The sequence below is a fragment of the Paracoccus sp. (in: a-proteobacteria) genome, from assembly GCF_046462195.1.
Lineage (GTDB): Bacteria > Pseudomonadota > Alphaproteobacteria > Rhodobacterales > Rhodobacteraceae > Paracoccus.
The window spans coordinates 1-56,169 of record NZ_JBKGUN010000134.1 but is presented as its reverse complement, the minus strand read 5'-3'; the positions used below and the strand labels follow the sequence as shown (position 1 = coordinate 56,169).

General features: G+C 64.9%; 53 protein-coding genes and 1 pseudogene (1 of these 54 only partly in view). 18 read left to right on the top strand and 36 right to left on the bottom strand.

Annotated elements, in window-relative coordinates:
• Positions 1-907 carry the 5' portion of a 3-phosphoshikimate 1-carboxyvinyltransferase gene (gene aroA / locus ACLHHB_RS08850; protein ID WP_410217908.1) on the bottom strand. 434 nt of this gene lie to the left of the window's left edge, so only the first 907 of its 1,341 coding nucleotides appear in the window; the start codon lies at positions 905-907; its stop codon lies beyond the left edge, outside the window.
• 117 nt (positions 908-1,024) lie between these two features.
• Here aroA and ACLHHB_RS08845 point away from each other — a divergent pair, with 117 nt between their 5' ends.
• A complete protein-coding gene (locus tag ACLHHB_RS08845) occupies positions 1,025-1,705 on the top strand; it encodes a DNA alkylation repair protein (protein ID WP_410217907.1) in 681 nt (226 codons plus the stop codon).
• Here the strand turns inward: ACLHHB_RS08845 and ACLHHB_RS08840 are convergent.
• Complete coding sequence (locus ACLHHB_RS08840; protein ID WP_410217906.1) at positions 1,693-2,181, bottom strand: hypothetical protein; 489 nt, start codon at positions 2,179-2,181, stop codon at positions 1,693-1,695. The genes ACLHHB_RS08845 and ACLHHB_RS08840 overlap by 13 nt on opposite strands.
• Before the next feature lie 119 nt (positions 2,182-2,300).
• Here ACLHHB_RS08840 and moaA point away from each other — a divergent pair, with 119 nt between their 5' ends.
• Entirely contained in the window at positions 2,301-3,308 is a 1,008-nt protein-coding gene (gene moaA, locus ACLHHB_RS08835) for a GTP 3',8-cyclase MoaA (RefSeq protein ID WP_410217905.1), read from the top strand.
• Between the two features lie 55 nt (positions 3,309-3,363).
• Here moaA and ispG read toward each other — a convergent pair whose 3' ends face one another.
• From ispG to ACLHHB_RS08810, 5 genes are all read right to left on the bottom strand, one after another.
• Positions 3,364-4,494: a flavodoxin-dependent (E)-4-hydroxy-3-methylbut-2-enyl-diphosphate synthase gene (ispG, locus tag ACLHHB_RS08830; protein ID WP_410217904.1), complete on the bottom strand. Its 1,131-nt coding sequence runs from the start codon at positions 4,492-4,494 to the stop codon at positions 3,364-3,366.
• A 64-nt stretch (positions 4,495-4,558) separates the two neighbouring features.
• Positions 4,559-5,224 (bottom strand): thiamine diphosphokinase, encoded by a 666-nt coding sequence (locus ACLHHB_RS08825; RefSeq protein WP_410217903.1) that lies wholly within the window; start codon positions 5,222-5,224, stop codon positions 4,559-4,561.
• Positions 5,221-5,433 (bottom strand): DUF2842 domain-containing protein, encoded by a 213-nt coding sequence (locus ACLHHB_RS08820; RefSeq protein ID WP_410217902.1) that lies wholly within the window; start codon positions 5,431-5,433, stop codon positions 5,221-5,223. The genes ACLHHB_RS08825 and ACLHHB_RS08820 overlap by 4 nt, the downstream gene beginning before the upstream one ends.
• Positions 5,434-5,495: 62 nt before the next feature.
• The gene (locus tag ACLHHB_RS08815) at positions 5,496-6,788 is read right to left on the bottom strand and encodes an adenylosuccinate synthase (RefSeq protein ID WP_410217901.1); all 1,293 of its coding nucleotides are present in this window, start codon (positions 6,786-6,788) and stop codon (positions 5,496-5,498) included.
• A 96-nt stretch (positions 6,789-6,884) separates the two neighbouring features.
• Positions 6,885-7,103 (bottom strand): SlyX family protein, encoded by a 219-nt coding sequence (locus ACLHHB_RS08810; RefSeq protein ID WP_410217900.1) that lies wholly within the window; start codon positions 7,101-7,103, stop codon positions 6,885-6,887.
• Positions 7,104-7,160: 57 nt separating this feature from the next.
• Between ACLHHB_RS08810 and hisS the strand changes: the two genes are divergently transcribed.
• The 3 genes from hisS to hisG are packed head-to-tail and all read left to right on the top strand — an operon-like array spanning position 7,161 to position 10,380.
• Positions 7,161-8,642 (top strand): histidine--tRNA ligase, encoded by a 1,482-nt coding sequence (gene hisS / locus ACLHHB_RS08805; protein ID WP_410217899.1) that lies wholly within the window; start codon positions 7,161-7,163, stop codon positions 8,640-8,642.
• Positions 8,639-9,700 carry an ATP phosphoribosyltransferase regulatory subunit gene (locus tag ACLHHB_RS08800; RefSeq protein WP_410217898.1) on the top strand — a complete coding sequence of 354 codons (1,062 nt, stop codon included), beginning with the start codon at positions 8,639-8,641 and terminating at the stop codon, positions 9,698-9,700. Before hisS ends, ACLHHB_RS08800 begins: the two co-directional genes overlap by 4 nt.
• Positions 9,697-10,380: an ATP phosphoribosyltransferase gene (gene hisG / locus ACLHHB_RS08795; protein WP_410217897.1), complete on the top strand. Its 684-nt coding sequence runs from the start codon at positions 9,697-9,699 to the stop codon at positions 10,378-10,380. Before ACLHHB_RS08800 ends, hisG begins: the two co-directional genes overlap by 4 nt.
• On the opposite strand, the gene ccoS is transcribed toward hisG, so the two are convergent.
• The 6 genes from ccoS to ACLHHB_RS08765 all read right to left on the bottom strand — a co-directional run bounded on the left by ccoS (position 10,377) and on the right by ACLHHB_RS08765 (position 16,252).
• The gene (ccoS, locus tag ACLHHB_RS08790; RefSeq protein WP_410217896.1) at positions 10,377-10,538 is read right to left on the bottom strand and encodes a cbb3-type cytochrome oxidase assembly protein CcoS; all 162 of its coding nucleotides are present in this window, start codon (positions 10,536-10,538) and stop codon (positions 10,377-10,379) included. The two genes, hisG and ccoS, sit on opposite strands and share 4 nt — an antisense overlap.
• Positions 10,538-12,748 (bottom strand): cation-translocating P-type ATPase, encoded by a 2,211-nt coding sequence (locus ACLHHB_RS08785; protein ID WP_410217895.1) that lies wholly within the window; start codon positions 12,746-12,748, stop codon positions 10,538-10,540. Before ACLHHB_RS08785 ends, ccoS begins: the two co-directional genes overlap by 1 nt.
• A 1-nt stretch (position 12,749) precedes the next feature.
• The gene (locus ACLHHB_RS08780; protein ID WP_410217894.1) at positions 12,750-13,208 is read right to left on the bottom strand and encodes a FixH family protein; all 459 of its coding nucleotides are present in this window, start codon (positions 13,206-13,208) and stop codon (positions 12,750-12,752) included.
• On the bottom strand, positions 13,205-14,623 hold the full coding sequence (gene ccoG / locus ACLHHB_RS08775) for a cytochrome c oxidase accessory protein CcoG (protein WP_410217893.1): 1,419 nt from the start codon (positions 14,621-14,623) through the stop codon (positions 13,205-13,207). Before ccoG ends, ACLHHB_RS08780 begins: the two co-directional genes overlap by 4 nt.
• A 79-nt stretch (positions 14,624-14,702) precedes the next feature.
• A complete protein-coding gene (locus ACLHHB_RS08770) occupies positions 14,703-15,590 on the bottom strand; it encodes a nickel/cobalt transporter (RefSeq protein WP_410217892.1) in 888 nt (295 codons plus the stop codon).
• Positions 15,587-16,252: a DUF1007 family protein gene (locus tag ACLHHB_RS08765; protein WP_410217891.1), complete on the bottom strand. Its 666-nt coding sequence runs from the start codon at positions 16,250-16,252 to the stop codon at positions 15,587-15,589. Before ACLHHB_RS08765 ends, ACLHHB_RS08770 begins: the two co-directional genes overlap by 4 nt.
• Before the next feature lie 170 nt (positions 16,253-16,422).
• Between ACLHHB_RS08765 and ACLHHB_RS08760 the strand changes: the two genes are divergently transcribed.
• From ACLHHB_RS08760 to ACLHHB_RS08745, 4 genes are all read left to right on the top strand, one after another.
• Positions 16,423-17,379 (top strand): alpha/beta fold hydrolase, encoded by a 957-nt coding sequence (locus ACLHHB_RS08760; RefSeq protein WP_410217911.1) that lies wholly within the window; start codon positions 16,423-16,425, stop codon positions 17,377-17,379.
• A gap of 60 nt (positions 17,380-17,439) precedes the next feature.
• Entirely contained in the window at positions 17,440-18,099 is a 660-nt protein-coding gene (locus ACLHHB_RS08755) for a glutathione S-transferase family protein (RefSeq protein WP_410217890.1), read from the top strand.
• Positions 18,100-18,209: 110 nt separating this feature from the next.
• A complete protein-coding gene (parE, locus tag ACLHHB_RS08750; RefSeq protein ID WP_410217889.1) occupies positions 18,210-20,171 on the top strand; it encodes a DNA topoisomerase IV subunit B in 1,962 nt (653 codons plus the stop codon).
• 4 nt (positions 20,172-20,175) lie between these two features.
• Entirely contained in the window at positions 20,176-20,502 is a 327-nt protein-coding gene (locus ACLHHB_RS08745) for a YnfA family protein (RefSeq protein ID WP_410217888.1), read from the top strand.
• Here ACLHHB_RS08745 and hemF read toward each other — a convergent pair.
• On the bottom strand, positions 20,499-21,353 hold the full coding sequence (gene hemF / locus ACLHHB_RS08740) for an oxygen-dependent coproporphyrinogen oxidase (RefSeq protein WP_410217887.1): 855 nt from the start codon (positions 21,351-21,353) through the stop codon (positions 20,499-20,501). The genes ACLHHB_RS08745 and hemF overlap by 4 nt on opposite strands.
• 75 nt (positions 21,354-21,428) lie before the next feature.
• Here hemF and ACLHHB_RS08735 point away from each other — a divergent pair, with 75 nt between their 5' ends.
• Positions 21,429-21,845, top strand: coding sequence for a hypothetical protein (locus tag ACLHHB_RS08735; protein WP_410217886.1), 417 nt, complete (start codon positions 21,429-21,431; stop codon positions 21,843-21,845).
• On the opposite strand, the gene ACLHHB_RS08730 is transcribed toward ACLHHB_RS08735, so the two are convergent.
• From ACLHHB_RS08730 to clpS, 3 genes are read right to left on the bottom strand one after another with little or no spacing between them, the layout of a single operon-like run.
• On the bottom strand, positions 21,842-22,648 hold the full coding sequence (locus tag ACLHHB_RS08730; protein ID WP_410217885.1) for an SDR family NAD(P)-dependent oxidoreductase: 807 nt from the start codon (positions 22,646-22,648) through the stop codon (positions 21,842-21,844). The two genes, ACLHHB_RS08735 and ACLHHB_RS08730, sit on opposite strands and share 4 nt — an antisense overlap.
• Positions 22,645-23,679, bottom strand: coding sequence for a methyltransferase (locus ACLHHB_RS08725; RefSeq protein ID WP_410217884.1), 1,035 nt, complete (start codon positions 23,677-23,679; stop codon positions 22,645-22,647). The genes ACLHHB_RS08730 and ACLHHB_RS08725 overlap by 4 nt, the downstream gene beginning before the upstream one ends.
• A 4-nt stretch (positions 23,680-23,683) precedes the next feature.
• Positions 23,684-24,001, bottom strand: coding sequence for an ATP-dependent Clp protease adapter ClpS (gene clpS, locus ACLHHB_RS08720; protein WP_410217883.1), 318 nt, complete (start codon positions 23,999-24,001; stop codon positions 23,684-23,686).
• Positions 24,002-24,337: 336 nt separating this feature from the next.
• On the opposite strand from clpS, the gene ACLHHB_RS08715 reads away from it, so the two are divergent.
• Positions 24,338-25,945: a D-alanyl-D-alanine carboxypeptidase family protein gene (locus ACLHHB_RS08715; RefSeq protein WP_410217910.1), complete on the top strand. Its 1,608-nt coding sequence runs from the start codon at positions 24,338-24,340 to the stop codon at positions 25,943-25,945.
• A gap of 473 nt (positions 25,946-26,418) precedes the next feature.
• Here the strand turns inward: ACLHHB_RS08715 and ACLHHB_RS08710 are convergent, their stop codons facing one another.
• Together ACLHHB_RS08710 and ychF are read right to left on the bottom strand one after the other, a co-directional pair.
• Positions 26,419-27,111 (bottom strand): IS5 family transposase, encoded by a 693-nt coding sequence (locus ACLHHB_RS08710; RefSeq protein ID WP_410217882.1) that lies wholly within the window; start codon positions 27,109-27,111, stop codon positions 26,419-26,421.
• Positions 27,112-27,499: 388 nt separating this feature from the next.
• The gene (gene ychF, locus ACLHHB_RS08705; RefSeq protein WP_410217881.1) at positions 27,500-28,597 is read right to left on the bottom strand and encodes a redox-regulated ATPase YchF; all 1,098 of its coding nucleotides are present in this window, start codon (positions 28,595-28,597) and stop codon (positions 27,500-27,502) included.
• Between the two features lie 142 nt (positions 28,598-28,739).
• Here ychF and trpA point away from each other — a divergent pair.
• The 4 genes and pseudogenes from trpA to ACLHHB_RS08685 all read left to right on the top strand — a co-directional run bounded on the left by trpA (position 28,740) and on the right by ACLHHB_RS08685 (position 31,284).
• Positions 28,740-29,536 (top strand): annotated as a pseudogene (trpA, locus tag ACLHHB_RS08700) (tryptophan synthase subunit alpha).
• Positions 29,537-29,547: 11 nt separating this feature from the next.
• On the top strand, positions 29,548-30,096 hold the full coding sequence (locus ACLHHB_RS08695; RefSeq protein WP_410217880.1) for an N-acetyltransferase family protein: 549 nt from the start codon (positions 29,548-29,550) through the stop codon (positions 30,094-30,096).
• Between the two features lie 99 nt (positions 30,097-30,195).
• A complete protein-coding gene (locus ACLHHB_RS08690) occupies positions 30,196-30,849 on the top strand; it encodes a TerB family tellurite resistance protein (protein ID WP_410217879.1) in 654 nt (217 codons plus the stop codon).
• Between the two features lie 39 nt (positions 30,850-30,888).
• Complete coding sequence (locus ACLHHB_RS08685) at positions 30,889-31,284, top strand: AAA+ family ATPase (RefSeq protein WP_410217878.1); 396 nt, start codon at positions 30,889-30,891, stop codon at positions 31,282-31,284.
• Here ACLHHB_RS08685 and ACLHHB_RS08680 read toward each other — a convergent pair.
• From ACLHHB_RS08680 to ACLHHB_RS08640, 9 genes are all read right to left on the bottom strand, one after another.
• On the bottom strand, positions 31,281-33,179 hold the full coding sequence (locus ACLHHB_RS08680; protein ID WP_410217877.1) for an exonuclease domain-containing protein: 1,899 nt from the start codon (positions 33,177-33,179) through the stop codon (positions 31,281-31,283). The two genes, ACLHHB_RS08685 and ACLHHB_RS08680, sit on opposite strands and share 4 nt — an antisense overlap.
• Positions 33,173-33,544, bottom strand: coding sequence for a response regulator transcription factor (locus ACLHHB_RS08675; protein ID WP_410217876.1), 372 nt, complete (start codon positions 33,542-33,544; stop codon positions 33,173-33,175). Before ACLHHB_RS08675 ends, ACLHHB_RS08680 begins: the two co-directional genes overlap by 7 nt.
• Positions 33,537-34,043 carry a hypothetical protein gene (locus ACLHHB_RS08670; RefSeq protein WP_410217875.1) on the bottom strand — a complete coding sequence of 169 codons (507 nt, stop codon included), beginning with the start codon at positions 34,041-34,043 and terminating at the stop codon, positions 33,537-33,539. Before ACLHHB_RS08670 ends, ACLHHB_RS08675 begins: the two co-directional genes overlap by 8 nt.
• Entirely contained in the window at positions 34,040-35,845 is a 1,806-nt protein-coding gene (locus ACLHHB_RS08665) for a DUF294 nucleotidyltransferase-like domain-containing protein (RefSeq protein WP_410217874.1), read from the bottom strand. Before ACLHHB_RS08665 ends, ACLHHB_RS08670 begins: the two co-directional genes overlap by 4 nt.
• 62 nt (positions 35,846-35,907) lie before the next feature.
• Positions 35,908-37,716, bottom strand: coding sequence for a sodium:solute symporter family protein (locus tag ACLHHB_RS08660; RefSeq protein ID WP_410217873.1), 1,809 nt, complete (start codon positions 37,714-37,716; stop codon positions 35,908-35,910).
• Positions 37,717-37,726: 10 nt separating this feature from the next.
• The gene (locus ACLHHB_RS08655) at positions 37,727-37,984 is read right to left on the bottom strand and encodes a DUF4212 domain-containing protein (protein WP_410217872.1); all 258 of its coding nucleotides are present in this window, start codon (positions 37,982-37,984) and stop codon (positions 37,727-37,729) included.
• A 114-nt stretch (positions 37,985-38,098) separates the two neighbouring features.
• Positions 38,099-40,054 (bottom strand): acetate--CoA ligase, encoded by a 1,956-nt coding sequence (gene acs / locus ACLHHB_RS08650; protein WP_410217871.1) that lies wholly within the window; start codon positions 40,052-40,054, stop codon positions 38,099-38,101.
• Positions 40,055-40,288: 234 nt separating this feature from the next.
• Positions 40,289-42,583, bottom strand: coding sequence for a glycosyl hydrolase family 28-related protein (locus ACLHHB_RS08645; protein WP_410217870.1), 2,295 nt, complete (start codon positions 42,581-42,583; stop codon positions 40,289-40,291).
• 156 nt (positions 42,584-42,739) lie between these two features.
• On the bottom strand, positions 42,740-44,323 hold the full coding sequence (locus ACLHHB_RS08640) for a lysine--tRNA ligase (RefSeq protein WP_410217869.1): 1,584 nt from the start codon (positions 44,321-44,323) through the stop codon (positions 42,740-42,742).
• A gap of 88 nt (positions 44,324-44,411) precedes the next feature.
• Here ACLHHB_RS08640 and ACLHHB_RS08635 point away from each other — a divergent pair, with 88 nt between their 5' ends.
• The gene (locus tag ACLHHB_RS08635; protein ID WP_410217868.1) at positions 44,412-44,834 is read left to right on the top strand and encodes a tellurite resistance TerB family protein; all 423 of its coding nucleotides are present in this window, start codon (positions 44,412-44,414) and stop codon (positions 44,832-44,834) included.
• Here ACLHHB_RS08635 and ACLHHB_RS08630 read toward each other — a convergent pair.
• The 3 genes from ACLHHB_RS08630 to ACLHHB_RS08620 form a co-directional block, all read right to left on the bottom strand.
• Positions 44,831-46,237, bottom strand: coding sequence for a D-alanyl-D-alanine carboxypeptidase (locus tag ACLHHB_RS08630; protein WP_410217867.1), 1,407 nt, complete (start codon positions 46,235-46,237; stop codon positions 44,831-44,833). The genes ACLHHB_RS08635 and ACLHHB_RS08630 overlap by 4 nt on opposite strands.
• On the bottom strand, positions 46,227-46,826 hold the full coding sequence (locus tag ACLHHB_RS08625; protein WP_410217866.1) for a nicotinate-nucleotide adenylyltransferase: 600 nt from the start codon (positions 46,824-46,826) through the stop codon (positions 46,227-46,229). The genes ACLHHB_RS08630 and ACLHHB_RS08625 overlap by 11 nt, the downstream gene beginning before the upstream one ends.
• A 90-nt stretch (positions 46,827-46,916) precedes the next feature.
• Complete coding sequence (locus tag ACLHHB_RS08620) at positions 46,917-48,518, bottom strand: bifunctional metallophosphatase/5'-nucleotidase (RefSeq protein WP_410217865.1); 1,602 nt, start codon at positions 48,516-48,518, stop codon at positions 46,917-46,919.
• A gap of 147 nt (positions 48,519-48,665) precedes the next feature.
• On the opposite strand from ACLHHB_RS08620, the gene ACLHHB_RS08615 reads away from it, so the two are divergent.
• Together ACLHHB_RS08615 and ACLHHB_RS08610 are read left to right on the top strand one after the other, a co-directional pair.
• On the top strand, positions 48,666-49,001 hold the full coding sequence (locus ACLHHB_RS08615) for a DUF952 domain-containing protein (protein ID WP_410217864.1): 336 nt from the start codon (positions 48,666-48,668) through the stop codon (positions 48,999-49,001).
• Positions 48,998-50,056, top strand: a complete 1,059-nt coding sequence (locus ACLHHB_RS08610; protein ID WP_410217863.1) for a quinone-dependent dihydroorotate dehydrogenase — start codon at positions 48,998-49,000, stop codon at positions 50,054-50,056. Before ACLHHB_RS08615 ends, ACLHHB_RS08610 begins: the two co-directional genes overlap by 4 nt.
• Here ACLHHB_RS08610 and cysE read toward each other — a convergent pair.
• The 5 genes from cysE to ACLHHB_RS08585 form a co-directional block, all read right to left on the bottom strand.
• Positions 50,053-50,880, bottom strand: a complete 828-nt coding sequence (gene cysE, locus ACLHHB_RS08605) for a serine O-acetyltransferase (RefSeq protein ID WP_410217862.1) — start codon at positions 50,878-50,880, stop codon at positions 50,053-50,055. The genes ACLHHB_RS08610 and cysE overlap by 4 nt on opposite strands.
• A gap of 78 nt (positions 50,881-50,958) precedes the next feature.
• Positions 50,959-51,669, bottom strand: a complete 711-nt coding sequence (locus tag ACLHHB_RS08600) for a DUF2793 domain-containing protein (protein ID WP_410217861.1) — start codon at positions 51,667-51,669, stop codon at positions 50,959-50,961.
• Positions 51,659-55,540 carry a glycoside hydrolase TIM-barrel-like domain-containing protein gene (locus tag ACLHHB_RS08595; protein WP_410217860.1) on the bottom strand — a complete coding sequence of 1,294 codons (3,882 nt, stop codon included), beginning with the start codon at positions 55,538-55,540 and terminating at the stop codon, positions 51,659-51,661. Before ACLHHB_RS08595 ends, ACLHHB_RS08600 begins: the two co-directional genes overlap by 11 nt.
• Before the next feature lie 24 nt (positions 55,541-55,564).
• Positions 55,565-55,993, bottom strand: a complete 429-nt coding sequence (locus ACLHHB_RS08590; RefSeq protein WP_410217859.1) for a peptidase — start codon at positions 55,991-55,993, stop codon at positions 55,565-55,567.
• Positions 55,986-56,169, bottom strand: a 184-nt coding sequence (locus ACLHHB_RS08585) for a phage BR0599 family protein (RefSeq protein WP_410217858.1), incomplete at its 5' end; no start/stop codon positions are given. The genes ACLHHB_RS08590 and ACLHHB_RS08585, both read right to left, overlap by 8 nt.

Sequence of the window (56,169 nt, the reverse complement as noted above, 5' to 3'; positions counted from 1 at the left end):
CGGCCACCGGCTCTCCGCCCTCTTCGCGCGGATTGTCAAAGGTGATGTCGGCGCCCATCTCCAGCAGCGTGACATAAAGGCCGTCACGTGTCGGGTTGCGGCTGACACCGGGCACCCGGATATGCGATCCGGGCACGATCAGCGCCGCCGCCACCGGGAATGCCGCGCTGGACGGATCGCGGGGCACGGCGACGGGCTGGGGACGCAGTTCGGGGCGGCCCGTCAGCGTGACCTTGTGGCCCTCATCCGTTGTTTCGGTCCGGATCTGCGCACCAAAGGCCGCCAGCATGCGCTCGGAATGATCGCGGGTGGGCTCGGGCTCGATCACCACCGTGTCGCCCGGAACGTTCAAGCCGGCCAGCAGGATCGCCGACTTGATCTGGGCACTGGCCACGGGGGTGCGATAGGTCAACGGCACGGGGTCGGTCGCGCCCTCGATGGTGATGGGCAGGCGGTCGCCGTCCCGGGCCGTGATGCGGGCGCCGAACTGCGACAGCGGGTTGGTCACACGGGCCATCGGACGCCGCGACAGGCTGGCATCACCGGCAAAGGTCGCCGTGACGGGCGTGGTCGCCATGGCGCCCATGATCAGGCGCACGCCCGTGCCCGAATTGCCGCAGTCGATCACGCCCTCGGGCGAACGAAAGCCGCCCACGCCGACCCCGTGCACCGACCATTCGCCCGGACCATGGCGCGTCACCTCCGCGCCGAACGCTTCCATGGCCTTGGCGGTGTCCAGCACGTCCTGCCCTTCCAGCAGGCCGGTAATCCGCGTTTCTCCCACGGCCATGGCGCCCAGGATCAGCGCGCGGTGGCTGATCGACTTGTCGCCCGGGATCTGCGCTTCGCCGTGCAACGGGCCGCTGCGGCGCGATGTCATGGGGCGGGGATCGGCGGAATGCGACATGGGGCTACCTCGTGTTTTCGCGCGTCTTCTAGCCCGGTGTCACGCCCCCTGCCACCATCTTCTTGAGGCTGTCAACCCGCGCGCCTAGAAAGAAGGTTGGACCGACAGGAGGATCGAATGCAGGAACTGGACCAACTGCGCGCCTTGGGCGACCCCCAGCACGCGGAACGCGTTGCGGCCCGACACAAGAGCGGTCGCGAGACCCTTGGCATCACCCCCGCCCGGCTGGAGGAGGTCGTGTCCGGCTGGCGCGAGACACTTGACGCCGAAAGCCGCGTGGCGCTGGCCCGTGGACTGTGGGACAGCAACATCCACGAAGCGCGCATCGCCGCCGCCCGGCTGCTGGTTCAGGCCCGGATGCGACCCGATGAGGAGGCATGGACCCTGATCAGGGACTGGACCCCGCAGATCGACGGCACCGATATCGGCGACGCGATTGCCGCCGCGGCGTCACGCCGGCTGGCGTCGGATCCGGCACGGCTGGACCAGATCGCGGAATGGCTGAACAGCCCCAACCCTTGGCAGCGGCGCGGGTTGCTGATGGCCACGCTTCCCTGGGCCAAGATGAACCACCCCAAGATGGCGGATGTCCAGATTCGCGAACGTGTTCTCGACTGGGCCCTGGCGCTGTCTTCCGACAGGCACGGAGCGGTGCGGCAGGCGGTCGAAACCTGGCTGCGCGACCTGACCAAGCACGACGCAGAACGCGTGGCGGCCTGGCACGAGGCGCGGGCCGCCATGCCCGCCCCTTCCCCAGCCGATCCCGCGCCCGATCCTGCGCCCGATCAGGACCTGTAGACCTCCAGCGTCGGCAGGTCGGTCAGTGCGACGCCCAGCAACTGCAGCGCGGGCAGGGATACTTGGCTGCCGCTGCCGCCGCCGCTCAGCGGGATCAGCTCGACCTTGGCAGACTTGCCGGTGGCCGGGTTCACGATGCGCCCCATGGCGCGCTCGCTGACCAGCGGTGTCTTGATCCAGAACCCTCCCTCGGACGGATTGCCGAGCGAGGCCACCGTGGTGCCAAGCCGCGCCTCGGCACTGGCCGGAGCCTGGGCCGCCGCGGCGCGCTGCTCGGCCGTGGTCGTGTCCAGCTGGGCGGGCGTCGCGCGTGCGGTCGGTCGGGGCGCGGGCGCGCGCGTGATGGCCGTTGCGGCCGCGACCTGCGCTTCGTTCGCCGCGGGCGCGGCGGGACGGTTGGTCATGCTGCCCATCTGGGCGCAGCCGGCCAAGGCCAGTCCCAGTCCGGTGACAAGAACAAGGGGGGTCATGCGCATCGGCGTCTCCTGCATCGGTTGTTCCCGCGCAGCTTAGACCCGAGCCCTGCGAAAGGTCCACTGGCGCTTGTGTGAAGCCAGCGCTTGTGAGCGGGCCCTCGCGCCCCTAGATTGACACCATGGAAAGCTCCGCCCCCCTTATCGATCCGTTCGCGCGCCCGATCAGCTATCTTCGGGTTTCGGTCACCGACCGCTGCGATTTCCGTTGCGTGTATTGCATGTCCGAACACATGCAGTTCCTGCCCAAGGCCGAGCTGCTGACATTGGAGGAGCTGGACCGCCTGTCGAGCGCCTTTGTCCAGCTGGGCGTGCGCAAGCTGCGCATCACTGGCGGCGAGCCGCTGGTCCGCCGCGGGATCATGGGCTTCTTCCGCCGCGCATCGCGCCACCTGGGCGCGGGACTGGATGAACTGACGCTGACCACGAACGGCAGCCAGCTGAAACGTCATGCGTCCGAACTGGCGGATTGCGGCGTGCGTCGGGTGAATGTTTCACTGGACACGCTGGACCCCGACAAGTTCGCGGCCATCACCCGCTGGGGCCGCCTGCCGCAGGTTCTCGACGGCATCGCTGCCGCCCGGGATGCCGGGCTGCGCGTCAAGATCAATGCCGTGGCACTGAAGGGCGTCAACGACAGCGAGTTGTTCGAACTGGTGAAGTGGTGCGGCGACGAGGGTCACGACCTGACCTTCATCGAGGTCATGCCGATGGGCGACCTGGGCAACGAGGACCGGCTGGACCAGTACTGGCCGCTGATGGACCTGCGCGCGCAATTGGCCGAGCGGTTCACGCTGATCAACCTTGCCGAACGGACCGGCGGTCCTGCCCGCTATGTCAGGCTGGCGGAAACGGGCCAGAAGATCGGCTTCATCACGCCGCTGACGCATAATTTCTGCGAAAGCTGCAACCGGGTCCGCGTCACCTGCACCGGAGAGCTGTTCATGTGCCTGGGTCAGGAAGACCGCGCCGACCTGCGTGCGCCCCTGCGCGACAGCGCCGATGACGAGCCTTTGCGCCAAGCCATCCGCGCCGCCATCGCGCGCAAGCCCAAGGGCCACGACTTTGATTATTCCCGGCAGACGGTGGCGGGCCAGATGACGCGCCACATGAGCCACACGGGCGGCTGACACGGGCCCCTGACCGGCGGGGGCGCGGAAGCCCCCTTGCCACTGCAGGATGCGCTTACTCGGCAGCCTCGGCTGCCGCCGCTTCGGCCTCCAGAACCTCGGCGCGCTTTTCCACCAGTTCGACGATGTGATCGATCATCTGGTCGTTCGACAGTTTGTGCGTCTGGCGGCCGGCCATGTAGACCATGCCGCTGCCCGCGCCACCGCCGGTAAAGCCCAGATCCGTCATCAGCGCCTCGCCGGGTCCGTTCACCACGCAGCCGATGATCGACAGGCTCATCGGCGTCTTGATGTGTTCCAGCCGCTTTTCCAGCGCTTCGACAGTCTTGATGACGTCAAAGCCCTGACGGGCGCAGCTGGGGCAGCTGATGATCTGGACGCCGCGGGTGCGCAGCCCCAGCGACTTCAGGATCTCGAAGCCGACCTTGACCTCTTCGACCGGATCGGCGGACAGGCTGACGCGGATCGTATCCCCGATCCCGGCCCAGAGCAGGTTGCCCAGACCCACCGCCGATTTCACCGTACCACCGACGAACCCGCCAGCTTCGGTGATTCCAAGGTGGATCGGCGCATCCGTCACCTCGGCCAGCTGCTGGTAAGCGGCAGCCGACAGGAAGACGTCGCTGGCCTTCACGCTGATCTTGAATTCATGAAAATCATTGTCCTGCAGGATCTTGATATGGTCGAGACCCGATTCCACCATCGCGTCCGGGCAGGGCTCGCCGTATTTCTCCAGCAGATGCTTTTCCAGGCTTCCCGCGTTCACCCCGATGCGGATCGAGCAGCCATGGTCCTTGGCGGCGCGGATCACCTCGCGGACGCGGCTCTCGTCGCCGATGTTGCCGGGGTTGATCCGCAAACAGGCGGCGCCCGCCTCGGCCGCCTCGATGGCGCGCTTGTAGTGGAAATGGATGTCCGCTACGATCGGCACCGGGCTTTCACGGCAGATTTCGCGCAGCGCTCGTGTCGTCTCCTGGTCGGGTGCCGAGATGCGGACGATATCCGCGCCCGCATCCGCGGCACGGATCACCTGGTCCAGCGTGGCGCGCACGTCATGGCCGTTCGTGTTGGTCATCGTCTGGACGCTGATCGGCGCATCGCCACCGACCGGCACGTTGCCGACCATGATCTGGCGGGATTTCCGACGCTCGATATTGCGCCAGGGACGGATCGGGTTCAGCGACATGCGGGCAGCCTCCGGGGGTTCCCCCTTCAGATAGGCCAAGACGGGCGCGACGACAACCGGCGGACTAGCGTGCGGGAGTGCGCAAAGCAGTGAGGACGGTGCCCAGGCAGTCGCGCGGCAGCATGACCAGCATCGGCCCCTCGACGCGCAGGGTGACCAGCCCGGTGGCGCGGTTCGAGGTACCGACCCGCCCGCCGGGGGCAAAGGCGATCCCTTCGATCGGCCATTCGAGACCGCTGCTGATCCCGCGCGCCGGGCCCATCGGATAAAGCGACACGCGCGTGCCCGGCATCAACGGCAGCAACAGCCGTGGCGGACAGGCAAAGACGACATCGTCCGATGCCAGCATCACCACCCGCGCGGCCGGAGGCGTCACCATGGCCGTCAGCGCCGCCAGCGTGTGATCCAGGCGAAGACCGGCAAATCCCACCGCCATGATCAGCGGCGCGCTGATCCGTGTCAGGCATTTGACGAAATCGGTGCTGTCCTGCTCGGTCACCTCCAGCACGCGTTCGGGTGGCAGCATGCGCCGCGCAGCGCCCGACAGGCTGTCCAGATCCCCGATCACCCAATCCGGTGCGCGGCCGAGGGCCAGTGCCCGGTCCGCACCCCCATCGGCCGCGACCAGCAAGGGCGCAACCCCCAGTGCAGTCGTCAAATCCGCAGGACTGACCGCGCCGCCACCGATGACCGTAACGCCCTGGTCATCGCGGATCGGCAGCCCGGTCATTCCCCCTTGCCAACGCCGGTGAACACCTTCTTGAACGGCAGGGCCCACAAGATGCCCAGCACGACATAGATCAGCACCTCTATCAGGATCGGCTGACGGCCGAACCGCGTATCCAGCCAGTTCATCAGCGTGACGGCGACCACGACATAGAGCGGCATCACCACGACAAGGACTAGGAGCGACAGCCTTTTGCGGGTTTTCAGGTCCATCGTTTCCTCGTCATCAGGTGAAAAAGGCCCGACGCGCCGGCCCCGGCGCGTCGCGGCTGGCGTCAATCCGCGAAGGGATCGGTTACCAGGATTGTGTCGTCACGTTCGGGGCTGGTTGAAAGCAGGGCCACCGGGCACTGGATCAGTTCCTCGACGCGGCGGACATACTTGATCGCGGCAGCAGGCAGGTCGGCCCAACTGCGCGCGCCGGCGGTTGATTCCTGCCAGCCGTCCATTTCCTCATAAATGGGCGTCACCCTGGCCTGAAGCGCGGCGGCGGTGGGCAGATAATCGTATTTCACGCCGTCGATCTCGTAGCCGGTGCAGATCTTCAGCGTCTCGAACCCGTCCAGCACGTCCAGCTTGGTCAGCGCGATGCCGTTCACCCCGCTGATCGCGCAGGTCTGGCGCACCAGCACAGCATCGAACCAGCCGCAGCGGCGCTTGCGTCCGGTGACGGTGCCAAATTCGTGTCCCCGCTCGCCCAGACGCTGGCCGTCACCATCGTGAAGCTCGGTCGGGAACGGGCCTTCCCCCACGCGGGTGGTATAGGCCTTGACGATGCCCAGCACGAAGCCGATCGCGCCCGGACCCATTCCCGTCCCCGAGGCCGCGGCGCCCGAAGTCGTCGTGGACGAGGTCACGTAAGGATAGGTGCCGAAGTCGATGTCCAGGAGCGACCCTTGCGCGCCCTCGAACAGGATGCGCTTGCCGGCCTTGCGGGCGTCGGCCATGATCTTCCAGACGGGCTGCGCATAGGGTAGCAGCTTGGGCGCGATCTCCATCAGGCGCGCCTTGAGATCGGCGCGGTCGATGGGCGTGGCGCCCAGGCCCGCCCGCAGCGCGTCGTGATGGGCCAGCAGGCGGTCCAAGCGCGCATCCAACGTTTCCTCGTCGCCCAGATCCGCGACCCGGATGGTGCGGCGGCCGACCTTGTCCTCGTAGGCCGGACCGATGCCGCGCCCGGTCGTGCCGATCTTGGCCTTGCCGGCCGCCTCCTCGCGCAGCTTGTCCAGGTCCTGGTGCAGCGGCAGGATCAGCGGCGTGTTCTCTGCGATCATCAGGTTCTCGGTCGAGATGGCGACGCCCTGCCCGGCCAGCTTGTCGATTTCCGAAAACAGCGCCCAGGGGTCCAGCACGACGCCGTTGCCGATGACCGCCAGCTTGTTCTCGCGCACGATCCCCGAGGGCAGCAGCGACAGCTTGAAGACCTTGTCCCCGATGACCAGCGTGTGGCCGGCATTGTGACCGCCTTGGAAACGCGCGATCACGTCGGCGCGTTCGGAAAGCCAGTCGACGATCTTGCCCTTGCCCTCGTCGCCCCACTGCGCGCCGACAACCACCACATTGGCCATGCGAGATCCTTTCGTTGTCCGAAACTCTTTTTCGTCCCGCCTCTAGCGCATCGGGGGATGCGGGGGAAGCCGCGATTTCGCCGCGGTCTGGCGGGTTCAGTAATGCGGCGGCCGCTGGTCGGCCAGGGGAACGGTGCCTGCCGCGTCGGCCTGACGCTCGGCCTCGACCTGCATCAGCAGGTCCATGCGGCGGGTCAGGCGCGACAGCTCGCGGTCCTGGCGGGCGATGACCTCGGACAGGTCCTCGGTCAGACGGGCCAGATGTGCCACCGTTTCTTCGAGCTGTTGAAGCCGGTCGCCCTGCTGCTTGTCCATGTGCTTGCCTTCCGTTACAGCGGCGCCTGATATGGCCCCCAAAAGGCGACGCACACCATGGCAAAAGATCAAAAGAAACAACCTCGGCCCAAGGCCGAGACGCCCAAGGGCTTCCGCGACTATTTCGGCGCGGACGTGACCGAGCGCAAGGCGATGCTGGACCGCATCGCCGAGATCTATCACCGCCATGGGTTCGATCCGCTGGAAACCAGCGCGGTCGAGACCGTCGAGGCTCTTGGCAAATTCCTGCCGGACGTGGACCGCCCGAATGCGGGGGTCTTTGCCTGGCAGGAAGAGGCGGTACCGGGCGGCGGATCGGGCGACTGGCTGGCGCTGCGCTATGACCTGACGGCACCGCTGGCGCGGGTGGCGGCGCAGTTCCGCAACGACCTGCCGACGCCCTATCGCCGCTATGCCATGGGACCGGTCTGGCGCAATGAAAAGCCGGGACCGGGCCGGTTTCGGCAGTTCTATCAATGCGACGCGGACACGGTCGGCTCGGCCTCGGTGGCCGCCGATGCCGAGATCTGCGGCATGTTGGCCGACGCGCTGGAGGGCGTGGGCATTGCCCGCGGCGATTACATGGTGCGGATCAACAACCGCAAGGTGTTGAACGGGGTGCTGGAGGCGGCCGAGGTCCGGGCGGATCAGGCCGATGACGTGCTGCGCACCATCGACAAGTTCGACAAGGTGGGCCGCGATGGGGTGCTCGCGCTGCTGACGACAGGCCGCCGCGACGACAGCGGTGCCCAGATCGACGGCGTGGGCCTGTCGGACGCGCAGGCGGCGCCCGTCCTGGCGTTCCTGACGTCCAAGGGCACCGACAACGCGGCCACGCTGCAGAACCTGCGGGCGGCGGTGGGCGCCTCCGCCATGGGTGCCGAGGGCGTGGACGAGCTGACGCAGATTGCCGGCATGCTGGCCGCCATGGGTGTGGCCGAGGATCGCGCCGTGATCGACCCGTCGGTCGTGCGGGGTCTTGGATATTACACCGGCCCGGTGTTCGAGGCCGAGCTGACCTTCGAGATCCTCGACGAAAAGGGCCGCAAGCGCCAGTTCGGCAGCGTGGCGGGCGGCGGGCGCTATGACGGGCTGGTCGAGCGCTTCACCGGCCAGAAGGTGCCGGCGACCGGCGTCAGTATCGGCGTCGACCGCCTGCTGGCCGCCCTGCGCGCCAAGGGTCTGGCCGGGGCCGAGGATCAGGGTCCGGTGGTCGTGACCGTCATGGACCGCGACCGGATGGCCGATTACCAGGCCATGGCCGCCGAACTGCGCGCCGCCGGCATCCGGGCCGAGGTTTATCTGGGCAACCCCAAGAACTTCGGCAACCAGCTGAAATACGCGGACAAGCGCCAGTCGCCGGTTGCCATCATCCAGGGCGGGGACGAGGCCGAACGTGGCGTCGTGCAGGTCAAGGACCTGGTTCTGGGCGCCCGCATCGCGGCCGAAGCCAGCCTTGACGAATGGAAGGCCCAGCCCGCACAGACCGAGGTCGCGCGCGCGGATCTGGTGACCGAAGTGCGGCGGATCCTCGGATGATCCCCAAGCGCGACAAGCAGGAGGTGGGACAGCGCCTGCTGGCGCATTTTCGCGCAGCGGGGGCCCAGGAAATCGCGCCCGACATCCTGCTGCCCGCCGAAAGCCTGCTGGACCTTTACGGCGAGGACATCCGGGCCCGCGCTTATGTCACCCTTGACCCGATCCGGGGCGAGATGATGCTGCGCCCCGACTTCACCGTTCCGGTCGTGCAGGCGCACATGGCCTCGGGCGCCGAGCCTGCGCGCTACTGCTATCTGGGCGAGGTGTTCCGCAAGCAGGACATGGGCGACCAGCGTCCCGAGAAACTGCGCGACCACGAATATCTTCAATGCGGGTTCGAACTGTTCAGCCGCGACCCGCAGGCGGATGCGGAGGTCTTCGCCCTGTTCCACGATGCCCTGTCGCCCCATCGCCTTCAGGCGGTCATTGGCGACATGGGGCTGCTGCTGGACGCGGTCGCGGGCCTGCCCTTGACGCAGAGGCGGGCCGAGGCGCTGAGGCATCACATCTGGCGGCCCCGCCGCTTCGACCGGCTGCTGGCCCGCTTCTCGGCGCCGGGGGTGGCGCGCGCCTTTCCCGAATGCGACAGTCCCTGGGCCGGGGTGCGCAGCCATGACGAGATGGTCCGCCGCATCGCGCGGCTGCAGGCCGACGCCGCCGTGCCTCCCCTGGGCCCGGTCTGGACCGAACGGCTCGACCGTCTCTTTTCGCTTCGGGCACCCGCGACCGCCGCAATGCCCGCGCTTGCCGATCTGGCCCGTGACATGCCCGCCATTGCCCCTGCCGTCCAGCGCATCGCCGCACGACTGACCGCCATCGAAAACCGGGGCATCGATCTGGGCACGGTGATCTTCGACGCCAGCCACGGGCGCACGACGCTGGAATATTACGACGGCTTCACCTTCAGCTTCCTGGCCGGACACAGCGACTGGCCGCCCATCGCCTCGGGCGGGCGCTATGACGCGCTGACCCGCGTGCTGGGCAAGGGCCGCGAGATACCCGCGGTGGGCGGTATCATCCGCCCGGGCCTTGTGGCCGAACTGGAGGCAGCCGCATGATCCGGCTTGGCATTCCGTCCAAGGGGCGGCTGATGGAACAAACCTTCGACTGGTTCGCCGGTCACGGCGTGCGCCTGTCGCGCAGCGGGTCGGACCGCGAATACGCAGGCCGCGTCGAAGGGGCCGAGGGCGTTTCGCTGGTCCTGCTGTCGGCGGGGGAAATCCCGCGTGAACTGGCTGCGGGCCGGATCGAACTGGGCGTGACCGGCACCGATCTGGTGCGCGAAAAGCTGGCCGGCTGGTCGTCCGACGTGGTCGAGCTTGCGCCGATGGGATTTGGCCATGCCGACCTGATCCTGGCCGTGCCCGATTGCTGGCGCGACTGCTGCAACCTGGATGATCTTGCGGCCATTGCGCGGGATTTCCGGGCCCAGCACGGTTTCCGCCTGCGGATCGCCACCAAGTATCACCGGCTGGTTCGCGCCTGGCTGGCAGCCCACGAAGTCGCGGATTACCAGTTGGTCGACAGCCAGGGCGCGACCGAGGGAACGGTCGCGAACCAGACGGCCGAAGCCATCGCCGACATCACATCCTCCGGCGAGACGCTGCGGGCCAACAACCTGCGCATCCTGGACGAAGTGCCGATCCTGCAGTCGCAGGCGACGCTCTTTGCCAGCCGCGCCGCCCTCGGACCCGAACTGCAAGGCTTTGCCCGACAGTTGGGCATCACCCTTTCCTAGTCCTGTCGCGGGTGGTCGTCCCACCGGTCCGACAGGACGCGCTCTCCGTCGCCCTTGGGGTCTTCGAACTGCCGGTGCGTCAGCGCCCACAGAAAGGCCGCCAGTCCGGCCGCCCCGAGGCCGAGCGATACGGGGATCAGGATGGCAAGGATATCCATCAGCGGGTCTTTCCATTCAGGCGCAGCGCATTCAGCGTCACCGTGATCGAGCTGATCGACATGGCCAGCGCCGCGATCAGCGGCGTCGCCAGCCCCGCCAGCGCAATGGGAACCGCCACGACGTTGTAGCCGAACGAGATGACGAAGTTCTGCCGGATCCGCCGCGTCGCGCAACGCGCCGTCACCAGCGCCTCGGCCACCGGCGTCAGGTCATGGCCCGTCAGGACCATGTCGCTGGCAACCCGCGCCGCGTCCAGCGCCGTCGCGGGCGAGATCGAGGCATGAGCACGGGCCAGCGCCGCCGTATCGTTCAGCCCGTCACCGACCATCAGAACCTTGGCTCCCCCCACGGTCAGTGCACCCACAAGGCCTTCCTTGTCGACAGGGCTGACGCCCGCATGCCATTCCTCGATCCCCAGTTGTCGCGCCAAGGCCGCAACAGGGGCGGCGCGGTCGCCGGACAGGAGAATCACCCGCCGCCCGTCCGCGTGCAGCCGGGCCACGCATTCCTCGGCCCCCGGGCGCAGGCGGTCTGTGAAGTCCAGCCGCAACGGCACCTGCCCCTCGATCCCCAGCCAACTGGAGAGCGTCGCGGAATCAAGCGGCGCGTCAGCGTTCAGCCAGTCGGCGCGGCCCAGCCTGATGCGCACCCCCTGCCAGACGCCTTCCACGCCCTTGCCCGGAACCTCCGCCAGATCGGTCACTGTGACCGGCGCGTCGTCCAGCGCCTCGGCCAGCGCACGCGACAAGGGATGCGACGAGGCCTGCGCAAGCGCCCGCGCAACGGGCCTCATCTGGGGCGGAATGGCTGCCGCGTTCACCAGGCAGGGCTGGCCCATCGTCAGCGTTCCGGTCTTGTCAAAGACAACGGTATCCACCTCGGCCAGCCGCTCCAGCGCGGTACCGTCCTTGATCAGCAATCCGCGCCGGAACAGCCGCCCCGAGGCAGAGGTCGCCACAGCCGGCACGGCCAGCCCCAAGGCGCAGGGGCAGGTGATGATCAGCACCGCCGCCGCGATGTTGACCGCCAGCCGCAGGTCGCCCGAGGCCCAGAACCAGCCCAGGAAGCTGCTGAGCGCCAGCAGGTGCACGGCAGGCGAGTATCCGCGCGCCGCCCGTTCCGCCAGCGAGGTATAGCGGCCCCGTGCATTTTCGGCCGCCTCGACCAGTGCGGTCAGGCGCGCCAGCGAACTGTCCTGCCCCGCCGCCGTCACGCGCAGGACCAAGGGACCCGTCAGGTTCACTTCGCCCGCGGACAGCGTCATCCCCGGAGCCGCAGGCACCGGCAGCGTTTCACCTGTCAACAGTGCGCGATCGATCTCGGAGGCGCCTTCGGTGATTTCGCCATCGGCCGGAATGCGCCCGCCGGGACGCACGCGGATCAGGTCGCCGGGGCGCAGATCCGCCACCGGAACGACCTTTTCGGCTTCCCCCTCCAGCAGGGTCGCGCGCGGCACCTCCAGCGCCGTCAGTTCGGCGGCGGCGGATCGGGCAATGGCGCGGGTGCGGTGATCCAGATAGCGTCCGATCAGCAGAAAGAAGGACAGCATCACCGCCGCATCGAAATAGGCATGGTGGCCGGAATGGGCCGTCTCGAAGACGCTGATGGCGCTGGCCAGGATCAGCGCCAGCGAGATCGGCACGTCCATCCCCAAACGCCGCGCCTTCAGCGACCTCCAGGCGCTGGCAAAAAAGGGCTGGCCTGCAAAGGCCACGGTCGGCAGCGCGATGGCACCGCTGATCCAGTGGAACAGGTCGCGAGTCGCGGCCTCTGCCCCCGACCAGACGGCGACCGACAGGATCATGACGTTCATCATCGCAAAGCCCGAAACGCCGATCCGCATCAGCAGGTCGCGTCCCGCACGATCCGCGGCGGTAACCGAAAGCGCCTGCGGGTCCAGTTCATGCGCCTGATAGCCGATGCGTTCCAGCACCGGGATCAGATCGTCGGCGGTCAGCCCGGGGGCATCCACGGTGACCCGGCGCAGCGTCAGGTTGACGCGCGCCGACCGCACGCCGGGATGATTGGTCAGGGCGCGTTCCACATCCGTGATGCAGATCGCGCAATGCGCCTGGGGCAGCGACAGGATCAGGCGGGCCGGTTCAGGCCGGGCGCGATCGGCCAGGCGCTGCGCCAAGGGCGCGGCATCACAGGCGGGACAGGCGCCAAGGCGGGCCTGATAGCCGGGGGCGGCGGACAGTTCGGCCATGTCAGTCCCTCACCTGCAGCGCAAAGCGCTGACGAAAGGCCACGCCGTCGGGGCCTTGGGCCACCACGTCGGCATTCCAGTTGCCGGGCGCCAGATCCGAGACCGCACGCCATTCACCCGGTCCCGCAGGCTCCAACCGCGGCTGGTGGTCGGCGTGCTGATGCGTCGGCCGGCGCAGCATCACCTCCAGCGCGCGCGGCGCCACGGCGGCCCCCGCATGATCATGCAGCGACAGGATCAGGCGCCCCCCGTCAAGGTGCAGGTCGGCCTGCCAGCCCAGACGCTGCTGTGCCTCGCGCTCTGCCTGGAAGTGCTGGGACGCGATATAGGAGCTGCGGGTTTCCACGCCCGGAAAGCTGTTGATCGCCGCAAAGGCCATCACGACGTTCACGCCGATGATCGTGCCAAATGCGGCCACGGTGATGGCCAGAACATGCAGGCCCTTCAGTTCGCGTGTCATTGCGCGTCCTTTCCATGAAAGACGGTCTTTATGCGGGCAACCGCGCTGCTGTCAGGATCGCGCGCGGTCAGTGTGACGGGGGTGGACGCGGTGCCGGCCATGGGGCTGCCTGCCTCGGCCCTGAGGTAAACGCGGCGGGTCAGGGTCTGATCTGCCGGCACGAGGATGGCCGCGCCGTCCTCGCCCTCGATACCCAGCTCCAGCGCACCCACAGGATCGACCGCCAGCAGATAGGTCGTGTCCTGCTGCTGCTTGTTGCGCAGGCGCAGCTCATAGGCATTGCGGATCGAGCCATCGGTCAGCGTGACATAAAGCGGGTTGCGCACGGGCGTGACGCTCAGGTCGATCTGCGACCGCATCACCAGCGCCGCCGCCAGCATCATCCCGATCGCCGACCATAGGGTCGCATAAAGCAGCGTGCGCGGCCGCAGCAGGTGCGAACGCACGGGGCGCGGCGCGGCGCCCTGCCTTTCGGCCTCTTCATCGCGCAGCGCCAGATAGTCGATCAGCCCGCGCGGGCGGCCCGTCCGGTCCATCATCTGGTCGCAGGCGTCGATGCACAGCGCGCAGGTGATGCATTCCATCTGCTGGCCGTCGCGGATGTCGATGCCCATGGGGCAGACGTTCACGCAGGCCATGCAGTCGATGCAGTCGCCCTTGTGCGCGGCGCTGGCCTTGCCGCGCGGCTCGCCCCGCCAATCGCGATAAGCCACGGTCAGCGTGTCCTCGTCCATCATCGCGGACTGGATACGGGGCCAAGGACAGGCATAGATGCAGATCTGTTCACGGAAGAAGCCGCCGAACAGGAAGGTCGTGGCCGTCAGCAGGGCAATGGTGACCCAGGCCACGGGATGGGCCTGCAGCGTCAGCAGATCATGCGCCAGCGCCGGCGCGTCGGTGAAGTAGAAGACCCAGGCGCCACCGGTCATGACGGCGATGCCCAGCCAGGCTGCCCATTTCACCGCCCGCAGGCGCGCCTTGCGGCCGTCCCATGCCTGGCGGTGCAGGCGCAGACGGGCGTTACGGTCGCCCTCGATCCAGCGCTCGACCAGGATGAAGAGATCCGTCCAGACGGTCTGCGGGCAGGCATAGCCGCACCAGACCCGCCCCAGCGCGGACGTGAACAGGAACAACCCCAGCCCTGCCATCACCAGAAGGCCCGCGACGATATAGAATTCGTGAGGCCAGATCTCGATCCCGAAGAAAAAGAACCGCCGTCCCGCCAGATCGACCAGAACCGCCTGATCGGGCATCGCAGGGCCGCGATCCCAGCGGATCCAGGGCGTCACGTAATAGACCGCCAGCGTCAGTGCCATCACGATCCATTTGAGCGTGCGGAACCGCCCGCTGACCCGCTTGGGAAAGATCGGCTCTCGGGCAGCATAAAGGCTGGGACTGTCCAGCTGGGTTGACATGAGGGACTCCTGTTGCGCCCCCCGGATCTAGGGTCTGATGCCCGTCCCGTCCTTGACCTGTGTCAAACCCTTGCCGCCGTCACAGCAGAACCGCGGCCGAGACAAAAGCGATCAGCGCACCCGCGCCCAGCTGCATCGCGCCGGGCAGCCAGCGGACGGCGCCCGCGAAAGGTCCCGTTGACGGCATCAGGGCAAAGCTGCCCCGGCGCGCCCAGACCGACAGGCCCGCCACGATCAGCGTGACGGCCCCCGTGCCCAGCCCCATCGCAAGCGTGCCCAGGATGCCCATGCCGAAAAGGTCCATCCGCCAGGTCAGGATCAGCAGGAACAGCGCGCCTGTGCAGGGCCGTGCCGCGATGCTGCCCACCAGCAGCAGCGCTTCGCGCAGGCCACGCGTTTGCGCCACCTGTTCGGGCGTCGGACCATGGGCATGGCCGCAGCCGCAATGGTCGTCGTGGTGATGTGCGGGACGGGCCTGTCTTTGCAGCATTCGCAAGCCGCGCAGCATCAGCCACAGGCCGATCAGCGCGACCATCAGCGTGCCAAGCCGGTCCATGTGATCCTCGCTCAGCCGCGTCAGCGCCTCCCGCCCCGCATCGAGAAAGGTGATCCCGGCCCAGACCAGAATGATGGCGGTTCCTGCCTGCGCCAGCGATGCCGCGATGGAAAGCACCCCCAGCCGCAGCAGCGGAACCCCCGTGGCAAAGCCATAGCTGCCGATGACCAGCTTGCCATGTCCCGGTCCCACGGCATGAAAGACTCCGTAACCGAAACAAACGCCCAGCAGCGCGGTCACGGCCCCCGGTTCGCGGGCGCGCAGGGAACGCAGCGCGCCTGCCATCAGGTTCTGGGCATCCCGCTGCTGCTGCGTCGCCCAGACCTCGATGCCCGCCAGCCCGCCTGACAGCCAGAGGAGCGCCATCACGACGCCTACGGCCAGCCCGACCAATGCCAGGACCCTCGTCACGACGCAGGCTCGCACTGGATGCGCATCTCGTCCGCGCCGGTGGGGCCGATGTCGACGATCAGCATTTCCTCGGACAAGGAGCCGTCCTCCTCGGCCAAGGCATCGGCCACCGCGCTCGCATAAGCGTCGGCCGCCGCATAAGGATCGCCAGGGCGCTGCCGGACCTGACAATCCGCACCGTTGATCCGAGGAGGCTGGGGCACGCTGAACTGCACATAATATTCGGGATCATAGACTTGGATCAGCAGCGGCTGCGCGCCATCCAGCGGCTGGGCCAGGGTTCGCACATGACGCGAGATCAGGCGGCCTTCTTCGTACCGGGCCTCGAATTCGCGGGGGGGCCCCAGCGCAATGGGGCGCTCCTCCACGCCCAGATACAGGCGTCCGTCAAAGCCTTCTTCCCAATCCGCATCAAACCCCTGCAGGGCCTCCTGTTCATCGGGGGTCAGGATGCCGTCGCCGTCAGGGTCCAGCGCCAGATCCTCGATGATCAGCAGCGAATAGAAATCGTCATACGCCCATTCCACCGTCACCTGCGTCAACGCGCCGCCGTTGTCATAATCCAGCACCAGACCCGCATCGATGAAGACATGCGGATGCGCAACCGCCGCCATGGGCAGAACCGACAGCAGCGCAGAGCAGGCAATGACTCGCGGGAACATGGGGCAGCACCTTGGCAAGACCGGCACGCTCAGTTACGCCCTTCGCCGCCGCCTTGCAAATCACCGCAAGGACAGCGGCAGATTTTCCCGCAAGGGCCGCAACCTGAACGGTCCGGCCTGCGTGTTTGGGTCTGCACCGAACCGACAGAAAGACAAGACCGATGGCAAGAATGGCGGCGCTGATCTGGGGACTGGCCACGGCAGCGACTCTGCTGACGGGCTGCGGTCGTTTGGTGAATGCCCGTGCCACCGCGCGCGAGGCCGCGTTCGAGGCCCAGTTCCCGCCCATCGGGCAGTTGCTGGAGGTGAATGGCACCACTGTCCATGCCCATGTGGAAGGACAGGGACCCGACCTGATCCTGCTGCACGGGGCCAGCGGGAACATGCGCGACTTTACCTTTGATCTCGTGGCGCGGCTGAGGGACCGTTATCGCGTCATCGCCTTTGACCGGCCCGGCCTTGGCTGGACCGATCCCATCGACAACAACACCAGTCCCATCGCCCAGGCCGAACTGCTGCGCGCGGCCGCCCGGCAGCTGGACGTGCAGGACCCCATCGTGCTGGGCCACAGCTATGGCGGTGCGGTGGCGCTGGCCTGGGCGATGCGCGCGCCGGGCGACACGGCGGCGCTGGTGATCGTCTCGGGAGCCACGATGCCTTGGCCGGGCGACCTGTCGGGCTGGTACGCGTTCATCGGGACGCCCTTGGGTGATCGGGTGGGGCCGCCCCTGCTGACCGCACTGGCGCCCGTGTCGCTTGGCGACCGGATCATGGCCGGGATCTTTGCACCACAGGCGGTGCCGCCGGGCTATTCCGACTATATCGGCGTGGGGCTGGCAGCCCGGCGCGGCAATTATCGCGCCAATGCCGCCCAGATCACCGGCCTGCGCCCTTACCTGCGCGTGATGGCCCCGGAATACCCGCGCCTGACACTGCCGGTCGAGATCCTGCACGGCGCTCAGGACGGCATCGTCCCTGCGGGCATCCACGCCGAACCGCTGTCCCGCAGCCTGCCGAACGCGCGGCTGACGATCCTGGAGGGTCAGGGCCACATGCCGCATCACGGCGACCCGCAGGCCATTGTCGAGGCCATCGACCGCGCCGCCGCCCGCGCCGGACTGCGCTGAAGGGGTTGCGGGCCGGGCCCTGCGGGCCCAAGCTGCATCCATCGCAATCAAGGGGCCCCCATGCTGATCATCCACGGCGTCACCCGCTCGCGCGCGTCGCGCGTCATCTGGCTGTGTCACGAGCTGGACCTGCCTTTCCGGCAGGTGCCGGTGATCCAGGCCTATCGACTGGCAGACGCCACGGCGCCCGGCGCGCCGCTGAACACCCGCAGCCCGGATTTCCTGGACCTGTCGCCGGCCGGTGCCATTCCAGTGATCGAGGACGAGGGCCTGGTGCTGTCGGAATCGCTGGCCTGCACCCTGCACCTGGCGCGCAAGCATGGCACCACGGTCGGCCCGCAGGATTATGCCGAGGACGCGCTGATGGGCCAATGGTCCCTTTATGGAGCCACTGCGATCGAGCCCGATGCGCTGACCATCCTGTTCCTGCACAATCGCGGCACCCTGCAGTCGCCCGACGACGAGGGGCTTGTGTCCGAGGCCGCCGAGCGGCTGGTCCGTCCCTTGAAGGTTCTGGAGGATCATTTGGCCACCCATGCCTATCTGGTCGGCGGGCGCTTTACCGTGGCCGACCTGAACATGGCCGAGATCGTCCGCTATGCCCAGAACCACGGCGCGCTGATGGCGCCGTTTCCCGCCATCCGCGCCTGGCTGGCGGCCTGTCAGGACCGTCCCGCCTTTCAGCGGATGTGGCAGGCCCGCATGGCCGAACCGGAATAAGCACGCGCGCCGGATCGTCGCCCCCGTCCGGCAAGGCCTTGCCCCCCGCCCCTTTGGCGTGAGATAACGCCACCTTCATAAAGCATCTACAGACAGAACGGGCAGACCCGATGGCCGACGACCTTCTTTCCGGCGACTTGCAAGCCGACGCCTATTCCGCCTCCTCGATCGAGGTGCTGGAAGGGTTGGAGCCTGTGCGCAAGCGACCCGGCATGTACATCGGCGGCACGGACGAACGCGCGCTGCACCACCTCGTGGCCGAAATCCTCGACAACTCGATGGACGAGGCCGTGGCGGGCCATGCCAGCCGCATCGAGGTCGAGCTGCTGGCCGATTACAGCATCGTCGTGCGCGACAACGGCCGCGGCATCCCCATCGACCCGCATCCCAAGTTCCCGGGCAAGTCCGCGCTGGAGGTGATCCTGTGCACGCTGCACGCGGGGGGCAAGTTCTCGGGCGATGCCTACCAGACCTCGGGGGGCCTGCATGGGGTCGGCGCATCCGTGGTGAACGCGTTGTCCGACATCATGATCGTGCAGGTGGCGCGCAACCGCGAACTGTTTGAACAGCGCTTTTCCCGCGGCATCCCGCAGGGGCCGGTGGCCAGAATCGGTGGCGCCCCCAACCGGCGCGGCACCACCGTGATCTTCCATGCGGACGAGGACATCTTCGGCCATCACCGCTTCAAGCCCGCGCGCCTGATCAAGATGGTCAAATCCAAGGCTTATCTCTTTTCCGGCGTCGAGATCCGCTGGAAATCCGAGATCGACGACGGCGAAACCCCGCGCGAGGCCGTGTTCCACTTTCCCGGCGGCCTTGCCGACTACCTGTCTGAGACGCTGGCCAGCGCCTCGACCTATTCCGATCGTCCCTTTGCCGGAACCGTCGATTTCCAGCAGAAATTCGGCGTGCCGGGCAAGGTCGACTGGGCCATCAACTGGACCCCTGCGCGGGACGGCTTCATCCAGTCCTATTGCAACACCGTGCCCACCCCCGAGGGCGGCACGCATGAGATGGGTTTCTGGGCCGCGATCCTGAAGGGCATCCGCGCCTATGGCGAGCGGGTGAGCAACAAGAAGGCTGCCCAGATCACGCGCGAGGATCTGACCATCGGCGGCTGCGCGCTGGTCAGCTGTTTCATCCGCGAGCCTGAATTCGTGGGCCAGACCAAGGACCGCCTTGCCACGACCGAAGCCGCGCGGCTGGTCGAGAATGCGGTGCGCGACCATTTCGACAACTGGCTGGCCGCCGACACGAAATCGGCCGGAGCGATCCTCGACTTCCTGATCCTGCGCGCCGAGGAGCGTCTGCGCCGCCGCCAGGAAAAGGAGACCGCCCGCAAGACCGCCACGAAAAAGCTGCGCCTGCCCGGCAAGCTGGTCGACTGCAGCGCCACCAACCGCGAAGGGACCGAACTGTTCATCGTCGAGGGCGACAGCGCCGGGGGTTCGGCCAAGATGGCCCGCGACCGCACCAACCAGGCGCTGCTGCCGCTGCGCGGCAAGATCCTGAACGTGCTGGGCGCGGCCTCCTCCAAGATGGGTGCCAACCAGGAGATCAACGACCTCTGCCAGGCCCTTGGCGTCAGCATGGGGTCCAAGTTCAACGTCGATGACCTGCGCTATGACAAGATCATCATCATGACGGACGCCGACGTGGACGGGGCGCATATCGCATCGCTGCTGATGACGTTCTTCTTTACGCAGATGCGGCCGATGATCGACAAGGGGCACCTGTACCTGGCCTGCCCGCCCCTTTACCGCCTGACGCAGGGCGCGCATCGCGTTTATGTCGCCGATGACGCGGAAAAGGAACGCAAGCTGGCCAAGGGCATCGGCGGGCGCGGCAAGATCGACGTGCAGCGCTTCAAGGGGCTGGGCGAGATGGACGCCAAGGACCTCAAGGACACGACGATGAACCCCAAGACGCGCAAGCTGATCCGGGTCAGCATCGATGATGACGAGGGGGGCGAGACCGGCGATCTGGTCGAACGCCTGATGGGCAAGAAGCCCGAGCTGCGTTTCGAATACATCCAGGAAAATGCCCGCTTCGTCGAAGAACTGGACGTCTGAGTTCATGCCTGCCGCCATCGGTCTTTATGCCTTGGCGGCCTTGGCCGAGATCGCCGGCTGCTTTGCCTTCTGGGCTTGGCTGCGCCTCGGGCGGTCGGCCCTGTGGCTGTTGCCGGGCATGGTGGCCTTGGCGCTGTTCGCCTGGCTGCTGACGCGGGCCGAGGCCGAATTCGCGGGCCGCGCCTATGCCGCTTATGGGGGCATCTATGTCATCGCCTCGGTCGCTTGGCTGTGGCTGACCGAAGGACAGGTGCCGACGCGGCTGGACCTGTTGGGTGCCGCGCTGTGCATTCTGGGGACGATGGTGATCCTGATGGGCGCGCGGGCCTAGACCCACTTGGCCAGCGGCGGCAGGCTCATCAGCACGGCATCGGGGTTGTGGCCGGTTTCCAGCCCGAACTTGGTGCCCCGGTCATAGACAAGGTTGTATTCGGCATAAAGGCCGCGATGCACCAGCTGGGCGTCCCGGTCGGTCTCGGTGAAGGCCTGGGTCATGCGCCCCTCGGCCAGGGGTAGAAAGGCGGGCAGGAACGCCTCGCCCACGGCGCGGGTAAAGGCGAAATCCGCTTCCCAGTCCCCGGTATTCAGGTCGTCATAGAAGATGCCGCCCACTCCACGCGCGCGCCCGCGATGGGGAATAAAGAAATACTCGTCTGCCCAGGCCTTGAAGCGGTCATAGTAATCGTCGCCATGGGACGCGCAGGCGTCGCGCAGCGTGTCGTGGAAATGCGCCGTATCCTCGGGATATTCCAGACACGGGTTCAGGTCCGAACCGCCGCCGAACCACCAGGCACCCGGCGTCCAGAACATGCGCGTGTTCATGTGAACCGCAGGCGCATGCGGGTTCTGCATATGTGCCACGAGACTGATGCCGCTGGCCCAGAACCGCGGGTCATTGTCCATGCCGGGCACGCCCCGTGTGGCCATTGCCGCCTGCGCCCGGGGCGCCAGGGTGCCGTGAACCTCGGACCAGTTCACGCCGACCTTTTCAAAGACCCGCCCGCCGCGCATGACCGACATCAGGCCGCCACCACCGTCATTGGCGCGTTCCGTCGGCGTGACCTCGAACCGGCCCGGCGCGGCTTTGCCCGGACCACGGTCTTCCAATGATTCGAAACCTGCAACGATGCGGTCGCGCAATTCGTGGAACCAGTCGGCGGCGCGGCGGCGTTGATCGACCATGACGCTCCTCATTCGTGATTTGCAAAAAGAACCGCGTCGCGGCTATCATTGTCCACCGATGTAAAGAGACCCGCCATGGCCCGCAACACCGCCCTTGCCCTGCTGACCGCCCTGCCGTTGGCATTGGCGGCCTGCGGTACACCTCAGGAACGCTGCATCAGCCGCAACACCAGCGAATATCGCACCGTCAGTTCCCTTCTGGCCGAGGTCGAGGGAAACCTGGCGCGCGGCTATGCCTGGGAAGAGCGTCAGGTCGTGCGCTCCCGCTTCGATCAGTGTCGCCGCGTCTGGCGCGACCGGAACGGGGCGACGCAGGTCGATACCTATGGCTGCTGGCGTGATTATGTGGACACGGACCGTTACCGGGTTCCCATCGACCCGCTGGTCGAGCAACGCAAGCGCGACAGCCTGGCGGCCCGTCAGGCCGAACTGACGCGCAGCGCCAATGCCGCGGTTTCCGCCTGCCGCGCCGCCTATCCAGACGAAGCCTAGATGACCTGAGCCGTCACGGCATCGGCCAGACTCCGTCCCCCGTCAACGGTCAGCACCTGTCCCGTCACGAACCGTGCCCCGTCGCTGACGAGGTAATGCACCGCCTCGACCAATTCGTCCGCAGGGGCGATTCGGCCAAGCGGTGTTCCGGCAATGATCTGGGCGCGCTTTTCGGGTTCTTCCTTCAGGGCGCACTGCAGTTCATGCGACATGACACTGCTGAAGCTGACGCCGTTCACGCGAATCCGGAATGGCGCCAGCGCCAGTGCCAGCCCCCGCGTCGCCTGTTCCTGCGCCGCACAGGCGATGGAATAGCCCAGCATCGACGGGATCGGGCGCCGCGCGGCAAGGGTCGAGATGTTGACGATGGCCCCTGACTGGGCCGAAGGCCCCGTGCCTTCGGCCTGCTTGATCATCCGCTTGGCCACCATCTGCGACAGGCGCAGCCCCGCCAGCATGTTCTGGCGCAGCATTTCCTCCAGCGTGTCCATGTCGGTGTCCAATGGGTCGCTGCCGCGGACGAAACGATGGGCGTTCACCAGGATGTCCACGCGATCGAACGCATCCAGGGTCGCCGACAGCAGGTTCGCCATCGCCAGCTTTTCAGACATGTTGCCGGCAAAGCGGCGCACCTGATTGTCGCCTTCCTGATAATCCGAGATGACCGAGTTCAGCGCCGTCTCGTCGCTGTCCGCGAACATGACCATGGCGCCGCGTTCGGTCATGTGCCGCGCAATCGCCAGGCCCACGCCGCGCGCGGCGCCCGTGACGATGGCCACGCGGCCTTGGATCGACATGCTCATCGCCGGGCACCCTTGCGTGCGGCCGCGGCATTGCCCTTGCCTGCCGCCGTGGCCTCGATCACCTTGTAGCGTGTGTCGCCGCCGATCTCGTGCACCTGCCCGAAATACTGGGTCAGGACCGATTCGTAGGGCAGGTGGCGGTTCGCCACCATCCACAGCCGGCCCGCCCCCGTCAGCAGACGCGCGGCCGTGGCGATGAAAGCCGCGCCCAGCCTCGGCTCGGCCTGTCGTCCTTCGTGGAAGGGCGGGTTCATCACCACGCCGTTCACCGGTTCGCGCAGCTTGAAGTCCCGGGCGTCGGCCCAGTGAAACTGCGCCCGCGGGTCGGTCACGTTCTGGCGGGCCGATTCGAGCGCGGCGTGATCGGCCTCGACCAGATGCAGTTCCGTCACGCCGGGGCGCGCCAGGACCTGCGTCGACAACCAGCCCCAGCCGGCACCGAGGTCCACCATGCGCGTCGGCAGCTTGGGCGGCAGCAGGTCGGCCAGCATCCGTGAACCCGGATCGACGCCATCCGCGGAAAACACGCCCGGACGGGTGACAAAGCCGGGCTCGACCTCGCGCGCACGGGGCATCCAGTCCTGCGGCAACCAATCCGCATCGGCGGGCGGCGTCACGCGAAAGATCTTGCCATGAGCCTTGCTGATGACCTCGCCCACAGGGGCCATAGCCCTCAGTTCCTTCAGGATCGCGTCAACCCCATCTGTCTTTTGACCGTCGATCCACAGAACCCCGCCCGGCGCCAGATGCGTGACAGCCTGCGCGATCCGTGCACGCGCATCGGCCTTGGCACGTGGCAGGCGGACAATGGCCGTGTCAAAACGCGAGCCTTTGGCGGACACATCCAGCTCGGGGGCAACACGAAAGCCGCGGACATTCAATGCCTGATGGTCGGGATAGTGTCCCTGGATGACCTGCAGATGCGTGGGGTCCAGCGGCAACAGGTCGTCGACGGCGCTGGCGCCGACAAACAGCACCTCGCCCCCGGGATGGCCATCCGGAAAGGCCAGGTCCAGTCGTGATTGGGTCAAGCGATTACTCTTTTTCCATGGTGCATTGCAGAGGATGCTGCTGGCGGCGCGCCAGCTCCATCACCTGAGCAACCTTTGTTTCCGCCACCTCGTGCGAGAAGACGCCGACAACTGCCACCCCCTTGCGATGAACGGTCAGCATGATCTCGATGGCTTGGGCATGCGTCATGTGGAACAAGCGCTCCAGAACATGGACGACAAACTCCATCGGCGTGAAATCATCGTTCAGCATCAGCACCTTGTACATCGGCGGGCGCTGCGACTTCGCGCGCGGCTTGACCGCCAGATCGGACTGATCATTGGGACGGTCGGAATCGGTCATCCAGTGCGTCATCGGGCTACGGTCGTTCCTGAGGCTGCGGCGGTGGGACGTCAGACAGGCAAAGCCCGCCTGCGGTCCTGAAAATATAGCGCAATCGGCCGGGGATGAAAGCCCCCCACCAAAGGCGGTCCCCATGACAACCTGTCACGGCCTTGGCAAAATTAAGGCGATTGCCCGGTTTCCCGAATGTTTCCGTCATGCTATTATAGGTTGATTAACGACGGGTGTGCGACAAACGACACGCCTGCTGAAGGCAGAGAGACAGCGACAGTGACCCGATTTCTTACAGTTTTCCGGCTGTGGAGCCTTGCGCTTGCGGCCGTGACCATCCTGGGCATGCCGGCAGTCGCGGCGCCCTTTGCGGCCTATGTCATGGACGCGCGCACGGGGCAGCCGATCTATCGGCAGAACTCTGACACGCGGCTTCACCCGGCCTCGCTGACCAAGATGATGACGCTCTACATGGCCTTCAGCGCCATCGAGCGTGGTCAGGTCCGGCTTGATTCGAAGTTCACCGTATCGTCCAAGGCCGCGAATGAGCCCCCATCCAAGCTGGGCCTGCGCGCCGGACAGCAGATCGAGTTGCGCTATCTGATCCGCGCCGCCGCGATCAAGTCCGCCAACGACGCGGCCACCACCATCGGCGAAGGCCTGGCGGGGTCCGAGGAAGCGTTCGCCCAGCAGATGACGCAGATGGCGCGCGCGATCGGGATGAGCAACAGCCAGTTCCGCAACGCCCATGGCCTGACCCGGGACGGTCATTATTCCACCGCCCATGACATGAGCGTGCTGGGACGGCACCTGTTCTATGATTTCCCCCAATACTACAACCTCTTCTCGCGCCGTTCGGCAGATGCGGGAATTGCGCAGGTGGCCTCGACCAACCGTCGCTTTCTGGATGCCTATTCAGGCGCGGACGGGATCAAGACCGGCTATACGCGGGCGGCGGGATTCAACCTGACGGCCTCGGCGCAACGCGGCAACAAGCGTCTGATCGCAACGGTCTTCGGCGGCACTTCGACCGCGCATCGCAACCAGGTCATGGCAGAACTGCTGGACAGCAGCTTTACCCGCATCCCGGACCGCGTCCGCGAAGTGCGTCCCCAAGCGCCGCGCCTGCTGGTGCAGGCGACCACGCGCCGTGCACAGGTCGCGCCCACGCCCGCCGCCACCCAGCCCGAGCCGCAGCGTCTGGTGTTGCAGGCATCGCCGCCGCCCTCGACACGGCCCGCTGCCGCGGCCTCGACCTTGGTGGCGGCTGCCCCGGCCGCCCAGCTAGACCTGACCGAAGCCCTGCGACGCGCGACCGAGGCCGCCGCGCCTCCTGCAGCGCCCGGAGTGGCCTTGGCCAGCAGCAACCGGCCGGTGCGCCGGCCTGGCAGCACCGGCATGGCCATCGAGGAGGCGATCGCCTCGGCCGTGGCGTCCGACCCCGAACCTGCCTCTGCCAGCTTGGCCAAGCCGGTTCTGGCGGCGTCGAACCGGCCGGCTCCTTCGCCCCGGCGCAGTGCCAGCACCGCCGCCGTGGAGCCCGCCGAACCCGCACCGGCCGCCGAAACCGAGGTGGCCAAGGCGCCTGTGGGCAACCTGTCGCTGGACAGCTCGCCCTCGCCCAGGCCTCGTTCCGAAACCGTGATCCTCGCCGCCATGGGCGAGGGTGATCAGGTGGCGCCTGAAACGCTGGAGGTTGTGCGCAGACCGGCCGATAGCGGTCGCAACTTCGGCGTCTCCCTTGGCGTCTATCGGTCCAAGTCGGAGGCCGACCGCCTGCTTCTGAGCCTTGCGCTGCAGGATGGCGGGATCTTCGGGCAGGCGCGCCGCCACGTCGCCGACACCAAGAAAGGTTTCGAGCCCCGCTTCGTCAACCTGTCCAAGGGCTATGCCGAACTGGCCTGCGAACGCATCCGCACCCGCGCGCAGGATTGTACGGTGATCGCGAACTAAACGTGCATGCACCTCTAGTGCTGCCGTTGCGCGAGCACTAGAGGTGAGCGCAATCATGCACCTGTCGGCTGACAAGCCGGCAGGTGCAAAGCAAAAAGTGCGCCGGACGAATCTCTTTTCAGATGCTCATCGGAAAGGTGGTACCCTTTACGATACATGCCATGTCAGGGGCTCGGTGTCCCACATCCGCCTCCTAAGCTAAGGCTGGCGCCGGTAAACCAGCAAAAAACGACGCTCATCTCAGGGGCAAAGCTTTTGATGATCTCTGCTCGCGTCCGGTACAGCCTATGCACCTACCAAGTCGACTGTCATCAATAATGGCAAACCGAAATTCGTGGCAGCCTAAGGTCAGCGCGTTGCAGTTAACGCTCGGTGCATGGATAATTCAAGAAATCTGTCCTGCCGTTGCTCAGGGCAGGGATGCCTAGATTGCCCACCGACGTCAAACATCGGGTAGCTGGCAGATGCGGGTACTAGGCTCGAGACTCGCTCTTGATCACAGCCAGAACAGGACGGTCGCGGCCAATGCGATCGCGTCTCGTGTAGCGCCGCTTGTCGTATTTCATTGTCTTTTTGCGGGACGCCCGGCCCGGGATGCATGCCTTCGTTCCTTTGTCTTGCAACGCCCTTCGTATCCAGTCGGCATCATACCCCTGGCCTGCCAAGAGCCAGTCAGCCTTTGGCAGGCTGCCCAACAGTGCCGCCGCCCCGGTATTATCGCCGTTTCTGTCCTGCCGACCTGAAGAACCGGATCGGTCGGCTCTCTCGCATCGGTCACGGCATGCAGCTTTGTGTTCATGCCGCCTTTCGTTCGACCGATCTGGCAAGCGCGCCCCCTCTTTCGCGCGCAGGCGGCAAGCCGTGCGGTGCGCCTTCAGATAGGCCGCATCGATCATGATCGTCTTTGGATTGGAGCTCTCGGCGGCCAGGCCCATCATGATCCGGGCGAAGACCCCGTTATCGCTCCAACGCTTCCAACGATTGTAGAGGGTCTCGGCTGATCCATATTCCCTTGGTGCATCGCACCATCGCAAGCCGTTACGATTGATGAAGATGATGCCGCTCAGCACCCGCAGATCATCGACACGTGGGCGGCTATGGCTCTTGGGAAAGAAGGGGCGAAGGCGCACCATCTGCGCCTCGGTCAGCCAGAACAGGTTTCTCATCGATCAGGTCTCCTTGCGAGGCCTGAATGACGCTCAAGACGGGAAATCAATGGGTCTGCAACCTAGCCAGAACAGGTGCCTCCTGTGCAAGATGAATCCTTATGGCCCCTCGGTGCGACATGAATAGCGTAACTGAGCCATGCGTCTGTAGGGCATGCAACTCAGCCAGAAAAATAAGGGCCGACACAATGGCCCGGAAATGATGGTTCCGGAGTCATCGGCCTCCCGTAGCGTGTGCATCGCGTGAACCCTCGACATGCCGCTGACCTAAAGCATCCCCAAGGCACCCATCAGGAAGGCAGGCCCATATAGGAACAAAGGCGGCAGAAGCTGCCGCCCGCGTCAGTCTGGCTGGCGCAACATCTTCCGAAACGCGTTGCCGTTCGCGTCAGCCGTTGAACAGGAAGTGCAGCACGTCGCCGTCCTTGACTTCATAGGTCTTGCCTTCGACGCGCAGCTTGCCTGCCTCACGGGCACCCGCCTCGCCCTTGCCCGCGACATAATCGTCATAGGCAATCGTTTCGCTGCGGATGAAGCCCTTCTCGAAGTCGCCATGGATCACGCCGGCGGCCTGCGGCGCAAGGGTGCCCTTGGTGATCGTCCAGGCGCGCGCCTCCTTGGGTCCTACGGTAAAATAGGTCTGCAGGCCCAGCAGATGATAACCGGCACGAATCAGGCGATCGAGGCCGGGCTCCTCCAACCCCATCTCGGACAGGAACATGGCGGCTTCCTCGGCGTCCAGCTGGCTGATCTCTTCCTCGATCCGGGCCGAGATCACCACATGACCCGCGCCCTCGGCCCGAGCCATCTCCTCAACACGGGCCGAAAGGGCATTGCCGGTCGCGGCCTCGTCCTCGGCCACGTTGCAGACGTAAAGCACGGGCTTGGACGTCAGCAACTGCAGCATGTCCCATGCCTTGCGGTCATCATCGGCCACGGTGATCGTGCGGGCGGGACGCCCCGCCTCCAGCGCGGTCAGGGCTTCTTTCAGCAAACGTTCCTGGGCAGCGGCTTCCTTGTCGCCCCCCTTCAGCTTGCGGGCGATGTTGACCAGACGCCGCTCGATCGACTCCATGTCGGCGATCATCAGTTCGGTCTCGATCACCTCGGCATCGGCGATCGGGTCGACCCGGCCCTCGACATGGGTGATGTCGCCATCCTCGAAGCAGCGGAGCACATGGGCGATGGCGTCAACCTCGCGGATGGTCGCCAGAAACTGGTTGCCCAGCCCCTCGCCCTTCGACGCCCCTTTGACCAGCCCCGCGATGTCGACAAAGGTGATGCGCGTCGGAATGATCTGCTTGCTGCCCGCAATGGCCGCCAGCGTGTCCAGGCGCCGGTCGGGCACCGCAACCTCGCCCACGTTCGGCTCGATCGTGCAGAAGGGAAAGTTCGCGGCCTGCGCGGCGGCGGTTTTCGTCAGCGCGTTGAACAGGGTGGACTTGCCGACGTTCGGCAGCCCCACGATCCCCATGCGAAATCCCATGACAGCACCCTTTCCCGACTAAATTCCGGCGTCTGTTACGCGCCCCGCAGGTCCAAGTCCAGCCCGCGCCGGATTGCACCACCGCACCATGCGGGCTAGTGCTGGGCGCAAAGGATGCGGCCCCCGGAAGGCAGGAACGGACATGACCAGAATCGACGACAGGTTTGCAGCGCTGAAGGCCGAGGGGAAGAAGGCGTTCGTGGCCTATATCATGGCGTCGGACCCCGACGAGGCGACGGCGCTGCAGATCATGCGCGGTCTTCCCGCCGCGGGCGTGGACATCATCGAGCTGGGGATGCCCTTCACCGATCCCATGGCGGACGGCGCCACGATTCAGGCCGCCGGCCAGCGCGCCCTTGCCCAGGGGGGCAGCGTCAGCCGCACGCTGGAGATGCTGCGCGCCTTCCGTCAGCAGGACAGGACGACGCCGGTGGTGCTGATGGGGTATTACAATCCGATCTATGCGCGTACGGGCGGTGTCAAAGGCTTTTTGGCCGAGGCGGTCGAGGCGGGCGTGGACGGGCTGATCATCGTCGACCTTCCCCCGGAGGAGGATGACGAGCTGTGCCTGCCCGCGGCCGAGGCGGGCCTGAACTTCATCCGTCTGCCACGCCCACGACGGACGACCGGCGCCTGCCGGCGGTGGTCCGGAACACGTCGGGCTTCGTGTATTACGTCAGCGTCACGGGAATCACCGGCGGCCCCGCCGCCAATGCCGCCGAGGTCGCCCCCGAGGTCGCGCGCATCCGCGCTTCGGCTGGGTTGCCGGTCGTGGTGGGTTTCGGCATCTCGACGCCGGACGCCGCCCAGCAGATTGCATCGGTTGCCGACGGCTGCGTGGTGGGCAGCGCCATTGTCAAGCTGATCGGCGAAGGCCGCCCGGTGCCCGAGATCCTCGACTTTGTCCGCGACCTGGCCGCGGGCGCGCATCGGGGCTGACGCGATTGGACGTGGTGGTTCGTGACGCGGTTCTGGCCGATGTGCCCCAGATCGCAGCCATCTGGAACCCGATCGTGCGCGACACGGCCATCACCTTCTGGCCCACCGAGCGAAGCCACGACCAGATCACGACCCTGATCACGGAACGGCAGGGAACCGGTCATGCCTTTCTCGTGGCCGAGGTGCGGGGCGTGATCGCCGGATTTGGCACCTATACCCAGTTCCGTGCGGGCGGCGGCTATGCCCGCAGCCAGGAACACACCATCTATCTGGCCCCCGGCCACCGCGGCCTGGGCTTGGGCCGCCTGCTGCTGACCCGGATCGAGGATCACGCCCGGGCAGGCGGGCACCGCATCCTGATCGGGGGCATCACGGGGTCGAACGAACCGTCGATCGCCTTTCATGCCGCCATGGGCTATGCACGCTGGGGCCAAATCCCCATGGCCGGGTGGAAGCTGGAACAGTTTCACGATCTTGTGCTGATGGGCAAGGATCTTTGGGCCGAGGGTGACGACCGGAGCGACAATGCGCCCCTATCGTCCGGCAGGCTGAGCGGCTAACCTGTTCCCATGGAATGTTGCGCGACACCCGAACACTGCCACGGCCCCTGCCCCAACCTGCCGAAGCCCCGCAGCTTCTGGCAGCGGATCGGCGATCGCATGGCGGCTTATCTGGGTTCGGCGCGTGCGGCGGTGCCTCCGGAACGTTCGGTTGCCTTCACCATCGCCGTGATCGCGCTGGGGGCCAAGCTGGCCAAAGTGGACGGCGCCGTGGCCCGTTCCGAAGTGGCTGCGTTCCGCAGGGTCTTCATCATCCCGCGCTCCGAGGAAAAGAACGCCGCCCGCGTGTTTGATCTGGCGCGGCAGGACGTGGCGGGCTTCGATGCCTGGGCGCGGCGCATCGCGCGCATGTTCACGCCCGGCGATCCGGTCCTTCTGGATGTCATGGAGGGGCTGTTCATCATTGCCCTTGCCGATGGCGCATTGCACGAAACAGAAATCGCGTTCCTGGACGAGGTGGGGCGCATCTTTGGCCTGTCCCCTGCTCAGGTTACGGCGATTCGCCGCCGCCAGGACCCGGCCACCGGCTGCCCCCCCTGCGAGGTGCTGGGCGTCGACCCGGACACGCCCCTGCCCGAGGCGCGCAAGCGGTGGCGCGCCTTGATTCGCGAAAGCCATCCCGATCACGCCATCGGGCGCGGCCTTCCGGCCGAGGCCATTCGCCTCGCCGAGGCGCGCACCCGCCGCCTGAACGAAGCCTGGGACAGCTTTCGCGCCATGCACCAGTCGGGGCAAAACATGGGCGCCGCCTGAAGTCTTGTCTTGCAGGCCTCAGGGGCCCATCTTGAATGGATGACCACACGCCTTCTATCCTTGGCCCTTTTCGTGGTCCTGCTTCCGGCACCCGTGCTGTCGCAGGCCACAGACGATACGAAACAAGGGCTGGGCCTGGTCCAGCGCGGGATCGGCATGCTGTTCCGCCAGTTTCAGGACAGCGCCGGCCCCGATGTCGAAGGTTTGACCCGTGACCTGTCGGACAGGCTGCAGCAGATGGCTCCTGCGCTGGAAAATCTGGCCACAATCGTCGACGACATCAGGAATTATGAGGCGCCCGAGCGGCTGGAAAACGGCGACATCCTGATCCGCCGCCGCGATGAGGCCCCGCCGCCACCGCCCTTGGGTGATGAGCCTGCCGCCCCGGACGATCAAAAACCGGCCATTCCCGAAGGGCCGCAGATCGCGCTTTAGGCCGGCAGGTTCGCATCCCGGATCAGGCGGCGATGACGCCGGCCCTCGGCCACGGCTTCTTCGAACCGGGCAATGCCCTTGGCCTCCAGTGCGGGGATCAGGCGGAGAAAGGCCTCTGCCGTGGCAATGGCATCCCCCATTGCGGTGTGGCGCGCCTCGGCCGGGATCTGGATCCCGAGCCTTTGCGTCAGCGCATCCAGCGAATGGTCGGCAGCCTGCCCCCAGACCATGGCCGACAGCAGCACGGTGTCCAGCACACGGTTGTCGAAACGAGCGCCTGTTTCCCCCTCGGCACGGCGCAGGAATCCCATGTCGAAGGGCGCGTTGTGCGCCACGAGAACGCTGTCCTCGCAGAAATGCCCAAAGGCATTCAGTGCGGCAGTCAGCTCTGGCGCATCTCGCACCATTGCATCGGTGATCCCGTGGATCGCGGTGGAGGCAGCCGGAATGCTGCGTCCTGGATGGACCAGCGTTTCGAACCGCTCGCCTGTCAGGCGACCACGGGCCAGGCGCAGGCCCGCGATCTGGACGATCCGGTCACTGTCGCTCAGGCCGGTCGTTTCGGTGTCAAAAACCACGCAGGTCAGATCCGCCAACCGGGACGAGGCCGCGCCGCGCCGTGCCAGTGCAAAGTCATAGGTCAACCCGGCCCCTCCGGCTTCCGCCATGGCCCGCTTCAACGGCAGGACGAGCCGCGCCACGGAACCCTCGGCTTCGGGCCAAAGTCCGGTTCCATGCAAGGACAGGATCTCGGCTCCGCTCAGGTTCGGCTGTCCGGCGTCGGGTGCAAGGGCCAGCCAAGCGTCCAAATGATCCACGGACACAGGCGGCCCGTTCCATTGCAGGATGATCCGCACCTCGTCCCGATCCTCCTGCGCCGTGACCCGCGGCGCCAGCCCCCGTGCCCGTAGCTGTGCGTCCAGAACCAGCAAAAGAGCATTTATCGACCCCGCCTCGGCCTGCACCCCAAGGCGCGCCAGCGGGATGTCAGCCTCCAATCCTGCCGCCAGTTCCTCAAGCCCCGCCAGGCTTGGGGGGGCGTCGCCCGCCATCATCCGCGACAGCGCGCGGGTCATCTCGGCCAGACCCTGTCCTTCGGCACGGATCGCCTGCGCCAGGGCCGGGGGAATGGGGCCGTCCAGCGCGTCCAGCATTGGAACCAATGTCGCTGCGTGACGCCGCAGCGCCTCCAGTGTGGCATGAGGCGCCGGCCGATCGGTCGCCCGGTCGCGCAGGATCAGCAGCAGCCCTGCATCCAGCCGGCGCAACCGTCCCGACAGGCGCAGCCCCTGACCGTTCACGCATGACAGGTCGGTCGCCGCCGCCCCTGCGGTTAGGCGCGCCTCGGCGGCTCGTAACGCACCTGCAGGAATATGCCGCCCCAGCGGCCGATCCAGCGCCAGCCCCGGCAGCAGGCGGGAGGCGCTGGCGTTGTAGAAGATCACGCGCCCCTGCCCGTCGGTCATCACCGCACCCGCGCCGAAATCGGCCAGGATCGCCTCGAGGCTGGCCTTTTCCCGCGCCTGCTCGGCGGCATGGACCTGCAATGCTTCGTCCAACGCTTCCAGGGCGCGGGCGCGGGCCAGTGCGGCATCATGGGCGGCAGGACCCAGATCGGCCAGGTACCCGGTGCGGGTCAGATCGGGTGCGGTTCCGGTGCGCAGACTGCCTGCCAGATCCTCGATTGGACGGGCCAGATGCGCGTCGAACAGGTACCACAGCCCGGCTACCAGCCCTGTCAGGCCGAAACCCGCCACCATCGCGCCCTGCACCATCGCATCCGTTCCACCACGCGCGGCCAGCCACAACGCCACCGCCGCGACCGCCAGTGTTCCGACAGCCAAGCCCGAGAACATGGCAAGAATGCGCAGGCGGAGGGAGTGCCTCTTCAGCATGGCCCGGCAAGCAGGCGCGCGATCTCGGCCCGCAGTTCGGCCAGCTCGAACGGTTTCGCGATGAAGCCGTCCGCACCAAGCGCCATTCCCTTGCGATGCTCCACCACCGAACCCCGCGCCGTCATCAGCAGAACACGCACCGCCGCCATGTCGGGGTCGGCGCGCAGATCCTGCAGGATCTGGTAGCCCGACACATCCGGCAGCATCACGTCCAGCAGCACCAGGTCGGGGCGCTTGTCGCGGATCCGGGCCACGGCGCCTTGGCCCGTGGCCATGCGATCATGCTGGTGGCCGTCGCGGGTCAGCAGGAAATCCAGCGCGATCGCGATATTGTCCTCGTCCTCGACGACCAGGATGTCAGCCATGACTGTCCTCCGGCCTGCACACCGCGGCAAAGGCGGGATCATCCTTGGAACTGGAGGTCCATTCGCCACGGGCCGGGCGGACACGTCCACCGGCGCAGTCGAAAACCTGCGGCACGATGACCGTATGACCCCGTCTTTCGACCAGCATGATAGGCGCGTGGCGGGTGCCGTCGGGCCGGTCGCTGATCTGGGCAGGATCCAGTGCGGCAAAGCGCACCTCGACCGGGGCAAGATACGTCCAGGGCGCCCAAGGTTGGCTGTCGCGGCCCACCAGCAGCACCTGTGCATCCTGCGGCAGGCCCGCCTTGGCCCTGCCGAACCAAGCATAGTCGTTCCACACCGAATAGGCGACCATGGACAGGCCAATCCCGGCCGGCAGCAGCCAGGGGGCCGGCCGCAACCCGGCCTTGCGCGCCGCATGCCCCCCGGCATAGAGCGCCGCCGCCATGCCGATGCCCACGGCGATCACGCCCAGCAGTTCGATCCCGATTCCCGTCATCCCAGCATCCCCTTGCCATGTCCTGCTGCCGACTGCATGCCCCTGACCACCACAAAGGCGTCCCGCAAGTGGCTGCGTTCGAAATCCGGCAGATCCGCCGGTGACAGATAATTGTCCGGCCGACGGCCCGCCTTGATCAGGTGCGCCTGGTTTTCCAACCGTGCCGCCTGGATCATGTCATAAGCCGCGATCAGTTCACGCGCCCCGCTGGCCGAGATGACGCCGCGCGTTTCGGCATCCTCCAGCCGGCTGCGGGTATTGACGGTCATGATCCGGCCCTGCAGCGCATAAACCCGCGCCAGGTCGGTCACGGGCACGACACCGTTCATCTTCATGTCGATATGGTGACGGTGCTCGCCGTTCCGGATGGTGGCAAAACCGCCGATCAGGCCGAGCGGTGGCCGGTGCTTCAGCGCGTTGGTCACCATATGCGCCACGAAGATCGAGTTCCGGGACGCCCTTTCCAGCGTATCGCGCTGCAGGTCGTCCAGCAGCGATGCTTCGCCTCCGACGGCGCGCAGGTCGAACATCACCGATGCCAGCATCTGCGCCTCGGGGCTGGGATGGGCGATCCAGTCACGGAAATAGTCTTGCCAGACCGTTACCGGCTGACGCCAGCGCGGGTTGGTGGCCATCATGTCGCCGGGGCAATAAACATAGCCGCAGGCATGCAGGCCGTCACAGACGATGCGCGCCATGTCGCGGAACCAAGGGTGATCGGCATCTGCATCGGGCGACAGGATCAGGCAGTTGTCCTGGTCGCTGGTGCCCGTCTGCTCTTGTCGTCCCTGGCTGCCGCAGGCGGCCCAGAGAAAGGGCGCGGGCGCAGGACCGAGCGCCTGCCCCGCCATGTCCAGCAATCGTCGCGTGACCGCGTCGGCCACGTCGGTGATCATCCGGGTGATGACCTCGTGCCGCTGGCGGCCCTGCACCAGTTGCACCAACAGTTCGGGAATGCGGGCCGTCACCTGCGCCATCTGCGCCACGTCGTCCGCCTGCGCCACCTCGCGGATCAGTCCGGGGGCCGAGATTGCCTGAACCCGCGTCAGGTCCGTCTGGCTGATCATCCCCACGAAGCGTCCGCCATCGACCACGGGCAGATGGCTGATGCGGCGCTCCAGCATGATCGTCAGCACGTCATAGCCAAGCGCGGCTGGGGCCAGGGTGATGGGATCGGCGGTCATGATGTCAGCGACGGGCCGGCGCATGTCCAGCCCTTCCGCGACAACGCGGTTCGACATGTCGCGGATGGTCACCAGCCCGATCAGGCGTCCCGCATCGGTGATGCCGATGCTGCTGGCGCCGGCCTGCCGCATCGCGCGCGCAGCCTCGATGACAGGGGTGTCGGGACTGCAGGAAACAGGTTTGCCCGACAACAGTTCCCCGACCTTCAGCGTGGCGACCAAGGTATCGCGCCCGGCCACGCGGCCCCGGTCGAAAAAGCGGGCGACGGCGCGGTGAGTCTCGATCAGCCGCGCCACCTCGGCCCGGGGCAACATCAGGATCACCGCATCGTCCAGCGCTCGGGCCGAGGTGACCGCCACTCCGTCCCGCAACAACCCCCGCTCGCCGAACGAATTGCGCGGCCCCAGCTCCGACACGCTGTCGCCATTGCGGTCGGTAACCATCACGCGACCGCTTTCGATCAGGTAAAGGCCGGCCAGGCGGTCACCAAACTGATAGATCACATCGCCCGCGGCGACCTGCCTGCGGCTGAAGGAACCGGCGACCCGCGCCAGTTCGTCCCGCTTCAGGCTGTCATAGGGATGCACAGTGGCGATGAAATCGACGATGTCTGCCATCACCCGTTGCCCTTTGCACAAAGATGCCGCGCCCCATGGCAGGGGCGCGGCCGGTTCAGAGCTTAGTGAGAGATGGCACCGCCCGCACCGCGCGGAACGCGGATGGACTCGACCAGCTCCTGCACGTGGACCGGGGGCCGCTGCGTCGCCTGCGAAACGATGAACGCGACAGCAAAGTTGATGATCGCGCCGATCGTGCCAAAGGAAGCCGGCGAGATGCCGAACAGCCACGCATCCGGCGTGTCGGGCAGCATGTTGGTGCCGGCGACAAAGAACCATCCCTTGTAAGCAAAGATGTAGAGGATGGTGGTCAGCATGCCCGCGATCATGCCGGCGATGGCGCCTTCCTTGGTCACCCGCTTCGAGAAGATGCCCATCATCAGCACCGGGAAGATCGAGCTGGCCGCAAGGCCGAAAGCCAGTGCCACAGTCTGCGCTGCAAAACCCGGCGGGTTCAGGCCCAGGATCGTCGCCACAAGGATCGAGATCGCCATGGAAACGCGTGCTGCGAACAGTTCGCCCTTTTCGCTGATGTCCGGGCGCAGCGTGCCCTTGATCAGGTCATGCGACACGGCGCCCGAGATCGCAAGCAACAGGCCCGCCGCCGTGGACAATGCCGCCGCCAGGCCGCCTGCGGCGACGATGGCGATGACCCAACCCGGCAGGTTGGCGATTTCGGGATTGGCCAGAACCATGATGTCGTTGTTGACGGTGGTCAGTTCGTTCCCGGCCAGCCCCTGGGCCGCCGCCATCTCGGCCACAGGCCCTTCAGTGACGGCGTCGTTGTAGTACTGGATCAGGCCGTCACCGTTCTTGTCTTCCCAGTTCAAAAGGCCGGTGGTCTGCCAGCGCCGCATCCAGGCTAGGTCTTCACGCGTTTCGATGTCGCTCAGGGACACGGCCGGCTGGCTGAAGGTGTCGCCCGCCTCCGCGCCCGGCCACATGGTTGCGGTCAGGTTGAAGCGTGCCATGGAACCCACGGCCGGGGCCACGGTATAGAGCAGTGCGATGAAGACCAGCGCCCAGCCCGCGGATTTGCGGGCATCCGACACTTTCGGCACGGTAAAGAAGCGGATGATGACATGCGGCAGGCCTGCAGTGCCGATCATCAGCGCCATGGTGAACAGCACCATGTCCAGGGTCGAATTGTGGTGCTGAGTGTACTGGCGGAAACCCAGATCGGTCACCAGCTGGTCCAGCTTGGACAGGAAGGCCACGCCCGAGGCGTCATGCGTTCCAAACAGTCCCAGCTGCGGCAGGAAGTTCCCGGTCAGCTGCAGCGAGATGAAGATCGCCGGAATCGTATAAGCGATGATCAGCACGACATACTGCGCCACCTGCGTGTAGGTGATGCCCTTCATGCCACCCAGAACCGCGTAACAGAACACCAGCGCCGCACCGATCCACAGGCCCGTCGAGTTCGAAACCTCCAGATAGCGCGAGAAGGTCACGCCCACGCCGGTCATCTGGCCGATCACATAGGTGATCGAGACGATCAGCAGGCAGATCACGCCGATGATGCGTGCGGATTTCGAGTAGAAGCGATCGCCGATGAATTCCGGCACGGTGAACTTGCCGAACTTGCGCAAGTAGGGCGCCAGCAGCAGCGCCAGCAGAACATAGCCGCCCGTCCAGCCCATCAGGTAGGTCGAGTTGTCATAGCCGGTGAAGGCGATCAGGCCCGCCATCGAGATGAAGGATGCAGCCGACATCCAGTCGGCCGCGGTCGCCATGCCGTTCATGACCGGGCTGACGCCGCGGTTGGCCGCATAGAATTCCGCCGTGGATCCGGCGCGGCAGTAGATGGCAATGCCGATATACAGCGCAAAGGATGCACCGATGACCAGCAGGTTCAGGGTGAATTGGCTCATGGCTGGGTCCTCACTCGTCCACGCCGTGTTCGGCATCCAGCTTGTTCATGCGCGCCGCATACCAGAAGATCAGCACGATGAAGACCAAGATCGATCCTTGTTGGGCGAACCAGAAGCCCAGGTCCGTCCCGCCGACCGGAATGGCCGAGATCAGCGGGCGCAGGATGATCCCGAAGCCGTAGGATACCAGCGCCCAGATCGCCAGGCAGATGTAGATGATGCGAAGATTGGCCTGCCAATAGGCATTCGACGATTGTCTGTCACTCATGTCCTTGGGTCCCTCCCTGTTCAGACATGTCCCTCGATCCGCCGTCTCCTCCTGCAGCTTCGGTCGCGGCGGCACCCCCGAAGCATTGCGGAGGGCACAAGGCCCCCCGGGTCGTCAGCCGCGGTTCATGCGGTTGGCAATCAGGTCGTCCACGACCTCGGGCTCTGCCAGGGTCGAGATGTCACCCAGGGCGCCATAGTCGTTTTCCGCGATCTTGCGCAGGATGCGCCGCATGATCTTGCCCGAACGGGTCTTGGGCATGCCCGGCGCCCACTGGATCAGGTCCGGCTTGGCAATGGGCCCGATCTCGGTGCGTACCCATTTCTCCAGGTCCGCCCGCAGGTCTTCGGACGGCTCGATCCCGTTCATCAGGGTGACATAGGCATAGATACCCTGCCCCTTCAGCGGATGGGGATAGCCCACCACAGCGGCCTCGGCGACCTTTTCATGGGCGACCAAGGCGCTCTCGACCTCGGCCGTGCCCATCCGGTGGCCGCTGACGTTGATGACGTCATCCACACGGCCCGTGATCCAGTAATACCCGTCCTCGTCCCGCCGGCAGCCGTCACCGGTAAAGTAATATCCGGGATATTGCTGGAAATAGGCCTCCTCGAAGCGGGCGTGGTCGCCCCAAAGAGTGCGCATCTGGCCCGGCCAGCTGTCGGCGATGCACAACACCCCTTCGGCAGGATTTCCTTCCTGAACTTCGGCGCTGGCGGCGTCCAGAATCACCGGCTTGACCCCAAAGAAAGGCAGCGTAGCCGACCCCGGCTTGGTTTCGATCGCCCCGGGCAGAGGCGTGATCAGGTGTCCGCCGGTCTCGGTCTGCCACCATGTGTCGACGATGGGGCAGCGGCCCTTGCCGACATGCTCGTTGTACCAGTTCCAGGCCTCGGGGTTGATCGGCTCGCCCACCGTTCCCAGGATGCGCAAGCTGGACAGGTCATGCGCCTGGACCGGCTCAGGCCCTTTTGCCATCAGGCTGCGGATAGCCGTCGGGGCAGTATAGAACTGAGTGACCTTGTGCTTGGCACAGACCTCCCAGAAACGGCCTGCATCGGGCCAGGTCGGCACCCCTTCGAACATCAGTGTTGTGGCGCCATTGGCCAGCGGCCCATAAACGATATAGCTGTGGCCAGTGACCCAGCCCACATCGGCCGTGCACCAGAAGACATCACCCTCGTGATAATCGAAGGTGTACTGATGCGTCATCGCCGCATAAACCAGATAGCCGCCGGTCGTGTGCACCACGCCCTTCGGTTTGCCGGTCGAGCCCGACGTGTAAAGGATGAACAACGGATCTTCGGACCCCATCGGGCGCGGCGGGCAATCCGGAGCAACCTGCGCCATCTGCGCCTTGACGTCCACATCGCGGCCCTCGATCCACGTGGTCTGGTCGCCCGTATGCTTGACCACCAGGCAGCGTACCCTGTCAGAACAATGCAGCAAGGCCGCGTCCGCGTTCGATTTTAGCGCTGTCTTGCGTCCGCCGCGGGGGGCGGTGTCGGCGGTGATGACGACTTTTGCACCGCAGTCGTTGATGCGATTGGCCAGTGCGTCGGGCGAGAAACCGGCAAAGACAATGGAATGAATGGCTCCGATCCGTGCGCAGGCCAGCATCGCATAGGCCGCCTCGGGGATCATTGGCAGATAGATCACGACGCGGTCACCGCGCATCACGCCCTGGCTCAGAAGGACATTGGCAAAACGGTTCACGCTCTCGGAAAGCTGCGCATAAGTGATATGCTGGGCCGGTGTCCTGGGGTCGTCAGGCTCGAAGATGATCGCCGTCTGGTCGGCTCGCGTGGCCAGATGACGGTCGATGCAATTGACGCTGGCGTTCAGGACACCGTCCTCGAACCACTTGATGCTGACCTGCCCCAAGGTGAAATTGGTGTTCTTCACCCTAGTGTAGGGCTGAATCCATTCCAACCGCTTCCCCTCTCGCGACCAGAACGCTTCCGGATCGCTGATCGATTCGTCATAAAGATGGACGTAATCCTCGGGTCCGGCATGAGCCTCCCCCAGCCCTGCCGGAATTGCGTGTTTCTGAATGGTTTCAGCGCTCATGACATCCCCTCCTCACGGCAACCAAATGTTCCGCCCCTGCCTGAATGAAAGCCAGTGGGCAGAAGTGGTCTGGACAGGATGTTAATCACATTTCCAATTACATGTTAAGTCATTTTTATCAAAGAGAAATTTTGAAAACAAATTAACGGTTCACTTCTCGCACCTGTAAATTATTGACAAATTCTCCCTGATAGAGCGGCAGGACTTTCCTGTCCCGCCGCTTGCTATAGCTCGCTACTGCGGTCGGTCCATCCGTGCATAAATGCAGACCTTGCCTTTGACAGGCTGGGCCCAGGTCAGGCGGATCTGGCGCTTGGTGCTGCCTTGCTCGACGCCGACGGTCGGGCTGGCATCCACTCGGGTTCCGTCGTTGGTTTGCAACATCGTTTCCGTCACAACCGATTGAACGGATTTGGCCCACCCCTTGAAGGGCAGTCCGCTCAGCAGTGCTGATGTCCAGGTTGCCGAAGCGTTCCCCTGCGTCAGCTGGATCATCAACGGGTTGGACACATAAGTGTCGATGCCGTTGAACGTGTTGGCCTCGAACTGGAGGTTGCGCATGTTGTTGTAGTTGAGATCGGCAATCGAGGTGTCGACCCGGTCGATGCGCTCCACGTTGCCGTAAAGCGCCTTGAAAACATTACCGACGACATTCAGCCCTTGGACAAAATGCCCCGTGCCATAAGGCTTCACCGTGATCCAGGTGAACCATGCCGCAGTGTTCGAACACAGGAAGGTATTGCCCGTCAGGGTCAGGCCTCCGAAACTGAACTCGGTCCCGGTGAAATTCGGCAACGCGCTGTGCTCGTTCGTCCACTCGATCGAAGCATTGTCGATGTAGTTGCCGGATACCGTCGTCTGCACGTTCGGCTGCGTCAGCACCAGCCCCGCATAGCGCAGCCCCTGTCCGGAACCGTCTCCTTGGAACCAGTGGTTCCCCGAGATGATATGCCCGCCGCCATTGGCCACCATGAAATGGGCGAAACGCACAAAGCGGTTGTTGCGGATCTTGACGTCGTTGGCGTTGACATTGAGCGCGATCGAGGTGCGCTGCTGCGCGGGCAAGTCCATGTCATTGGACAGGAACTGGCAATGGTCGACCAGCAGATCCTGGCACCCGCGCCCAATCGAGGTGATGCCCCGGTCCTTCGGCCGCGTCATGTAACAGTCGCGCAGCTGGATCATCTCGCCCTTGACAGGCAACATGACGCCGCTGGCGATGCCGTCGCATCCGAAATCGATATCGACGAAGTTCAGGCGGTCCAGCTGCCGCATGCCCGAAAAGTCAAAAAGATACCGGTAACGCTCGAAGGTGTAGGTGCGCGTCGCCGCTCCACCGAAAAGCGGCTGGGACAACGACAATGTCCCGGTCGAAACGTTCTTGCCGTTGACATAGACTTCGCGTCCGACACCGCTGCCGCTCACGCGGCTGCCCACCTCGATCTGCGCGACATTCGCGACGTTCGTCAGGGTCATCGGGTTTGCCGGATGGTAGGTCGCAACGCTGGACCAACGTCCCGTTTCCCAAGCCGGGCCGGGCCGGGCTTGGATTGCGCCGTTGCGGATCAACCGGCGGTTCGAGAACCCGTCCAAATTCGGGGCCAGTTGGCTCAACACCAATGGCGCGTCCAGATCGACACGCCGCCCATGCAGATCCAGCGAAACATGGTCCGTATAACCCAGAAGTGCCTGAAGCGCCTTCTTCATACCTAGTCCTTCGTCACCAAAGGCACTTGCATAGGTGGGAAAGTCAAAGCTCTGCAGAAAGGCGATGCGTGTCGCATCGGGTGTGGTGATGCGACCCTTGAAGCGGATCGGACTGTTGATCGACAAGTCGCCCGAGATGTAGAAATTGCCTTCGGGCACCAGGACCGAGCCTCCGTTGCTGGCTTGATCGGCCGCCAGAAAGGCTGCACGGTCATTGATCCTGCCATCCCCGACCGCGCCGAAGTCTCGCACATCGACCCAATCCAGAAGCGAGGGAACAAAGGCTGCGGTGATATCATCGATACGGATCGACTCGATGCGGAAGGCCCCACCGTTGCCGCCCACCAGATCCAGCCCGAAATGTCCGTAAACCGGACGAGAACCCCAGACCATGTCGACACCCCTGCGCGACCCTACGCCGACAATCGCGCTGACCTCCACCACCTCGCCATAATTTCGCAATGCCACGGTGCTGCCGGTCGTCACCAGATCCGGGACGGAGGTCCGCGTGCCGTCGCCTGCCCAGCCTGCCATCCGGACACTGGCCAATGCGCCCGCCACGGCCTTGACCCGCGCCGAAATGCGCAGATAGACGCCCGGGATCATTGGCGTTTCACCCATGAACCGGACACTGGTCGTGGTCTGCTGTTTGACGATCTCCAGGCAGGCGCCAAAGTCCTGATCTGCAGGCACCAGCGAGGCATTGGCCGCCGTGTCCCAGGTGGGGCTGCCAGAACGTCCGTCCGTGCGCGACCAGACGCCCAGGCCTGCGCGAAAGGCAGGCGGCATCAACAGAAGCCCGTTGGTGATGGCAATGTTCATCGGCAATCCCTCCGTATGGGCAAAGCGCGGCCCGGAGACCGCAGCGTGATGCCGAAAGGAATAGTTGATGAAACGTTAACACGTCCTGAAGGATGCGTGCGCTGCATCGCCCGTCAATGCAACGGGCGACTGCCTGTCTGGTAACCGGTTAGGGGGTCAGGCCGAAGCGACCAGACGTCCTTCCAAGGCAGAAGCGATCAGTTCCCGTGTCTCGTCGATGCCGTAAAGGGCGACAAAGCCTCCGAAGCGGGGTCCCTGGTCCGCCCCCAACAGCACCTGGTACAAGGCGCTGAACCAGTCACGCAGGGGCTCGAACCCGTGATCCTTGCCAACGGCAAAGACCATGGATTGCAGCGCCTCGGCATCCGCGGGCTGATCCCATGCCGACAGGCGCGCCGACAGGTCCTCCATCGCACGCCGTTCCCCATCGGTCGGTTCACGGAACTGCCGGGTCGGCGCGACAAAGTCGTCGAAATAACGCAGCGCAAAGCCAGCCGCCGCATCCAGCCCCGGATGCGTTGCCGGGCTTGCCTCCGGAGCATAGCGGCGGATGAAGCCCCACAAGCCTTCCTTGCCAGACGCCCCCGCCACCGAAGCAAGGTTCAGCAGCATCTGGAAGGACACCACCATGTCGGACTCAGGCACGTCGCCGCCATGAATGTGCCACACCGGATTGGCCAGTTGCTGTTCGAGGCTCTGGTCGGGATAAGCGCGCAGCTGTTGGTGATATTCATCGACAGCCTTGGGAATGACGTCGAAATACATCCGCTTTGCCGTCTTCGGCTTCTGGTACATGAAATAGGACAGGCTTTCGGTGGCCGCATAGGTCAGCCATTCGTCGATCGACAGCCCATTGCCCTTGGACTTGCTGATCTTTTGCCCGTGCTGGTCCAGAAACAGCTCATAGGTGAAATGCTCGGGCGCACGACCGCCCAAGATCTTGCAGATGCCGTCATAGATCGGGGTGTTGGTGCTGTGATCCTTGCCGTACATCTCAAAATCGACGTCCAACGCGGCCCAACGGGCTCCAAAGTCCGGCTTCCATTGCAGCTTCACCTGGCCGCCCGTCACGGACAGCGTGATCTCTTCGTCATCCTCGTCAAAGGTGATGGTGCCGGCCTTGGCATCGACATGCTTGATGGGAACATAAAGCACCCGCCCGGTCTTGGGGCTGATCGGCAGGAAGCAGGAATAGGTCTGCTGACGCTCCTCGCGCAGCGAAGCCAGCATCAACTCCATGAGCTCATCATATTTTTCTGCCGCACGCAGCAGCACAGGATCGAACTTACCGGACTTGTAGAACTCGGTCGCGCTGACAAACTCGTACTCGAATTCGAACGTGTCCAGAAAACGGCGCAGCATGGCATTGTTGTGCCCGCCAAAGCTGTCATGTTCACCGAAGGGGTCCGGCACCGCTGTCAGCGGCAGTTGCAGATGGCGCTGCAGCATCTCCTGCTGCGGGACGTTCTCAGGAACCTTGCGCATCCCGTCCATGTCGTCTGAAAAGCAGATCAGGCGCGTCGGGATGTCGCTGATCAGCTCGAACGCGCGACGGATCATTGTCGTGCGCGCGACCTCTCCAAAGGTGCCGATATGCGGCAGCCCGGACGGGCCGTATCCCGTCTCGAACAGAACATAGCCCTTCTCGGGGTCCTTCTTCTCGTACCGTTTGAGCACCCGGCGCGCTTCTTCGAACGGCCAGGCCTTCGATTGCATTGCGGCGTCGCGCAAGGTGGTCATGTCGCTGTCTCCTGCTGAAGGTCCGGAAGGCTTATTGAAAGCGCCGCGCATCGTCAATAATCTGCGCCCGAACCGATCGGAGCGTTCCATGACAATCGACTTGCCTTCCCTCACCCCCTGCGACGCGCTTGTCGCGGTCATGGTTGCCGTATCGGCCTCGGACAGCACGATCCGCACGTCGGAACTGGTGGCAATACAGCGCATGGTCGATCATGCGCCAGTGTTCGCCTCTTATGACGACGATCGGATCCGGCCCGTCAGTCAGACCGTGATGACCTTGTTCGAGGAAGAAGATGGTCTGGACGCGCTCTTCGGCCTGATCCGCGACGCACTGCCCGAAAAGCTGTACGAGACCGCCTACGCCTTGGCCTGCGATGTCGGTGCGGCCGATGGCCGTCTTTACGAGGGAGAGGTCGCCATGCTGGCCGAGATCCGGCATCAGTTGAACGTTTCACGCCTGCACGCGGCCGCGATCGAACTGTCGGCACGCGTGCGCCACATGACGCTCTAGACCTCCAGCCGCTCTGAAAACGCCGCAAGCAGATCGCGCTGCAGCATCTTTGCATCACGGGTCCAGGTGCTGACGCCGACCGGCAGTTCCTGCCCCACGGCGGCCTCGCGACGCATGCGGTCGGTGCAAAAGATCGCAAATGTTCCCTCGCCGCCGCCTGGCGAGGTGACATAGCCTGCCAGGTTCGACACGAAGTTCAGCGTCCCCGTCTTTGCGGAGACCTTGTGGCGCGCGGATGGATCACGCTCCAGATCGACGGACAGCGGATCCTGCCGCAACAAGCGTTGCAGCCCCAGATCACGTCCGGGACCCGCCAGGATCCGGGTCATCGCATAGGCTGACAGGCGGCTGCTTTTCGACAATCCCGAATGATCCGCCAACGCCGTGCCTTGGCCCCGGTCACCCAGCCAGTTCTGCATCGCCCGTGCCGATGCTGCCAAATCTGGCGCACCGCTTGCATGAAGACCCAGAGCCTCTGCCGTGACATTCGTGGAGTAGCGGAGCATGTCACGGATCAACACTTCGACCGAAGGACTGTCATGTGTGGCAAGCACCTGCCCCTCAGGCAGGCGATCGATCATTTCGGGTGCGGGCAGAGGCAGCCCACGCGCGCGACATAGCGTTTGGAAGACGTCAGCGGCATAAAGCTCGGGCAAACGGACCGGTAACCAGCGACTGCCGCTCCGCCCCATTGCCGCGCGCGAGATGGTCCAGTACTCGTGCTGCGGATCATTGCGATAGGTGAACAGATCACGATGATCGCCCGGCGAAGCTGTCACCGAATAGGCGCGTGGCGAATTCAGGGCCGACCGAGCCTCGACGCTGATCTGATGGTTCATCCCGACCCGGCTCCAGCCGAGGTGCACCCGGTTGAAGTTCAGGATGATGCCCGAGATCGAGGGATTGTACGGCAGGTGCTCGGCCTGTTCGTTTGCGATCTGAGGCAGATGCGGCAGCGCTCCTCCCCAGACAGCGAAACGTGCCGGCGCCTGCTGCCCGGTGGAAACCACCTGTGCAGCCAAACCCGCCAGATCGTCCGTGGACAGGACCGGGTCGCCGCCACCCGCCAGGATCAACATGTCCCCTGCGCGGAAGACCATGGTGCGAAATCGATGATTAGAGCCAAGCCGGTCCAGAGCATAAAGCGCCGTGATCGCCTTCATCGTACTGGCCGGTGCCATCGGAACAGCCGCCATGCCCAATGCCAGCGGCTCGTCGGCAGCCTGCAGGGCAAAGCTGACTTGGCCCGGCAAGGCATGTCGCGCAACAACTGCTCGCGGATCGGGCACGGGCCTCTGCGGCGGACGCAGGTCCAGCCCATTGGCACCTGCAAAAGCCGGAGACAAGATTGCCGGCATGGCCACAGCCGCAGCCCGAAGAAACCGGCGCCGATCAAGCCGCATGGGAAACCTCCCGCAAACGGGTCGATGAAAGGGCGGTCATGGGCAGGTTCAGCAGCGTCCAGCAGGGAGGCGCACGATCAGCCAAGGCCGCAGCCCGGCTTTCCGGCAGCCGGTTCTTTCGAAGCCGCTGCGCGGCGACAGCATTTCGGGCGGCAAGGCGGGTGCCCGGACGCGCCATGACCGCCATCGGGATGACGTCTGCAATCTCCTGCCAGCGATCCCAGCGATGAAATTGCAGCAGATTGTCGGACCCCATCAACCAGACAAACCGGACTCCGGTATACCGATCACGCAGGGCCCGCACCGTATCAGCAGTCATTCGCAGTCCCAACCGGCTTTCCAAGTCGGTGACGATGATGCGTGGGTCGGCCGCCACATGCCGCGCTGTCGCCAGACGCTGCGCAAGGGGAGCCGGCCCACGCACCTTCAACGGATTAGCCGGTGACACCAGCCACCAAACCCGATCCAATCTCAGGCGCCGCAGCGCCACCTGACTGATCAGGACATGGCCCGGGTGCGCCGGATCGAAGGATCCGCCAAGAAGACCGATGCGCTGGCCCGGCCGCGCGATGGGAAAGCCCGTTCTCATCCCGATCGCTTACCCGATGATGCCGTGCAAGCCAACGCCCTGTTGAAGGATCATGGCGGCATGCCGGTGCCATTCCGCACCGGCATCCTGTCACTTCAAGGTGACGCGACCATCGGTATAAGGCGCATAGTCACTGTCCCGCGCACCCAGATAATCGGCTACGACCTCGGCCAGATCCGGCCCGAAATCATAGGCGTCCTGCCCGTTCTGCGCAAAGATGTCATAACCGTCGCCACCACCCCGCATGTAGTTGTTCGTTGCCACGCCATAGGTCGCGGCTTCGTCGATGGGCACCCACTCACCCTCGGCTTCGATCATGACGCCGCTGATGCGCGCGCCGGCCTCTGCAGCAGGATCAACCGTGTACTTCAGCCCGGACACCTGTGCGAAACGGCCCGCCTGTTCCTCATACTGGCTGGCGCCGTTCTCCAGTGCGGCAATGACGTCCGCCCCACTCAACCGGAATGTCGCAAGGGTGTTCTGAAACGGCAGCACCGTATAGATCTCGCCCATTGTCACATCGCCCTCGTCGATCGAGGCGCGAAGGCCGCCGCCATTCTGGATGGCGATCGTGACACCCTGTTCGGCCACGCGATCCACCATGGCGTCTGCGACCAGGTTGCCCATCTCGCACTCGCGGACCCGGCAGTTGGCACGATCCCCGTCGATGGGGGCTGATGTGCGGGCCACCACCTTCTCGCGCAGTTCATTGATCGGCTCGGCCATCTCGGCCACGCGGGCCTTGATGGCTTCATCCTCTGCCACCGTGGCGTCCAGAAGGATCGGGTGCCCTTCCACTGAAGTCACGTGGCCCTGATCATCAAAAGTCAGGGTCAGATGACCTAGATATCGGCCATAGCCATAGGCTTGGACAACGGGCACCTCCTGCCCCTCGGGGCCAGCAACCATTGTTGGGTAGCTGCCGCTGGCACCCTCCATGTCGCCGAGAAGGGTATGGGAATGTCCCCCGACAATGGCATCGATCCCCGGAACCGAGGCCGCAAATTCCTGATCGCGGCCATATCCCGCATGGGTCAAGGCAATGATCTTGTCGACACCTTCAGCGTTCAGTTCATCGACCGCCGCCTTCAGGCTGTCGATATCATCCTGAAAGATCACGTTCGGCCCGGGAGAGGATGTTTCCGGCGTGTCCATGGCTAGGGCGGACACGATGCCGACCCGTTCATCCCCCAGTTCGATTACCCTGTGCTTGAAAACCTTGTTGGCCAGGATATTCGACTGCGTCACGTCGATATTGCCGGAAAGGATGGGGAAGTCCGCACCGTCGGCCAAGACCGCCAGCCCCTCGGGACCATCGTCGAATTCGTGATTGCCGACAGCCATCGCATCATAGCCGATGGCGTTCATGAACTCGACGACCTCCTTGCCCTTGTAGGTCGTGTAGAACAACGACCCCTGGTATTGGTCGCCTGCGTCCAGAACAATGACGTTTCCGCCTTCGGCCTTAATCTGATCGCGCAATTCATTGATCTTCGAGGCGATCCGAGCGACGCCGCCAAAGCACTCGCTCGCGGCAAGCTGCTCTTCGTTGCAGGTACTGTCGGAACTGTTGATCGGCTCGATCCGGCTGTGAACGTCATTGGTGTGCAGGATGTGCAGGACCATTTCGGCCTGTGCGGTCCCGGCAAACAGCGCAATGGCAGAGGCAGCTGCAAGAAGGCGTCGTGTCATGCCTGATTCCCCTTGTGTCCTGTCGGTTGATCACCTCAGCTTGGCGCAGTGACGCCAAGGCGTCAAACCGTCACTGGGGAATGCCATCAAAGCGTGACGGAACAATGACGGCTTGACCCGCCGCCTTCCGTCACGGCAAATGCAGCCATGCTGATCTACAAGATTTTCCGTCCCTCCGAATGGGCCCAGCTTCTGAATGATGGCTGCACTGATGGTGCGCCTGTCGATCGGGCCAATGGCTATATTCACTTCTCGAGCGCATCGCAGGTCGGTGCAACGCTTGCCAAGCACTTTGCACAGGAAGACAGGCTGATGATCGTGGCCTGCGAAGCCCGGTCCCTTTCGCCTCAATTGCTTTGGGAGCCTTCGCGTGGCGGTGCGTTGTTTCCGCATCTCTACCGACCGCTGCGCATCGAAGACATCCTCTGGTCGCGCACCATCCCGCTGACAGCCAAGGGCCATGATACCGGAGAACTGGAATGAGCCTTTTCGAAAAAATGGGCCTCACGACCCTCCATCGCCTCGACCCCGAGCGTGCGCATGACCTGTCAATACGAGCACTGGAAAAGGGCCTCGTGCCCCTGCACGGCAAACCTGTTTCATCTGATAGGCTCAAGACGTCGGTGGCAGGTATCGTCCTTCCCAATCCCATAGGCTTGGCGGCAGGCTACGACAAGAATGGCCGCGTGATCGCACCGTTGATGCGCTCGGGGTTCGGCTTCATCGAGATCGGTGCCGCAACACCCCGCGCCCAGGCTGGCAACCCGAAACCGCGCCTCTTCCGCCTGACACCCCAGCAGGCAATCATCAACCGGTTCGGCTTCAACAACGAAGGGGCAGAAACCATCGGGCGTCGTCTTGCCGACCGGCCTGCCGGCGTTCCTGTCGGCCTGAACCTCGGCGCGAACAAGGACAGCGCTGACCGGGCCGACGACTTCTCCAGGGTGCTGAAGACTGCGGGCGCAACAGCCGATTTCGTGACGGTCAACGTCTCCTCGCCCAATACTGAAAAGCTGCGCGACCTTCAGGGCGCGGATGCCTTGGCGGCACTGCTGGATCGCGTCATTTCCACGCGCGATGGCATGGCGCGCCGGATACCGGTTTTCGTCAAGATCGCTCCTGATCTGACAGATGCCGAGATCGGACAGATCGCGGCAGTCACGCGGGAAGCAAAGCTTGACGGGATCATCGCGACCAACACGACGCTTTCGCGTGACGGAGCCGCTGGCCCGCATGCCGCCGAGGCAGGCGGGCTGTCGGGGCGCCCCTTGTTCCAGCGCTCCACCCGCGTCCTCGCCCTGCTTTACCGAGAAACGGGCGGCAGCATCCCCTTGATCGGAGTGGGCGGCATTTCAGGACCGGACGATGTCTGGGAAAAGCTGCGTGCCGGAGCAACCGCTGTCCAGCTCTATTCGGCCATGATCTTCCAAGGGCTGTCCGTTGCGCCACGTCTGGCTGCAGCACTCGATGAACAACTCGCCCGGCAGCACATCACGCTACCGGAACTGACAGGCAGCGGTGTCGCCGACTGGATCTAGAGGATATCTTCGGCCCCCAGCAGCTGGTTCATGCTGTGTGATGGATCGGAACATCCCGCATCACCGATCACCCGCGCCGGCACCCCGGCCACGGTCTTGCAGGACGGCACTTCATGCAACACGACCGATCCCGCAGCGATCCGCGAATGATGTCCGATGCGGATGTTCCCCAGCACCTTGGCGCCCGCCCCGATCAGTACACCGTCACCGATCTTCGGATGGCGGTCGCCATCCTGCTTGCCCGTGCCGCCCAACGTGACCGAATGCAGCATCGACACGTCGTTGCCCACACTCGCCGTTTCGCCGATCACGATGGAATGGGCATGGTCGATCATGACGCCGGTCCCGATCGTCGCGGCAGGATGGATATCGACGCCAAAGCATTCCGAACACCGCATCTGCACGAAATAGGCCAGATCGCGACGCCCCTGCCCCCACAACCAGTGCGCCATCCGATATGCCTGCAGCGCCTGAAAACCTTTAAAGAACAGGATGGGCTGCAGCAGCCGATGCGTGGCCGGATCACGGTCATAGACGGCAACAAGATCCGCCCGAGCGGCATCACCCAATTCCGGCGAGGCTGCATAGGCCGCATCCGCGATTTCGCGCAGGATCTGCTCGCTCATCTCGCCAGATGCCAGCTTCAGCGAGAAACGGAACGCAAGAGCCGCCTCCAGGCTGTGGTGGTGCAACAAGCCGGCATGGATCAACGCCCCCAGAAGCGGCTCATCCGCCACGGCTGCACGCGCTTCATCGCAAAGCTGTGTCCAGATCGCGTCACGATTTACCGTCAACGGTTTCTTGTCGGTATGCAGCATGTTCATCCTGAGGCCCGCCCGGTCTGTCTGGATCCTGTCTTAAACCAGAATGCCAGCCGGGAAAAGCCGGGTGGGCCAACAGGATTACAGCGGCAGACGCAGCTCAAGCCAGTGCACGGCCAGCTTGATGCGGCCGCCGGCAAAGCTGCCGCTGTCGGTGGTAACGACCAAAGGTTCAGGCTGGTAATAGGTCATGGGCGCCCCCAGCATCCCTCTGGCCCAAGAATCCGCAGACTTGCCGAGGCCCTGCCCGAAGCGGTTCGTTGCGCCACTGGTTCCCAGCCGCCAGGTTGTCACCGTTCCGGTCAATGCGGCCGTGACACGGGCCGCAGCACCGATGACCATCGCACCGGCCGGAATGAACACGCCCGTGACCACGCTCGATCCTGCTGTCAGCGTCACTTCTCCCTCGGCCATGCCCGCCACCAAGCCCGAACCGGTCTGGCCCAGCGTCAATGCCCCGATGACCCAGACCGTGCCGTCATGAACGGCTTCCGCACCGCGATCGGCAACAAAGGCGCGCATTCCGGTCGACGGTGGCGCAAAGACCCAGCCACCGTTCACCCCGATGGCCACCTGCCCCCCCCGGCCCGCCCAGACACCTTGCGCGGCACTGGGAACGCCCCAGCATTGCCCGTCCGGCACAGTCTGCGGCGGTGTCGCTGTCGACACGCTCTGAAGGACCAAGTTTACCAATCCGTCAAGCCGCATCAGCGCCTCGTTGACCGTGACGTGCTTCTGGGCTTGTGCAGGCTGCAACAGCGCCATCTGCAGGCGCAGTGTTTCACTGGACATCAAAGTCTCTCCTCACAAAGGGGCCGCGCCCGAAGGTTTGCGACAATTGTGCCACCTCGACAGTGACCTTGCCTGATTGAATCTGTGACCAGATCGTCGAGGGGATGGCATAGGATGCAGCGCTCACCTGCACTTCGGTCACGATGCGAGCCGACTGGCTCAGCCGAACCAGATAGCGCTCGTTTTCTTCGCCCAGCGGGATGTCCGGCCCCTCCCAACTGTCCCCCTCGATGCGACTTCGACGCACCCAGGTAACGTCACGCCCCACCATGCGAAGGTGACAGGGCGCATAGGGTCGCAGCCCGATGCCCTTCGCGACGGTCGTGCGACTGCGGAAACTGGGCTCGTCAGGCGCCGCGAGGGCCGGCCCGACTCGCCAGAAGCGCTCCTGACCTCGTGATGACGGCGGCAGATCCAACTGCCGCACTCCGCCGTCCAGAAAGACCACCAGACTTCCCGCCGGCCAAATGTCGGGCATGACGGCATCGGTCCCGGCTTGGCCTCGCAGGCGGTGACTGATCTCCCAAACATTCGGCGCCGTCAGTTCCGCACGTGCGAATTGCATGACCTCCCACCGGTCAATCGATCCGTCACCGATAGCCAAGGCATTCGCGCCCGAAAGCAAGGCACGTTCCGTCACCGAACGCAAAGGATCACTGACCAGCCGCAGCTTCAGTGCTCCACCTCGATCGATCAGTCCGGGCCGCGCACGGTACAGAGGAGTCATCGTGCGACCGATCAGGCCACGGCGCTCGATCAGCAGGTTCAGGTCGAACCCGCCTTCCGCCTCTGCCGAAGCGTAGGCCGCCACCGTTCCGGGCCAGGGATGGCCGGCAACTGCAAGGTAAGGCGCATGTGGCACCTCGTCCCCTTTCAGCAGCGGCAGATCCAGGAAGACGGGCATGACCGGCAGCGGCGGCGAGTAGCGCCGGATGCTGCCTTGGTCATGATGGCTCAGGCGCGCGGAATAAAACCCGGCGTCTACCCGCACAGCATCGACCGTAATCGCGCCCGCACGCTCGACCCGGTCGATGCGCCATCGCCGGCTTTCCTGCCCGGTCATTCTTGACACGACGATATCGCCGGGCCCCAGGTCCCCTCGTGACGGAGGCAGTGCAAACCGTGCCGTGTCCCTCGCCAATTCGGCCTCTGCCATCCAGCGGTCGGCAATGGCACGTCCCTCCGGACGTGTCAGAACCATCGAAAACTCGCTGTCCGACACGGCCCGACCACCTTCCCGGCCTCCGCTCGCTTCCGCTGTCGCCACAGCGTAATCACCGCCCGCGGCCACGTGGCTCAGGCGCAACTGGCTCACATTGGTCGCCTCGACCTGGCGGACCGTCTCGAACCCTGTTACCTCGCCCGCCAACGCCAGATCGGCCTCGGTGATCTGTGCCGCTGCCAGGCCATCACGTGCAACGAACTTCAACACGCCGTCCCGTTCGACGGCGTCAAAGCCATAAGCCAGCATCAAGGGCTGCAATGCAGCCCGTGCGGATTCGCTGCCCTGCAGGGCATAGCCCCGTACTATTCCTGAAATGCCGGATACATCGAGCGCGGTAACTCCGGCCGCACGACAGATATCCCGCACGACCGCCCGCAGCGTGACAGCCCCTGCCCGTCCGTTCAGCCAGTGACCGCGCTCCCAAGCTGGCCCATCCGACCAAAGGTCATCACGACCGGGAAAGGCAGGATAAGGCCTTGCGTCCCAGCACCAGACATGCGCCCGGCTGACGTCCAGCATCGATATCCCGGCCGCATTGACAGGGTTGTTCTCAGGGTCGCGCCAATGGGCCATCGAGGCTTCGACGTAGGCGGCCTGGATCGCATCATTTCGCGTACCGTTGGAATAGTTCGGCAGCATGCTCTCCGAACTCATCGCGTCCAGAAACTTGTTGGGCTGGTTTGTGGCCTTGTCCAGTGCCGCGCAACCCAGTTCGGTGAACCAGATCGGCTTCATGCCCGGAACCCAGGCCGTCGCCTCGCGCTGCCGGACTCCGCCGGGACGGTTGTAATGCAGGTTCTGCCACCAGCTCTTCAGGTCCTTGTAACGCCAGACCCACGCTTCATCATAGAAACCATCTGTAATTGGGGTGCGGATTTGCGCATCACGATCGGCATCACTGGCATAATACCAGTCGAAACCCTCGCCGCCGGAAACATTGGCGCGCAGATAGTCGATATTGTCGATCCGTCCCCAGTGGGCATCCAGATGGTCGTCACCGTCGCGCCAGTCCGACAGCGGCATGTAGTTGTCGATGCCGATGAAGTCGATGTTGGGATCAGCCCAAAGCGGATCCAGGTGAAAGAACAACTCCCCGTTGCCAGGATGATGCCCGAAATACTCGGACCAGTCCGACGCATAGCCGATCTTGACGGACGGTCCCAATATGGCCCGCACGTCCGCGGCCAGTCGCCGCAGCGCCTCGACGGCCGGATAGCTCTGGTTCGGCCCTCGGATCTGCGTCATCGCGACCATCTCCGAACCGATCAGAAAGGCATCGATGCCTCCCGCCGCCGCGCAAAGATGGGCATAATGCAAAATGAACCGGCGATAGGACCATTCGTCGGGTCCCTGGTATCGCACTGTTTCGCCACTCCGAACGAAATCACCGGGCTTTGCCGCGCCGAAAAAGGCTGCAACCTGTTGCACGGCCGCCGCAGTTCCATCAGTCGACCCTTGGCGCCCCGGCGCGACGTTGCCGGTGATCCGGCCGCGCCACGGCATGACCGGCTGTTCGGCGGCGCCGTAAGGATCATGCAACCCATTACCGGCCAGTTGCTCCATCAGGATGAACGGATAAAATACCGCCTTTCGTCCCGATTCTGCCAATGCGCGCAACCCTTCGATCACGGACTGGTCCGAGGGCGTCCCGCCGTAAATGGGCCGGCCGTCCTTGCGGGCCACCTCCTCCGCCTGAACACGGGTGATGCCCCCCGCACGCCACGGCATCTCGGCCCCGTCCGCATCCCGAAACTCGACTTTCGGCTTCACCCGACATTCGCCGATGCGCAAGTCACTGCCAAACCAGGATACGATCAAAGAAACAGAGCCAACATTTGGCAGTTCGCGCCCCAGCACATCCAGCGAAGCCCGAAAATCCGTACCGCCCATAGGCGTGCTGACGTTGAAGCTGCGGGCTTCTCCCAAGTCATTGTCATGATTCACAGGCGTCGTTGCCAACGCGTACTCGCCCGTTCCGGGGATCAGCGCCACGGCTCTTACATCACGGCTCAACCCGCTCCCATCCTTGGCGGGACAGGTCACTTCGAAACTCAGTTGCGGCATCCGGTTGCCCCAGCGCTCGAGGCTCAGGTTTTCCAGAACTACATAGGCGATACCGCGATAGGCCGGTGCTTCGTAGCCCTCATGCGCCGCAATGACGGGATCAGGCATTTGCGTCTCGCCACCGCGATAAACGCGCAGATTTAAATCCTGCTGCGCGACCTCCTCACCGTCGGCCCAGACCCTGCCCACACTGAGAATGCGCCCTTCGCACAAAGCCAGCGCAAGCGACACCCGATAGCTGATCTGCGTGACGCGTGGCTTGGGCGCTCCCTTCCCGCTGCCACCGCCCTCGCTGCGGGTGACTTCCTCCAGGGGCGAGGCCCAGATCACATGGCCAGGCAACCGCATCTGTCCCCAGATGCGCGGCACAGCCATCCCTTCGCCCGCGGTCTGGATGCGCAACCGGTCGATGCGGCCGGTTTCGACGGCCTTGGCGCCACCGCCCAGCAAGCGCTGGTCGATCACGCGGCCGACAGCGGCCCCTGCCGCACGACCAAGGACCGCCCCTGAAAGCCCCAGCACAGCTCCGCCGAACCCCGCGCCAAGCGATGCACCAACTGCGGACAGGACAATCGTGGCCATGAAGACCTCCTTCGTTTCAGATGGTCAGGGAAAGCGGAACCGCGCGACGATCCGGGATCGCCACGGCAAGGTCAGCGGGCTCTCGATGACGCCATGATAGTTATAGGCATGCAGGAAACGGGGCTCAGGCCTGGCTTCCGACAAGATGCCCAAATGCTTGGCGATAGCGCCTTGGCGCATGCGGAACAGCAGGACCTGACCCGGAGACATCGAGGCGTCGCCTACCGGCACCAGATGCCGCATGGCTGCAGTCAGCAGCACCTCCGTGCTGCCGCATTCGGCCCAATCGGCGGTATAAGCCGGCGGCGCCTCCGGTTCCATTCCGTGATGAAGCTCTCGCCAGACGCCCCGGATCAAGCCCAGGCAGTCCGCGCCACATCCCTTGGTGCTGGCTTGATGGACACAGGGTGTTCCCAGCCACTCCCGGGCAGCCTCCACAACCGCGTCAACCACGATTTGGCCCAACCTGTGGTGCCATCAGCCAATCTTCGGACGGCAGATGGGGAAAGCCGCGGAAGTTGTGGAAGTTCGCGAACTTCAGTCGGCAGGTGCGCGCAGCCTTGTCGCAACCTGCTACCAGCCGGATCTGGTCACCCTTTGCGGGCAGAATGCCCAGAGCAGACCAAAGC

Bases quoted from the DNA above. Each gene is read 5' to 3' on its own strand.
- ACLHHB_RS08845 (WP_410217907.1), top strand. From the start codon at position 1,025: ATGCAGGAACTGGACCAACTGCGCGCCTTGGGCGACCCCCAGCACGCG.
- ACLHHB_RS08840 (WP_410217906.1), bottom strand. From the start codon at position 2,181: ATGCGCATGACCCCCCTTGTTCTTGTCACCGGACTGGGACTGGCCTTG.
- moaA (WP_410217905.1), top strand. From the start codon at position 2,301: ATGGAAAGCTCCGCCCCCCTTATCGATCCGTTCGCGCGCCCGATCAGC.
- ispG (WP_410217904.1), bottom strand. From the start codon at position 4,494: ATGTCGCTGAACCCGATCCGTCCCTGGCGCAATATCGAGCGTCGGAAA.
- ACLHHB_RS08825 (WP_410217903.1), bottom strand. From the start codon at position 5,224: ATGACCGGGCTGCCGATCCGCGATGACCAGGGCGTTACGGTCATCGGT.
- ACLHHB_RS08820 (WP_410217902.1), bottom strand. From the start codon at position 5,433: ATGGACCTGAAAACCCGCAAAAGGCTGTCGCTCCTAGTCCTTGTCGTG.
- ACLHHB_RS08815 (WP_410217901.1), bottom strand. From the start codon at position 6,788: ATGGCCAATGTGGTGGTTGTCGGCGCGCAGTGGGGCGACGAGGGCAAG.
- ACLHHB_RS08810 (WP_410217900.1), bottom strand. From the start codon at position 7,103: ATGGACAAGCAGCAGGGCGACCGGCTTCAACAGCTCGAAGAAACGGTG.
- hisS (WP_410217899.1), top strand. From the start codon at position 7,161: ATGGCAAAAGATCAAAAGAAACAACCTCGGCCCAAGGCCGAGACGCCC.
- ACLHHB_RS08800 (WP_410217898.1), top strand. From the start codon at position 8,639: ATGATCCCCAAGCGCGACAAGCAGGAGGTGGGACAGCGCCTGCTGGCG.
- hisG (WP_410217897.1), top strand. From the start codon at position 9,697: ATGATCCGGCTTGGCATTCCGTCCAAGGGGCGGCTGATGGAACAAACC.
- ccoS (WP_410217896.1), bottom strand. From the start codon at position 10,538: ATGGATATCCTTGCCATCCTGATCCCCGTATCGCTCGGCCTCGGGGCG.
- ACLHHB_RS08785 (WP_410217895.1), bottom strand. From the start codon at position 12,748: ATGGCCGAACTGTCCGCCGCCCCCGGCTATCAGGCCCGCCTTGGCGCC.
- ACLHHB_RS08780 (WP_410217894.1), bottom strand. From the start codon at position 13,208: ATGACACGCGAACTGAAGGGCCTGCATGTTCTGGCCATCACCGTGGCC.
- ccoG (WP_410217893.1), bottom strand. From the start codon at position 14,623: ATGTCAACCCAGCTGGACAGTCCCAGCCTTTATGCTGCCCGAGAGCCG.
- ACLHHB_RS08765 (WP_410217891.1), bottom strand. From the start codon at position 16,252: ATGTTCCCGCGAGTCATTGCCTGCTCTGCGCTGCTGTCGGTTCTGCCC.
- ACLHHB_RS08760 (WP_410217911.1), top strand. From the start codon at position 16,423: ATGGCGGCGCTGATCTGGGGACTGGCCACGGCAGCGACTCTGCTGACG.
- ACLHHB_RS08755 (WP_410217890.1), top strand. From the start codon at position 17,440: ATGCTGATCATCCACGGCGTCACCCGCTCGCGCGCGTCGCGCGTCATC.
- parE (WP_410217889.1), top strand. From the start codon at position 18,210: ATGGCCGACGACCTTCTTTCCGGCGACTTGCAAGCCGACGCCTATTCC.
- ACLHHB_RS08745 (WP_410217888.1), top strand. From the start codon at position 20,176: ATGCCTGCCGCCATCGGTCTTTATGCCTTGGCGGCCTTGGCCGAGATC.
- hemF (WP_410217887.1), bottom strand. From the start codon at position 21,353: ATGGTCGATCAACGCCGCCGCGCCGCCGACTGGTTCCACGAATTGCGC.
- ACLHHB_RS08735 (WP_410217886.1), top strand. From the start codon at position 21,429: ATGGCCCGCAACACCGCCCTTGCCCTGCTGACCGCCCTGCCGTTGGCA.
- ACLHHB_RS08730 (WP_410217885.1), bottom strand. From the start codon at position 22,648: ATGAGCATGTCGATCCAAGGCCGCGTGGCCATCGTCACGGGCGCCGCG.
- clpS (WP_410217883.1), bottom strand. From the start codon at position 24,001: ATGACCGATTCCGACCGTCCCAATGATCAGTCCGATCTGGCGGTCAAG.
- ACLHHB_RS08715 (WP_410217910.1), top strand. From the start codon at position 24,338: ATGCCGGCAGTCGCGGCGCCCTTTGCGGCCTATGTCATGGACGCGCGC.
- ACLHHB_RS08710 (WP_410217882.1), bottom strand. From the start codon at position 27,111: ATGAGAAACCTGTTCTGGCTGACCGAGGCGCAGATGGTGCGCCTTCGC.
- ychF (WP_410217881.1), bottom strand. From the start codon at position 28,597: ATGGGATTTCGCATGGGGATCGTGGGGCTGCCGAACGTCGGCAAGTCC.
- ACLHHB_RS08690 (WP_410217879.1), top strand. From the start codon at position 30,196: ATGGCGGCTTATCTGGGTTCGGCGCGTGCGGCGGTGCCTCCGGAACGT.
- ACLHHB_RS08685 (WP_410217878.1), top strand. From the start codon at position 30,889: ATGACCACACGCCTTCTATCCTTGGCCCTTTTCGTGGTCCTGCTTCCG.
- ACLHHB_RS08680 (WP_410217877.1), bottom strand. From the start codon at position 33,179: ATGCTGAAGAGGCACTCCCTCCGCCTGCGCATTCTTGCCATGTTCTCG.
- ACLHHB_RS08675 (WP_410217876.1), bottom strand. From the start codon at position 33,544: ATGGCTGACATCCTGGTCGTCGAGGACGAGGACAATATCGCGATCGCG.
- ACLHHB_RS08670 (WP_410217875.1), bottom strand. From the start codon at position 34,043: ATGACGGGAATCGGGATCGAACTGCTGGGCGTGATCGCCGTGGGCATC.
- ACLHHB_RS08665 (WP_410217874.1), bottom strand. From the start codon at position 35,845: ATGGCAGACATCGTCGATTTCATCGCCACTGTGCATCCCTATGACAGC.
- ACLHHB_RS08660 (WP_410217873.1), bottom strand. From the start codon at position 37,716: ATGAGCCAATTCACCCTGAACCTGCTGGTCATCGGTGCATCCTTTGCG.
- ACLHHB_RS08655 (WP_410217872.1), bottom strand. From the start codon at position 37,984: ATGAGTGACAGACAATCGTCGAATGCCTATTGGCAGGCCAATCTTCGC.
- acs (WP_410217871.1), bottom strand. From the start codon at position 40,054: ATGAGCGCTGAAACCATTCAGAAACACGCAATTCCGGCAGGGCTGGGG.
- ACLHHB_RS08645 (WP_410217870.1), bottom strand. From the start codon at position 42,583: ATGAACATTGCCATCACCAACGGGCTTCTGTTGATGCCGCCTGCCTTT.
- ACLHHB_RS08640 (WP_410217869.1), bottom strand. From the start codon at position 44,323: ATGACCACCTTGCGCGACGCCGCAATGCAATCGAAGGCCTGGCCGTTC.
- ACLHHB_RS08635 (WP_410217868.1), top strand. From the start codon at position 44,412: ATGACAATCGACTTGCCTTCCCTCACCCCCTGCGACGCGCTTGTCGCG.
- ACLHHB_RS08630 (WP_410217867.1), bottom strand. From the start codon at position 46,237: ATGCGGCTTGATCGGCGCCGGTTTCTTCGGGCTGCGGCTGTGGCCATG.
- ACLHHB_RS08625 (WP_410217866.1), bottom strand. From the start codon at position 46,826: ATGAGAACGGGCTTTCCCATCGCGCGGCCGGGCCAGCGCATCGGTCTT.
- ACLHHB_RS08620 (WP_410217865.1), bottom strand. From the start codon at position 48,518: ATGACACGACGCCTTCTTGCAGCTGCCTCTGCCATTGCGCTGTTTGCC.
- ACLHHB_RS08615 (WP_410217864.1), top strand. From the start codon at position 48,666: ATGCTGATCTACAAGATTTTCCGTCCCTCCGAATGGGCCCAGCTTCTG.
- ACLHHB_RS08610 (WP_410217863.1), top strand. From the start codon at position 48,998: ATGAGCCTTTTCGAAAAAATGGGCCTCACGACCCTCCATCGCCTCGAC.
- cysE (WP_410217862.1), bottom strand. From the start codon at position 50,880: ATGAACATGCTGCATACCGACAAGAAACCGTTGACGGTAAATCGTGAC.
- ACLHHB_RS08600 (WP_410217861.1), bottom strand. From the start codon at position 51,669: ATGTCCAGTGAAACACTGCGCCTGCAGATGGCGCTGTTGCAGCCTGCA.
- ACLHHB_RS08595 (WP_410217860.1), bottom strand. From the start codon at position 55,540: ATGGCCACGATTGTCCTGTCCGCAGTTGGTGCATCGCTTGGCGCGGGG.